We start from the raw sequence: 57,671 nt of genomic DNA, 5'->3' as shown, positions 1-57,671 counted from the left end.
TTGTGTAAAAGAAAGTTAAATTTTTTTATTCTAAAAGTTTCCCTAAGGAAATAAAGTGGAGTAAAGGAAAAGAAGGAGTGTAGAAATTGAAAAAAATGTTCATTTTATTCATTACTGCTATTTTATTAGTAGGATGCAGTAGCAAAACTGAAGAAAAATCAGGGAAACCGCTTGTTGTTACAACAACTGGCCAAATTGCAGATGCAGTAAAAGAAATTGCAGGAGATAACGTAGAGGTAAAATCACTTATGGGACCGGGAGTAGACCCACATCTTTACAAAGCAACACAAGGTGATTTACAAACACTGGAGCAAGCAGACACTATTTTTTATAACGGTTTAGCACTGGAAGGAAAAATGAGCGATATTTTCGAGAAAATGAAAAAAGAAAAAACGGTTAGTGCAATTGGAGAAGTTGTTCCAGCAGATCGTATATTGAGCGATCCAATGAATCCCAAACTAGCCGATCCACATATTTGGTTTGATATTGATGTTTGGAAAATAGCAGTTGCTGAAATTACGAAAACCCTTATAGAAGAATATCCTGATAACAAAGATGAATACAAAAAAAATGAAAAAGCCTACTTTGACAAGTTAGATGAATTATCCAACTGGGCAGATACACGTATTAATGAAATTCCAGAACAGCAGCGCGTTCTTGTAACTGCCCATGATGCATTTAGCTATTTCGGGAATAGTCATGGAATGGAAGTGCGTGGGTTACAAGGCTTAAGTACAAATTCCGAATATGGTTTAAAAGATGTCCAAAACATCGTCGATTTTCTAGCAGATGAAAATATTAAAGCCGTTTTCATAGAGTCTAGTGTTTCCGAAAAAGCAATGAATGCCGTTATACAAGGTGCAAAAGAGAAAGGCCATACTATTCAAGTAGGTGGAGAACTTTTCTCAGATGCAATGGGTGCTGAAGGAACAGAGGAAGGCACTTATATTGGGATGTATAAACACAACGTCAACACCATCGTTGATTCACTTAAATAGAAGGAGTGAGTAATATGAATGCATTACAAATTAAAAACCTATCGGTAGCTTATGAGGATAAAATTGTTTTAAAAGATGTGAACATATCTATACCCGTAGGCAGTTTAACAGGAATTATTGGTCCAAATGGTGCGGGAAAATCTACATTAATCAAAGCTATACTGAACCAATTACCAAACAAAACGGGAACTGTTCATATTTTAGATCGTCCGCTTAATCCAAAGGACCTTATAGTTGGATATGTCCCACAACGAAATGCTGTTGATTGGGATTTCCCAACGAATGCCCTAGACGTTGTACTTATGGGCCGATACGGGCATATTGGGCTGATGAAGAAACCACCGGCAAAGGATAAACAAATTGCACTAGACTGCTTAAAAAATGTTGGGATGGAAGCATTTGCCGATCGTTCCATCGGCCAATTATCGGGTGGGCAACAGCAGCGTGTATTTTTAGCTCGCGCACTAGCACAAGAAGCTGAAATCTATTTTATGGATGAACCATTTGTTGGTGTAGATGCCGCAACCGAAAGAACAATCATTTCCATTTTAAAAGATCTAAAAGCGCAAGGTAAAACCGTTTTTGTCGTGCATCACGACTTGCAAACTGCGGGTGACTATTTTGATTGGATGATTTTATTGAATAAAACAATTACAGCGTACGGGCCGACAAAACAAACATTTACCCAAGAAAATTTGCAACAAGCATATGGTGGAAAATTATTTTTTATGGATCAGGCAAAGTCCAACGATAACCTAGTGGGAGAGAGGTGAGAATAACATGTTAACCGGAAATCTACTCTGGGTGCTCGTAGGAACTATTTTACTTGGAGTTGCTGCTGGATTAAACGGGACTTTTTCTTTTCTTCAGAAACAAAGTTTAGTAGGTGATGCTGCTGCACACGCTGCTCTCCCAGGTATTGCACTTGCGTATTTAGTTTTTGAAACAAAGGAATTACCCATTCTTATGATTGGTGCTGCCATTACTTCAGGATTATCCGTTTATATGATTCAGTGGATTGTCAATCAATCGAAGTTAAAAGCCGATGCCGCCATTGCTCTTGTTTTGTCAGTATCGTTCGGAATAGGGATTGTACTAATTTCTATCGTAAATCAGAGCACTGCTGGGAATCAGAGTGGGCTAAATGATTTTATTTTTGGAAAAGCTGCTACGATGGCAAAAAGCGATTTAATATGGTTGTCAGGAAGCGCACTATTAATCATTTTAATGTGCTTGCTTTTCTTTAAAGAATGGAAGCTGATGATTTTTGACCCTGTATTTGCAAAGGGCATTGGTTTACCAGTTGAGCGATTACGAACGTTGTTAACAGCTCTTACTGTTCTAACAATTGTGACGGGAATACAGGCAGTTGGTGTTATTTTAATGGCTGCGATGCTCATCATACCAGCTGCAGCTGCTAGATATTGGTCCAGTCATCTCGGAATTATACTTGTCACTAGTGCTTTCTTTGGTGCTCTATCAGGAGCGTTTGGCACAATGGTCAGTTCTTTACGAATAGGTCTTTCAACAGGTCCTATTATTGTTCTCGTTGCTGCAACTCTATTTCTATTATCCTTCTTCTTTGCTCCAACGAGAGGATTACTGTCAAAATTACGCAAGAAAAAAGAGTTTAAACAACGTAGGGTAGCGCAGGAGGCGATGAGTCATGAATGAATTTTGGGTTATATTAACGGGTGCACTTGTCGGCATTACTTGCGGACTGACTGGCGTTTTTCTAATACTCCGTAAAACTGCGATGATTGCAGATGCTATTAGTCACACCGTATTATTTGGTATTGTTATGGCATTTATGATTACACAATCTCTAAATGGTTTTTGGATGTTAATTGGCGCTGCGGCTGCAGGGATTCTCACTGCCTATCTTGTGCAAGTACTACAGACAGGTGGATTACAAGAAGATGCTGCTATCGGAGTAGTCTTTACATCCTTATTTGCATTAGGTGTTTTATTTATCACTTTGTTCGCTGGAAACGTGCATCTAGATGTAGAGCATGTACTAATGGGCGAAATTGCGTTTGTCCCTTGGGATACATGGATTATTTTGGGTGTTGAAATGCCTAAAGCAGTTTGGATGCTATTAATTGTTCTATCATTAAATCTACTATTTCTATTTTTCTTTTACAAAGAGATTAAACTCTCTACCTTTGATCCAGTTTTCGCGCTATCCATTGGGTTACCAATCGTGGCTATGCATTACTCTTTTATGACGCTCGTTTCTTTAACTACAGTAGCAACATTTGATAGTGTAGGAGCTGTACTTGTTGTAGCAATGCTCGTCGGTCCATCTGCAACCGCATATTTAATGAGTAAGAGTGTCTCCGGAATGATTGTGTGGAGCATGACTTTTGGAGTTACCGCATCCGTTACAGGATATTACCTAGCTAAATTTTGGAACACATCCATTTCCGGAATGATGGCTGCATTGGTAGGCGTATTATTTATGCTCGTGTTTTTACTTAAGCCACATGACGGATTGTTATGGAAAACTGTCAAACGCGTTAGATTAAATAATACGAAAAGTGTAGTATGAATTCTTTCATGGAACCTCCTTTCATTTCTTGCTTTTTGCTATAATAAAGCATTCGCAAGAAATGAACAGAGGTGACGTCATGCACAAAACAATTGGAATTTTAGCACATGTAGATGCTGGGAAAACAACTTTTTCCGAGCAGCTACTTTACCATACAAAAACCATTAGACAAAGAGGACGCGTAGATCATCAAGATTCCTTCCTCGACAGTCACTCCATCGAAAAAAATAGAGGAATTACCATTTTCGCAGATCAAGGAATCTTCTCATATAATAATTCTACTTACTACGTAATAGATACACCTGGTCACGTCGACTTTTCACCCGAAATGGAGCGGGCAATTCAAGTAATGGATTATGCAATCATTCTTATAAGTGCGGTAGATGGTGTAGAAGGACATACAGAAACAGTGTGGCAACTGCTCCGAAAACATCAAGTGCCCACTTTTTTCTTTATTAATAAAACCGATTACGAAGGAACTGACGTAGAAGCAATTTTAGCAGAAATTCGTGCTAATCTTTCCGAAGATATATGTGATATAACGAACTCTTTCAATGGAGAGCTAATCGAATTTATTGCAGAGCGTGATGAAGTACTTATAGAAACATATATGGATAGCGGATTTGATCAAAACCTATGGACACAAACTTTCAAACAAATGATAAAAGAAAATAAAGTATTCGCTTGCGCCAGTGGTTCTGCATTAAAAGATATCGGCATTATTGAATTTTTAGAAAACCTCGATTCGTTAACAGATACCGCCTATAACACGCGGGATGAATTTGCCGCACAAATATATAAAATTCGTCATGATGAAAGTGGAAACAGAGTTACTTTTCTCAAATTATTAAGCGGAACATTGAAGGTGAGAGATGAAATTAAATACGATGATTTAGCAGAAAAGATCACACAAATAAGGGTATATAGTGGAAATAAATTCAAACTCATTGAACAAGCAATTGCAGGTGAACTCGTTGCTGTAACAGGACTAACTAACGTATCGATTGGTGATGGAATAGGTGCAATCACAGATAAAACGACTTTTGATATGATTCCTACACTAAAATCGAAAGTCATTTTTGAAACTTCTATCCATGTAAAAGACATGCTACGTTGCTTTAAACTGTTAGATGCAGAAGACCCTTCTTTACGTGTTTATTGGGACGAGCACTTTCAAGAAATTCATGTTCATGTAATGGGTGTTATACAGTTAGAAGTTCTCGTACAAATCGTGAAAGAACGCTTTCAATTTAACGTTTCTTTTGGAGAACCTAGAATCCTTTATAAAGAAACAATCGCATCTACTGAAAAAGGGTACGGTCATTTTGAACCTTTAAAACATTATGCAGAAGTCCACCTTTTACTAGAACCTTCAGAAAGAAATAGTGGGATAACATATGAAAATGTATGCCACGCAAATGACTTATCGATTGGCAATCAAAATTTAGTGCGCCATCATCTATTCGAACGGGAGCATCACGGGATTTTAACCGGTTCCTCGCTTACTGATGTGAAAATCACCTTACTTACTGGAAGGGGTCATAATGAGCATACTTCTGGCGGAGACTTCAGAGAAGCAACGTACCGAGCTTTACGACAAGGATTAGAAAAAGCCCAAAATGTCCTACTTGAGCCATTTTACAATTATAAAATAAAAGTAGATATGGACCTCATTGGTAGAGTATTATCTGATATTCAACAAGCTCATGGCACTTTTGAGTCCCCAGAAAACATTGGAGACAAAGTCATTGTGAATGGTCGAGTTCCTGTCGCAACATTCATGCATTACAGCACTACATTCGCTTCTTTCACACATGGAAAAGGAACGCTTAGCCTACTATTTGGTGGTTACAATCGTTGTCATAACGAAGTAGATGTCATTGAAAAGATTGGCTACAATAAAGAAGCAGACCCTGAATACACATCCACTTCTATTTTCTGTGCCAAGGGAAAAGGCTACAAAGTTCCATGGGATGAGGCAGAGTCGGCAATGCATTGTCTATAATTCAAACTTGAGGAGGAATATTCCATGATTGCAACGATTCAAAAAGAAAACGATGGCTTTACAGCGCGTTACGAACGACATTTCCATCATTCAATTGAAAATGTCTGGTCCATGTTGACGGATAATGAGAAGTTACAACAATGGTTCTCAGAGCTTCAAATTGCCGATTTACGTAAAGGTGGTTGTATCAAGTTTGATATGCAAGATGGTACGTTTATCGATATGGAGATTCTAGATTATGAAGCTTTTCGAGTTTTAGCTTTTGAATGGGGAGAAGATGTTGCAAGATTTGAACTTTCTCCTACTTCCGAAGGCTGCCACTTCCTTTTCATTGAAACGATCACATCTTTTACAGATCAAACAATCAAAGATCTCGCAGGGTGGCATGTCTGTTTAGATGTAATCGAAGCTTTATTAGATAGTCGAACTATCGTTTCAAGAAAAGAAGAATGGGAAGCCTGGTATGTGAAGTATGAGGAATTACTTCAAAACTTTTAAATAGGTAATACAGCAACAAGTAGATTAAAACCCAGACTATCAGCGACCGCAGTATTATGATGTGGTCATTGGTAGTTTTTTTAGTTCCCACCAGCTCTTTTAGTAGGAATGCATTAAATACAATGCTATAATTTTCAACATCCCCATATTTAGAGTTACGAAATACATACATGTAGGTAAGTACAAACTTACAAAGTTTTTGCTAAAGATAGGAGAACTAGAAATGAAACTTTTTAAACGACAAAACTTGAACAATTCTTTAGGTGATTTATCTGTTTCCACAACCGGAGTTTTCATTCGTGATGAAGAAAGAATAAAACAGTTAACTACGATTGGATTGAAGCCAGAGAATTTACATCAAGTACATCGATTGAAAAAAAACGTGGAACAAAATATTAAGGATATTGTTGATGGATTTTATTCTGCAATCATACATAACCCTTCCTTAATTACAATTATCGAAAAACATAGCTCTATCGAGAAACTCAATCAAACGTTACAAAAACATATTATCGAAATGTTTGAAGGAAGAATCGACCAAGCATTCATCGACAAAAGAATCCAAGTGGCAAAGATGCACGTACGAATTGGATTACTACCAAAATGGTACATAGCTGCATTTCAAAACTTACAATCCAATTTAATAAACATGATTTATTCCTTAAATTTAAAAAGAGAAGAAGAACTAGAAATCATTTTGTCCGTTAGCAAACTATTAAACTTTGAACAACAAATTGTTTTAGAGGAATTCGACAATTTCGCTGCCTCACTCTTCCAAAAAGAACAGGAAAAAATTAAGCAAGATGTTAGAGACGCAATCGGTGAAATCTCGAACGAATTAGAATTACAGTCTACCGAAACCTCTGCTTCTGTTAATGAATTAATAACAAATTCTAGACAAGTAAACAAATTATTAAATAAGAGTGTTTATGATTCAAATGAGACAAAAGATATTTCACAAATCGGTTTTACACAAATGACTTCACTGAGAAATAATACGATTGAAATTGATAAAAAAACACAGGAAATGTCCCAAATGGTGCTTCGACTAGCCTCTTCCTCCAGTCAAATTCAAGAAGTAATCCAGATTGTAAAAAATATCGCAAATCAAACAAACTTATTAGCATTAAATTCAGCTATTGAAGCTGCACGTGCTGGTGAATACGGAAAAGGTTTTGCTGTAGTTGCAGACGAAGTAAGAAAACTTGCAGATCAAACTAAACAATCTGTGGAACAAATTTCAACGTTAATAGATGTATCTGGTGATGTGACCAATCAAGTCGTGCATGCAATTGGAGATGTCCAAGATCTAGTCGATGATGGTCTTACAGAAAGTGAAAAGTCGATGGCATCATTCGAACAAATAACAAGAGCTATTGACACAACAATTGACGACTTTCAAAAAGTAGATGAACAGCTGACTTCACTTGTCGAAGTAATTGTATCTATCGGCAGCTCTTCTGAACAATTAATGGGATCGGCAAAAGTTCTAGATGATACTATCAAACAATTTTAACTAGAAATACACCCCATTTAAAAACAAATGAGGTGTATTTTTTGCGCTTGCTTACAATGTATATCGAAAAATCAAAAACCGTTCGTTTTCATTCTGCTCATACATCCCTGGAATTTTCACTTCTTTTAAAAGTTCAAAAAGCGTGTTTGTTTCTAGATACTGAATATAATCAACCGTAGAATAATACAAGATGATATCTACCGGACGCGGATGACTATCAACCGATAACAGAATATTACTTACGACCTTCTGAAAAATGGAAATGGAAAACGGATTAAAGAAATAAAATCTATTTTCTGCCAAATCTATTTTATATTCTTCTGCCAAACAGCATTCAAACTGAAGCGATGCCCTTGATGGCTTTGCTCGTTCCATATACTTTGTTACATTATCCATTGCCTCTTGATACAGTTGCCCACTCATTTCGACCCCAGTTACTGATGCGTGAAGATGGTGGTGTACATAAAATGGGAATCGCCCTTTGCCACAGCCAAAATCTACAAATCTATCAGTAGGTCTGCATTCATATTCATCAAAAAGAGTTGCCAAAGCCTCATAGGGAGTTGCTTCATAACGATTATAATGTGCAGACTGATGCTGCCATTCACGAATTCCTTCTGTTTTAATACGTAATAGTCGATCATGATCCTGTTCTTTCATAGCCGGTCTCCTTGTTTGTTACTTATACTATTAAAAATACCATAACCACTGTAGATTTCCTCCCTAAAACGAAAAGACTACTTTATAAGTCACACATTTAAGTTAAACAAATGAACAAGCATATACCCAACTATAGATAATAAAATAGAGCCAATAAGACCTGCAACAAAAGGTTTTATTCCTAACTTCTTAAACGTCCCGATATTAATATTCAACCCTAGACCAGCCATTGCCATTGCAATAAGAAGGTACGCTATGCTAACAATATAACTTGCCACATTTTCAGAAAAAATACCTAAAGTATTTACAGCACTCATTACTAAAAATCCTAAGATAAACCACGGGATAATGGAAAATGAAAACTTACTTTTTGTGGTACCTTTTTCTCCTCTTTGTACAATAATCCCAATAACCAAAGCAACTGGAACTAATAATGCGACACGAGTTAGCTTCACAATTACGGCAATATCCACTGCAGCGTCCCCCCCCGGAGCCGCCGCTGCGATTACGTGTGCAATTTCATGTAGTGTTCCTCCTGAAAATACACCATATCCATTTACTGTTAGGCCCAATACGGGGTAAAGAAATGTATACATAAATGTAAATAATGTTCCTAATATCGCAATCGTTGCTACTCCAATGGCTGTTTCATCATCATTCGCTTTAATTTGCGGCGCTATTGCTATAACTGCGGCAGCTCCACAAATGGCTGTCCCACAAGCAGTTAATATTCCTAGCTTCTTATCCACGCCAAACAAACATGTAAGTCCATAAACTACGAATAAAGCAAAGAGAACATTAATGAGTGCAATTAAAAACACACTAAATCCAGCATTGTAAATGTCTGCTAAATTCAAACGCATTCCTAATAAAATGATACCGAGTCTTAATAACTTTTTACTTGAAAAAGTAACACCTTGTTGAAGGGTTGCCGGGACACCAATTGCTGCGCTCCAAATCATTCCTAAAATAATCGCTATTACTAATTGCCCCATAATTGATAAAAATGGAATTCCAGATAAAAACTTTGCCAGTATAGCGAGTATTAATGTAAGACCTATTCCTAGAAAAAACGCTTTATTCAACTGTAAATTAAATAATTTCAGTTGCTTTTTTTCCATATTAACACTTCCTTACTCGTTTCTACCGCTAACTTTACCTAAGCCACTATTATAAGTAAAATACATATATATAATCACTACTATTAGTATTCCTAATTATAAAATGAGGAGAGTTTAATATGTATTATGATGCATTAAAAACATTTGTAACACTTGCAGAAATTAAAAACTTCACAAAAGCAGCTGAAATTCTTCATATTTCTCAACCAAGTGTTAGTCTACATATCAAAAATTTAGAAAAAGAATTTCAAACGGAGTTATTTATCCGTTCGCCAAAGTTCTTGAAAATTACACCTACGGGGGAAATTTTATATGAACGTGCGAAACAGATACTTTTCATGTACGAGCAAACTCAAAAGGATATCCTCGAACATCTTCACGACATTAAGGGGAAGCTCGTAATCGGTGCAAGCTTTACAATTGGTGAGTACATTCTTCCCTCCTTACTTATTGATCTTCATTCAAAACACCCAGGGCTTGAACTTGAAGTGTTTATCGGAAATACCGAGGAAATAGTACAATCGGTTCGATTACTTAAAGTAGATATTGGATTAATAGAAGGTCAAACAAACGACAAGGAACTATTAATAGAGCCTTTTATGGAAGATGAATTATTTGTTGTAGGGTCAAATCAGCATTCGTTAACTTCAAGGAAGATAATTACGATAGCTGATCTCCAAAATCAATTATGGTTTATGAGAGAAGAAGGTTCCGGAACTCGTGACTACTTAAAACATATCATTCGCTCAAATGCTTTGAAGGTCAAATCCGTCATCACAATTAACAGTAATCAAGCAATCAAAGAAATGATTATTAATAGCAACGAGGGATTATCCCTTCTATCGACACATGTAATCGACAGAGATATTAAGCAGAAAAATCTTATTTGCATTCCACTGAATCACTTGCCTTTTAAACGACTATTTTCCTGTGTCTGCTCGCCTATTATGGAAAACAAACGACATGTTGTTGCTTTCAAAAATGCATTACATCAAAAGTGGTCTATAGACTAAATGATAAAGTCTTTTACTACGAAAAGAACTGTTTCTTTATCAGAAACAGTTCTAACAAATTAGCTATTTTCAATCGGATTTTTCGTTTTCGTGCGTAATGATATAGAAACTCCAATGACAATGATGAAAGCACCTACCAACTGAAGAGCTTGAATGCTATGCCCCAATATAAGCAGACCAAAAACCATCGCTACGAATGGTTCCAAATTTAACAAAAGGGCTGCTTTGGTAGCTCCAACTTTATGAATAGAGTTATTCCACAAATACGTACATAACCCATGCATAATAATGGCTGTAATAATAAGTAGCAGCCAATAAGAAAATGGGACTGACCATACAACATGCGTATTTTTCCACGGAACAAAGGGAAGTAAACCAATTAGCCCGAATACATTACTATACCAAGTGATCGTCGCAGGGTGCATGGACTTCGATAAATGCTGAACAAAAACAAGGAAAATAGAAAAGGATAACATTGTTAGACCAATTAACAGTTCTCCTTTGCCAACGCTCGGCACAAGTAACGACCCTTTTGAAATTACTAACCAAACACCTAACAGTGCAACGAATGACCCTATCCAAAATTGAACGTTCTTCCTCTCTTTAAACCAATAGGAAGAAATCAAAGCTGTCACAATTGGTGATAAAGCTAAAATCAACGCGGCAGTAACTGGTTCAGTAAATTGAAGGCTCGCATAAAAGCTCCATTGGTTCAACGATATTCCGATAAAACCGGCAACCGCTAGCCATATATAATTATACATATTTAACTTCACATTTTTAACTGTTCGGAACGTCATGAAAAAGAGGAATATAAGAATAAAGATCAAGCGGAAAAATGCAATTATACTTGGATCAAACACGACAACTAGAATGGAACCGAAGACGAAATTACTCCCCCAAGCAACGACACAAAATAAAAGGATTAAATAGGTGAACCATTGTTTATTCATTAAGTATATAGATCCTGCCTTTCTGTTGGAACACATATGAAAAAGAGAAAGAGATGACACTCTTTCTCTTCTAATATTATACTAACTCGCCTCTTACCATCACTAAACGATTATTCGGTTTTCTAGCAACGACTTCTGCTGAAGAAGCTGCATCAAAAAATACGAAGCTTGCATCATCCTGAATATTTGGCCAAACCTTCTGTCCATCTTCATTCAAAGCAACGATTCCACCTGTTACCCATTTAAGTGAATTTCTAAGTGACTTTTCATCAATCTTACGTGTAAGTTCACAAAAGCGGGTTGCCTTTTCTAATACATCACCTGTACCGTATGGACTCCATGAATCATAAAAACCATCGCAGCCAAAATGAACCTTTACACCATGAGCATCTAACAGATCAATCGGTGGTATTACTCGACCAAGATTAATTGGTATAGTAGACATGATTGCTACATCTTGTTCTGCCAGGCGTCTTGCAACTATTTCTTGCTGAGGAACTGGAATATCGCCTAAGCAAAAAGAGTGACTCAATGCTGTACGACCTTGATAGTTCGCATCTTGCACGATATCAATCCATTTATCGGTCGTATAATAACCAACAAAGCCTCCATCATGTAAATGAATGTCTACATCTGCATCAAACTCTGTCGCGATATCCATTACTTCATACAATGATTTTTCAATGGCGTTGTCAATTCCAGCGGGATCTAATCCACCGACCATTGTAGCCCCACTTCTCATTGCTTCGCGCATTAAAGAAGGTACTGATTCACGTAAAAGTCCATGTTGCGGGAATGCAATTATATCTGCAGTCACTTTTCCTTTGAACGATTCAAGTGCAGTTCTTACACCTTCTAAATTCTTCAAACCGATATACGGATCTATATTAACATGTGTTCGAATATGTGTGGATCCTTTTTCAAGAAGTGTCTCAATCATTTTTGTTGCTCTCTGCTCAGCAGTATCAGCAAGTACAGTTAGCTCAGCAGCCTCAAAAGCTAAACGTTCTTTTAAGTTCGAAACTGGTGTACAAGCTTTCCAATCTAATGACATATATGTTTTGTCTAGATGATTATGCATTTCTTTAAATGTAGGAAGAGCTAACTTTTTTTTCATATCAATAACTTCTTGCCCAGCTGGGATACTATCATTAGCATCTAGTTGTTCCACAATTTTACCGTTTTCTATTTTAAGGTGAAATATTGAAGTTAGCGTTTCAACTGTACCATTCTCTAACTGTCTTTCACCCGTTTCCAACTTCACATTAGAAAGCCATTTAACTTTACTCATTTTGTAACCTCCTTCACTAAAGCATCCTCATTCTTATAAGCAAGTTTTCCTTGAGAGATAACATGTGTAATTGGACGTCTTCTTGCAACCGCCTGGGCCGAGCATTCCGCATCAAGAAGTAGAACATTCGCACGATCACCTTTTTGAGGCCACACTCTCTCACCAGAGTCACTCAATGGCATAATTCCACCAGACGCATATTTCCAACTACGATTTAACGAATATTCATCTATAAACTTAAATCTTTCAGCTAGGATGCTTAATTTTTCAACTGTATCTCCAGTTCCAAAAGGAGACCAATGATCTGTTAAACTATCATGACCAATTGAAACGGGTACTCCATTTTCATATAAATATGGAATTGGAATCGTCGGGCGATTAATTGGTACGGTCGATGTAACGTCAATCTTAGCTTCTACAAGAACTGCTACAAGTTCTTCTAATTCTTTACCATGTAGATCCCCTAATGCAATTGCATGACTTATCGTCACTTGACCTACTTTATTCGCTTGTTTTGCTAGTTCAGCTAATTTGTAAAATTCAAATGCACCTAAAGAATTTGGATCATGAATATGAATATCAACACCTTTTCCCGATTCTACCGCAATGTCCATTATTAAATTCAAAGAGCGGTCGATATCACGATCGATTACCGATGGATCAACTCCACCAACTAGCGTAGCTCCCATTTTCATTGCTTCGCGAACTAATGGTTCAACTTTTGAACGCAGTAATCCGTGCTGCGGAAAAGCCACAATATCGTATGTAACTTGGTCTTCAAATTTTTTGAACGCTTCTTTTGTAATTTCAATATGTCTTGTTCCAATTTGAGGATCGACATTACAATGTGAACGAATATGCGTATGTCCTTGTGAGATTAACCATTCAATCATCTTTTCAGCGCGTTGTTGAGCATAAGGTAATTGAGCTGGTAATAATACTTGTTCTTCTTCAATTCTTGTAATAATTCCGTTCGTGATGGGCTTGCATGCTTTCCATGGACCGCTGTAGTAAGTTTTATCCACATGAATATGCATCTCTCTAAATGAAGGCATTAACAACTTCCCATTGGCTTGCAGCACTTCGCAATCCCCCTGGGAAATATTTTTTCCTACTGCCACAATTTCTCCATCTTGAATCAATACATCAAACAAGTCTGTTTTTGTATGAACAACGCGATTGTTTTCATAAGTAAATCCTGTTTCAAGTCGTGCATTTTTAATAAGAAGTGATTGCATATACGTTACCTCCCGATTGAATGAAAGAGACTGTTTACAAGCAGTCTCTTTTTCTAATTATTATTTTACTGTTACCTCATTTAAGATTAAGTAGTTAGAAGCATCTAACCAAAAGTTTTCTACGTCGGAATTATAAACCGCTAAATGTTCATAGTTTCTTATAGGAACATATACTGCGTCATCCATTTCAATTTGCATCGCTTCTTTATAAATCTCTTCACGTTTTGCTGAATCTGTTTCAACTCTTCCCTGTTCAATCAGTTCGTCGATTACAGGATTTTGGTAATAGAAATGGTTCCCTGGTGATCCAACAGATGCTGAGTGGAATAAATTATACTGATTATAGTCTCCGTCACCCGTAGCATTACCCCAACCACCGATAAACATTTGATGCTCTCCACTATCAACTTCTTGAATATAAGAACCGTATTCCATTACTTGAATTTCTACTTCTACGCCAATTCCTTTAAGCTGGGACTGGATAACTTCCGCCATATTAATACGTTCTTTTCGATCACTTGTTAAAAGTTTAATCTTTACTCCTTTATCGAACCCAGCCTCTTTCAATAAATCCTTAGCTTTGTTTACATCGTAAGGATATGCAAGCACATCTTTACTATAACCAAACACTTTTGGACTCATCGCTACGTTCGCAAGCGTTCCAACGTTATTGTAAACACCATCTAAAATTGCTTCTCTTTCAATCGCATAACTGACTGCTTGGCGAACCTTTACATTATCAAAAGGGGCTTTAGTCGTGTTAAATCCTACATACTCTACAGCTAATCCTTCTGTTCTGAAAAGCTTCATAGAATCTGATTTTTCAATTCGATCAATTTCAGTTACTGGAACCTGATCAGAAATATGTGCTTCGCCACTTTCAATCATTGCAAGACGTGTAGCATCTTCTGGTACGACTTTAAATTGAACACTATCAATTTTAACTTTCTCGCCCCAATAGTTATCGTTTTTATTTAAAGTAATTTGTTGACCTGATTTCCAAGAATCAAAAATAAATGGACCAGTTCCTACTGGATGTGTCGCTAATTGGTCAGGTGTTTCTTTAATGGATTTCGGACTAATAATACTTCCTTCATTACTTGCTAAAATTGAAAGTAATGGAGCGTAAGGCTGAGATAATTTAAGTGTCACATGTGTATCATCTTTAACGATTACTTCTGAGATCATTCCCAATTTATCTTTTTGCGGTGAGCCTGTTGCTGGATCCAATATTCTATCAAGTGTGACTTTAACCGCTTCTGCATTAAAAGGTGTTCCATCATGAAAAGTAATTCCTTCATTTAATGTAAACTCCCAAGTTACATCATCTGTTTGTTCCCACTCTTTTGCTAAGCGAGGTACTATTTTCATATCTTTATCGAAAGCAATAAGTGTTTCATATACCTTACCGTGCACAACATTTGCTGAAGGGATATCTGTTATAAAATGAGGATCAAGACCAGTGGCATCGGATAAACGAACAACTATTAAATTACCTCCAGCTTTATCACCATTATCTGCGTTATCTCCCCCTTTATCAGTATTCTCTCCTGATGATCCTGTAGAACATGCTTGCATTAGCAATATCATAATTGACATTAATGCGATAAACGGTATCCATTTGATTTTCTTCATTAGCTATTCCCTCCAAAACTCAATTTGTATTTCTAATTTGAATTATAAAGAAAAAAATAGATAGTATTTTCAAAATATTTACGTGTTTTTTAAATATTTCGACTAATCGTTCTATTTCTATTTACATTCTCTTTATTCTTATCTATCTTGAGATTACCTTATAACGAAAAGGAAGCAGAACGAGGAGGTTTATGAAATGGCAGTTAATACATCAATAGTAAATACAACAGATTTAATTTTAGCACGCAAGAAAATTAAAAGAGAGAAAAGAAAGCAATTTTTCTCAACAATCGGCCAAAACAAAGCTGCGGTGGTCGGAGGTATTATAATACTTCTCTATATATCCATGACTTTTCTAGCACCGATATTAGCTCCTTATGATCCCTATGCGATTAATCTACAAGATAAGTTGCAATCTCCTTCATGGGCACACTGGATGGGAACAGATGATAAAGGAAGAGATATCCTTAGTCGAATTCTTTATGGTTCACGTTTATCACTAGGCGTTGGTTTTTCTTCCGTATTTTTCGGAGCATTTTTCGGAATAATTCTTGGACTAGTAGCTGGATACTATGGCAAATGGGTGGATACAATTATTAGCCGAAGTTTAGATGTCATGCTAGCATTCCCAGGAATTTTATTAGCATTAGCTATTATTAGTGCACTTGGACCAAGTTTGATTAACGTAACAATTGCTGTAGGAATATTTTCAATTCCTTTATTCGCAAGAATTGTTCGTGGTTCTACAATGGAAATAAAACAATTGGAATACATTGATGCCATTAGAACTTTAGGGGCAAATGACTTCATTATTATCTTTCGACATATTTTCCCTAACATATTGTCACCGATCATTGTACAAGGTTCTCTACGACTTGCGACTGCGATTCTATCAGCGGCTGGACTATCATTTTTAGGCTTAGGAGCTCAACCTCCCTCTCCTGAATGGGGAGCGATGTTATCTAGTGGACGGGATTTTATCTTTAGTGCACCGTACATGGCGATTTTCCCCGGTCTTATGATATCGATATTAGTTTTAGGATTTAATCTATTTGGCGATGGCTTGCGTGATGCTTTAGATCCAAAAATGAAAAAGTAAAAGGAGGATTTCTTATGTTCTTATTTATGATAAAACGTTTAGTACAAATTGTTCCCGTTATCTTAGGCGTAACTTTAGTTGTGTTTTTAATCATGCAAATGGTTCCTGGAGATTCAGCCGTTATATTAGCAGGAGAAGGTGCATCCAAAGAAACAGTCGAGCAACTAAGAGAAGATTTAGGATTAAACAAACCACTTTATGAACAGTATTTCTCATATATTAGTAATGTTGTACAAGGGGATCTTGGCAATTCTTTAAAAAATAACCAACCTGTATTGGACGAAATTTTAATTCGTTTACCTGTAACAATGGAACTAGCATTTTTTAGTATTCTCATAACAATCGTACTTGGCCTCATTGCAGGAATTATTTCTGCGGTAAGACCGTACTCTTTTTCAGATATCGGGGTTATGGTTGTAGCGCTGCTTGGTATTTCACTTCCAAGCTTCTGGTTAGGTTTACTTCTCATGTATGTATTCTCTGTTAAGTTACAATGGCTTCCAGTTGCAGGATGGGATAGTCTTGCTCATGTTATTTTACCTGCTATCACACTGGGCGCAGGTGGAGCGGCTATTGTCGCACGAATGACTCGTTCTAGCATGCTTGAAGTTGTTGGGCAAGATTATATACGTACAGCAAAGGCTAAAGGGCTAAAAGAACATGTCATTATTTATAAACATGCATTAAGAAATGCATTAATCCCTGTCATTACAGTAGTAGGATTACAGTTTGGTAGCTTACTAGGTGGAACAGTTCTAGTTGAATCTGTATTTGCTATTAACGGATTAGGCCGGATGATTGTTGATGCCATACGTACACGAGATATCCCAATGGTACAAGGTGGCGTATTAGTTGCCTCTCTAGTATTCGTATTTGTGAATCTACTTGTTGATACTATGTACAAAGTTTTTAATAAACGAATTGATCTGAACTAGGAGGTAAAAACGATGAATAGTGAAGTTGTCTTGGAAGTTAAAAACTTGAAAACACATTTCATTTCCAATAAAGGTACGGCTAAGGCTGTTGACGGAGTTGATTTTGTTCTAAAAAAAGGGGAAACTCTTGGAATTGTCGGGGAGTCTGGATGTGGAAAGTCAATGACTTCGCTATCTATACTACGTTTAATCCCATCTCCCCCTGGGAAAATTGTAGACGGCCAAGTTTTGTTGAATGGTAAAGATTTAGTTACAATGTCTGATGAAGAGTTGCGAAAAATAAGAGGAAATCGAATCTCTATGATATTTCAAGAACCTATGACTAGCTTAAATCCAGTCATTCCAGTTGGAGAACAAATTGCAGAAGCGCTAAGATTACATCAAGGTTTGTCCAAAAAGCAAGCATGGGACAAATCAGTTGAAATGATTGGGCTCGTTGGAATTCCCTCTCCAGAAAAAAGAGCGAAACAGGAGCCATTTCAACTAAGTGGTGGGATGAGGCAACGAATTATGATTGCAATGGCATTGGCATGTACACCCGAAGTATTAATAGCAGATGAACCTACAACTGCACTAGACGTAACAATTCAAGCACAAATATTAGAAATCATGAAAGATCTTCAAAGAAAAATTGGAATGGGAATTATTTTCATCACACATGATTTGGGAGTAGTAGCAGAAATGTGTGATCAAGTCGGGGTTATGTATGCAGGACAAATCGTCGAACATAGAAGTGCACAAGATTTATTTAAAAATCCATTACACCCTTATACACAAGGATTAATCGGATCTCTTCCTAAATTGTATGAGGATCAAGACGAACTGCAAACCATTGAAGGAACAGTCCCAAGTCCATATGATTATCCAGAAGGATGTCGATTTGCGGAAAGATGCCCATTTTCAACAGACATTTGTGTACAAAAGCAACCAATTTTAGTGCAATATGATGAAGACACGAAAGTAAGATGTTGGAAGTATACAGATGAATGGCAAAATAGCTTAACAAGAGGGGTGGTGATACCATGAATAACGTCCTAGTAGAGAAAAAACCATTATTACAAGTTACCGAATTAAAGCAACACTTTGCACTAAAGAAAGAAGTAATCTTCCAACAAAGGCAAGTCGTTAAAGCAGTAGATGGTATTACCTTTGACCTTTATGCTGGAGAAACTTTAAGTATAGTTGGCGAGTCTGGTTGCGGAAAGTCGACTACTGGAAGATCTATCTTACGATTAGATGAGCCAACCGATGGAGATGTTTTATTCAAAGGTGAATCACTCCCAAAAATGAGCAAAAAAGAATTACGAAACGTTAGAGGAGATATCCAAGTTATTTTCCAAGATCCATACGCTTCTTTAAATCCGCGAAGAACAATTCGCCAAATGTTAGAAGAAGCAATGGCTATTCAAAAAGTGCTACCTCCAAATGAAAGAGAAGGGCGAATGTTAGAGCTAATGCAACATGTTGGGTTACGACCTGAGTATCTTGAACGATATCCTCATGAATTTTCAGGTGGGCAAAGACAGAGGATTGGAATAGCAAGGGCGTTGGCAGTTAATCCTGAGATTATTATTTGTGATGAAGCTGTTTCTGCACTTGATGTATCCATCCAAGCACAAATCTTAAACTTGCTTAAGAAGCTTCAAAAAGATTTTGATCTGACGTTTTTATTTATCTCTCATGATTTAAGTGTTGTTCGACATATATCTGATCGTGTTATGGTTATGTATTTAGGGAAAATCGTAGAAATTGCAGATAAGTCAGCTTTATTTGATAACCCCTTACACCCTTATACGAAGGCATTACTTTCAGCGATACCTGTCACAGATCAAACTAAGAGAGGCGAACGAATTATTTTAAAAGGGGATGTTCCATCACCTTTGAATCCACCTACCGGCTGTAGATTCCATACACGTTGTCCTTTCGCAACAGATCTTTGTCGCCAGGAAGAGCCTGCATTATTAGGACTAGAAAAAAATCATTCAGTAGCTTGCCACTACGCAAAAGAACTATCGTCTTAAAACTTATACCATTGAAGGTTCAGTATAACTAAGATACAATCAATTAAATATTGTTTGTATGGGAAAGGACGTATGCATGATGATGCCCTTAGAAACTTTTTCATTATACGTCTTGTTATGTGTATTAGCTCCTCTAGTAGGAGCTTTTACACTTTCATTTGTTATGATTTTCGAGCGACAAATTGATAATCTCCAAAAAGAAGCTTCAAAATTAACATTAGAAAAAGAATTGCAAAATGCAAATTATGATCAATTAAATCAACAAATTCAACCGCATTTCTTTTTCAATACGCTCAATACGATGTTAAGTTTAGCACGCCTTGATCGAAAAGATGAGTTGATTAAAGGCTTGGAAGTTATGGCTAAATTTTTTAAGTTTAAATATATTTCGCACGCATCTTTGATTAAAGTTGAAGACGAATTATCTTATGTGAATAATTATTTGGAAATTCAAAGGCTACGGTTCGGAGAGCGACTCGAAGTAATAAAAACATTGGAAGAACAATGCGAAAAAGCCTTATTACCTCCATTTATCATTCAAACTATTGTAGAAAATGCATTTAAACACGGTTTTGAGAAAAACATTGGCCCAGCAACATTGAAAATAAATATTTATCATTCTGAGGGTTTTATTTATATTCAAGTTTGGAACACACATTTAATTGAACCGATACCCAAGAAACAAAACTATACTCCACAAGATGAGGGTTATGGAATTGTAAATATACAAAAACGATTAGAATTGTTGTTTCCTCAACAAGTAGCATCCCTTAATATGATACACATTGAAAATGAAACATTAGTAGAAGTGAAATTTCCACTTACCTATTTTTCAAATGGAAAGGAGGATGTACTTTGAATATTTTGCTAGTAGACGATGAAGCTTTAGAATTGGAGCAACTTGAATATATAATGAAAGGGCAATTTCCAAATTGGACTTTCTACAAAGCACAAGATGCATCGATTGCACTCCAAATAGCTGCAAAGATTAAAATTTCTTTAGCTTTTTTAGACATTCAAATGCCAGGTAAAAGCGGCTTGGAATTAGCTAAAGAACTAAAAAAACATTATGAAATGGATATTATAATGGTTACAGCATATCAATCGTTCGAATATGCCCAATCTTCTTTAAGGATTGGGGTAAATGATTATTTAACAAAGCCTATTGTTGAAAGTGAGCTATTGGAAATACTTAAAAAGTATAATAAATGGAGCTCACAAAATGATTCCATACAAGAAGTATTACGAATTATTCGTGAAGAATATCACGAAAAATTAAGTCTTAGTTTTGTGGCAAATCGTATACATTTAAATGCCACTTATTTGAGCCGTAAGTTTTTCGAAGAAGTTGGTATTGGATTTGCCGACTACTTAAATGCTTACCGTTTAGAAATTTCCAAAAAGTTATTATTAAAAAATAAAGAAATGAGCATGGCGGTCATTGCAGAAAAGACAGGATTCAATAGTCAGCACTATTTTAGTGCGATGTTTAAAAAGCAATTTAAGGTAACGCCCTCTGAGTATCGAATAAATCCTAGAAAAGCAGAAGGACCTATAGTATGAAAACGTATCGACACTATATTACAGGTTCTTTAGTTTTCGGTATTTCAACGGGAATGATTAGCCTTTTAGCGCGTTGGATAACAGGTAATGCATTGCTATCTTCGCCAGAGTCTCTTATAAAATATGGACTATTAGGGAGTATTGGATATTCCTTAGTTGGGGCATTATCCATATTCGGGTTTGGCGTATTAGCAACAAAAATTCGAGATAGATTTACTGACTTTGAAACAATCGGTGATTTATTCCAACATCGATTGAAAAAAGACGGTTATTGGATCATGACCTGTATCATTCTATTATTAGGGTTGGATTCTTTGTTCGTACAGGCTGTTGGAGCAGCTATATTATTCGATTTATTGTTTAATATTCCATTTACAGCATCTCTATTTTTCTTTCTTCTTTACTGTTTTGTTGTTGCAGGCTTAGGTGGTATGAAGTGGATACAACGTTTTGAAGGAGTTTCTGTTTTTTTTATCTTCGCTGCAATCATTTTCATTCCCCTGTATTTTTTCATACAAGAGGGTGCATTTTCCGTTTATGATGGTATTCGTTTATACCACCCTTATTTATTATTTGCTAAAAACCAAGAAACTTATTTTTTTATCATCACGTTTTTGTTAGTCAGTTTTGGACAAGTACTTACAGATCGGGCTACTTGGCAAAGAATTTATATAATTGAGCCCAAAAAGCTCCGCATTACTTTTTGGTCCACAGCTTTTGTTTTAGGTACCGTTCCAATCGCACTTTCTTCCATGTTAATGATTGTTATATTTGAAGGACCTTTTAGTGAAACATTTACGCTATTATTTCAACTAATCACTAAAATTGAACCTATTTTTCTTATAGTTATATTCTTCTTATTTTGCTTTGGTACTTTAACAACAACAATCCATGCAGAATTACACGCGACGACAATTCACTTTATCAAACACATTCGCCTACCTGTTGCACCTAGTATGACGGACAGGAAAATGAGAAGTGAATCCTATATTTTTTCTGGTCTTTTACTTTTATTACTGTTAATTGTTACTCATTTTATTTCATTTAGTTTGATAGATTTTCTTCTTTTCTTTGGACATCTTTACGCAGCTGTAATTCCTGTGATGTTAATCATCATTTTATCTAAACGTGAAATATCTAGAGTGTTACCTTACTCCGTGCTCATTGGCTGGCTCTTAAGTCTAACTTTATTTGCGGATTTAGCTCCTTTACAAACAATCTGGATAAGTTTTATTGTTTCTCTAACTATTTCAGTCTTATCCATGCTGTTCGCCAAAATAGAACTATCCCATACGAAATATAAATAAAACCGACCTAAATTTTTTAGGTCGGTTTTTTGTTAATCTGTAATCTCGATATCAGTAAGTGTTAAATATCCGATTGGATTTAACTTAATTCCATTGACTGAAGAATGATACACAGCTAAGTTTTCGTAGCTTCGGATTGGAACATATATGGCTTCATCTAGTTCCATTTGCTGTGTTTTTGCATAAATTTCTTTTCGTACATCTGAATTTTCTTCTTCGCGTGCTTGCTCAATTAGTTGGTCCACTGTTGAATTGGAGTAAAATTGAAAGTTCCCTGCTGATCCATGTGAGTTAGAATGAAATAGGTTATATTGGTTATAGTCTCCGTCACCTGTGGCATTTCCCCAACTACCGATAAAGAGATGCCCTTTTTGATTGGAAGCAGCTTCTACATAAGATCCGAATTCAAGTACTTGAATTTCTACTTCAATCCCTATGTCTTTTAATTGAGATTGTATAACCTCTGATAAACTTATTCTTTCAGCACGATCTGCTGTTAATAAAGTCAACTTGATTCCTTCCGGAAGAGCAGCTTCCTTTAATAATTCTTTTGCTTTATCTACATCATATGGTGCTGGTGTAAGTTTATCTGAGTATCCAAAAACCTTAGAACTCATCGTTGAGTTACTAAGTAGACCTACCTTATTGAATACACCAGATAAAATAGCTTCACGATCTAGTGCATAGCTAATTGCCTTTCTTAATAGAACATTGTCCATAGGAGCTTTCTGTACATTAAATCCTAAAAACTCAACTCCTAAGCCTTCATTTCGATATAGTTCTAGTGAGTTCGAAGCCTCTATTCGTTGTATTTCATTGACTGGAATTTGCTCCATTACATGAGCTTCTCCATTTTCAACCATCCCAAGACGAGTTGTATCTTCTGGTACTACTTTAAATTCAACTCCTGCTATTTTTGGTTCTTGTCCCCAATAGTTTTTATTTTTGGATAGTTTAACAACTTGACCTGATTTCCATTCCTCGAATACAAATGGGCCAGTTCCATTCGCATCTTTCTTTAATGATTCCGGGTCCTTCTCCAAAATAGTCGGGTTTAATATACTTCCCTCATTGCTTGCAAGTATAGATAATAAGGGAGCATAAGGCTTTAACAAATGAAATGTAACATGTTGGTCATCCTTTACTTCTACTTCCTTTATCATGCCAAGCTTAGCTGCTTGAGGGGAAGCAGTCTTTGGATCAAGCAAACGATCGAACGTTTTCTTTACTGCATCTGCATTAAACTTAGTACCATCATGAAATTCAACATCATCACGCAATGTAAACTCCCAAGTTAGTCCGTCTAGCTGTTTCCATTCCGTCGCTAGATGTGGTTGTGGCTCCATTTTATCATTAGGGATGACTAAAGTTTCATACACTTTTTCATATAAAACATTTGCTGTCGATACATCAACGATAAAATGTGGGTCTAAGTTTGTCACATCTGATTTCCGCGCAACAATTAACACTTTGTCCTCATTATTAGCGTCAGTTCCACTGTTAGAAGTTTCTCCTGTAGAACACGCTTGTAGCAATAAAATAATACTAACTATGACTATCATGTAGATCTTTTTCAAATCAACACTTCCCATCTCTTGATATTAAACAATCATAGTCTTTTCTGCGAGTCTGTTTTTTCAGAATATTATGTTCTTTTTGCGTTTTATTTACTTTATTTACAGAAGAAAAAACCTTAACCTATTTACTGGTTAAGGTTTTTTACATTTCGTATTCATTCACCAAACACATGCCGTTGCACCCAATCATCCGTTACCCCGACTTGATCTTCTACATCTTTCAACAAATCTATCGTAAAAGGATCGCCTTTCATAACAACTGTAGGCACAAATGTTGGATTCTCTACCATATATATTTGTTTTCCGTTAATCGTTTTTTTTGTAATCGTTATTTTAGCAATTCCACCTACATTTGTATTTTCCATCGTTTGCGCACTCAAAAAATTCCCTAATGAATAAAATACATGTGTTTGATGTCCAGTAGCAGTGGAAATCACTTCATAAGGCTGAACAACATGAGAATGGTGACCAAAAATAATATCTACCCCAGCATTCGCCATCATTTGAGCAAGCTCCTTTTGCTCACTATTCGGCTCTGTCTCGTACTCAACTCCCCAGTGCATACTTACAATAACTATATCTACTTTTGTTTTTAAATCCCGAATATCATTTGTTATTTTCACAGGATCTATGCGACTTACTAAATATTCTTTACCACTTGGCGTAGCATGACCGTTCGTCCCGTAAGTGTAACTAAGAAACCCAATAGATACATCCTTTAGATGGAAAACCCGGTCTGATTTTTGATCCTCGAACGATTCATATGCTCCAATATAAGGCATATCATATTTTTTTAACTGCTGGATGGCGGATAATATCCCCGCTTCTTTTTGATCCAATGTATGGTTATTTGCTATCGATAATAGATCTACTCCAACTTTTTGTAAGTCTCCAATAATATGCGGAGGACTAGAAAAACTCGGGTATCCAGATAAACCAAATTCCTTTCCAGTAGGTAAGGACTCTTGGTTTGCCAATAAAAGATCTAATGTTTCCAATTCTTTTCGAACTGGCTCGAAAGTAGGTAAAAAGCTTGCATAATTGTACAGCGGAAGATGCAATAAAATATCTCCAATCATCCCAACTTCTATTGTGTCTTCTTCAAAATCCACATGAAAGCTTGTCACTTGTTTCCCTTCAAACTTTTCATTAAAATCCTCGGTCCCGGACACTTGCACATTAAAATAAAGTAAGACAATAATAGCTGCGACCAACACTGGAAATAGAATTTTGATAACAAACACCTCCCTCCCACAATCATTTGCTTTTTTACGCGTGAATATACAAATGTAAGGCCTTTTTAAGTAATTATTTCACTGATCCTTCTGTTCCAATATTTCTTTTAGCACAACTGCTTGATTATGCTTCTCGTCCTTTGCTCCATATACTAGCGTCAAGACTTCTCCAGATTCAGGGGGATAAAGCAAAGATTATCTTTAGCAATCGCATTAATTCACGACCTACAAATAATACTACTAGATGAACCTACCGTTGGAATAGATTCTGCGTTAAGAAAGGATATTTGGGCAGAAATTTTTCATCTTAAGAATGAAGGAAAAACAATTTTAATTACAACCCATGTAATGGATGGAGCAGAAAAATACGACATGCTTGCTATGGTAAGAGATGGAGAAATTATTTCAAGCGACTCTCCTTTAGAACTAAGAAACTATTATAATATCGATAGGTTAGAAGAAGTATTTTTGAAAGCTAGAGGGGGAAATGATGAGAACAATCGCGTTAGTTAAGCGAATTTGTATTCAAATGGTACGTGACAAATGGAGTTTTGCACTCATGATGGTCACACCATTAGTTATTCTAACCCTTCTGCATTATTTGCTTGCTACAGATACAACCGTTCCTAGATTCCGTATACGCGGAGTGGAAGATGCTTAATAGAACAATTAAACAAAATGGACATTGTCACAATCCAATATGATTCACTACAAACAATCGATTCCGTCATCATCCATGATAAGCTAGATGGATTTTTGCAAATTAAAGAGGATACAATCCAATTAGCACTAACGAATAATGAACCTTCCACGTCTAAAATGTTACAAACGAAAATAGTTCAAGTTATATCTATTGAATCAAGAAAAGTTCAAGCTAGTAATATAACTAGTTTCATACAAGATATCCAAAGCAAGTTGCCAAATGCTCCTATAAAGCTAGATTCTATGAAAGCACCTGACATTCAGACTTCTTATATTTATGGTAGCAGCAAAACGACATTTTTTGATCAGTTAAGCCCTATTTTAGTTGGCTTCTTCGTTTTCTTTTTCGTTTTTCTTATTTCTGGAATTGGCTTACTTCGTGAACGAACTACTGGTACACTCGACCGATTAATGGCAACTCCTATTCAAAGACGAGATATAGTTTTTGGTTATTTAATCGGATACGGCTTGTTTGCTATCATCCAAACAATCATCGTTGTTTTTTACGCCGTAAAAGTTTTAGGCATTACGCTTGTCGGTTCTCTTTGGAACGTTATTCTCATCAATTTATTATTAGCATTAGTTGCACTATTACTTGGCATTTTATTGTCCGCTTTCGCAAACTCGGAACTTCAAATGATGCAATTTATCCCGATTGCTATTATTCCTCAGTAGTTTTGCATGTATCCTACCAATTCAAGGAATGCCAGAATGGATGCAATGGATTGCTAAATGCATACCGATGTACTACGGTGGGGGTGCATTTGTAGATGTGATGTATAAAGGCTTCGGACTAGATGCTCTTAAAAACGATCTCTTCGTGCTAATAGGATTTGCCTTTGTTTTTATTATATTAAATATATTTGCTTTGAAGAAATATCGTAAAATCTAATAAGGCTAAAAAAAAGAATGAGTAAATGCACTCATTCCTTTTATCTAATGGTAGATTTTCTATGCCTCAAATAAACAAAAAGAAATCCTCCCGCACTTAAAAAGCGCAGTGCAGAACTCATATTCAACGCATTCTCCATACCCCATAAATCCAAAAACCAAATCCCAACTTGAGGACCGATAAATGCAACAAAAGCTAATAACACATTATATGTCGTAATACAGTACGTACGAGATTGCTCTGGAGACTTCTCTAATAATAAATTAAATAAAATCAATACAGTTCCCGACAGGAAAAACCCTGCCGTCGTTTGAATCAGTGTTAAATAATATAAGTTAGTAGATATCGCAACTAAAAATGGCGTCGTTGCCATTCCAAACGCAGACCATACAAAAACACGCATATTTGAATACTTCTCCGCCCATTTTTTCCAAAGCGGAAACGTTAAAAATTGCATAAGCATACTGCCTACCGAGAACATACTAATCCAAAAAATCGTTGCCCCAGCTACTCGAACATTATATATATTGAATAATCCCCATGCGGTCTGCCAAGAAAAATTAAAAAATAAAGCTGCTGCTAAAAACCAAACGTAATTAGAGTTTTTAAAAATGTTCCAATCCATCGATTTCTTTTTTTCCCCGACACTCTCTATAGATACAACGTCTTCTTCATGCTTCATTAAAAAAAATACTTCCAATAACCCAAAGCCAAAAGCTATTGTAAAAAGAATTTGATACGCCAATACGCTTTCTGATGCATCTTTCATTAAAATGCCAATAAGCAACGTCGAAAAAAGCCCTACTATCATCAAAAAACGATTTCGATCGCTAAAAAACTGCCCTCTTCTTGACTCTACAATCATGCCACTTATAAGCGTTTGCCAGCCAATATTAGCAACCGTATTTGGTACGCTTATAAAAGCAATAATTACTAAAAAGGCCCATGATTGCATCGAATTCGACGGTAAATAAACAACGATAACCATCAATAAAAACATCAATCTTGCTAACAAAACAGACATTGCTACTAATTTCTTTTGAGCATTTGCTCGATTTAATAATATCGCCGCTGGAATCGTCATTAACAATGCAATTAGCGGCGGCAAAGAGCTGATTAACCCGACTTGATAGTTCGTTGCCCCTAATATCGTAATTGCGAAAATCGGAAAAAAGTTATTCGAAAAGTTAAGTGCGACAGTCGAAGCCATACCGTGAGAGATACTAATTTTTTCATTATAAGTTCTCATTCATTCAGCCCATTCTCAAGAAAATAAAGGATATGCTTGAATTATATACTTGCACCACTAGAAAACAAGTACTTCGGGACACAAAATTTATTGAAATATGCGAAAAAAAACTAAGCAAGATAATTCTCCTGCTTAGCTTTTTAATCTCTAGTTAAAAATTTTTAAAGAATAAACGAATAACATCGGCACCGCCAATAAATGTTCCTAAAGAGCCTACTAAATTTGTCAAAACTACTACAAGTAAAATACGCGTCACTTTGTTTTTCCAAAATCCTTTGATTGTAAAAACATCTTCAGAAAGTGTTTCAAAATCTCCAACACTTGGTCGTCGAACATATGCCTGTACGATCCCCGAAACCCAACCAGAAGCGATTAATGGATGCAATGCCGTAATCGGTGCAACCACAAATGCAGAAAGGATAGCAAGTGGATGTGCGAAAGCAATTGCTGCTCCAACTGCCGCCATAATACTGGTCCATAAAATCCAACTTAAAGCTTGATCGAAACCAGCAGTTGGATTTGACCAAAAAGTATAGATCATCACGGCAACAAGTAATGCTGGAATAGTCCATCCGAGAATTTTAGGTACGATTGATTTTGGTGGTATTTGATCCAAAGCTGCTAAATCTTGCTCCTTGTGAATTTCCTTTGTAATACCTGGTACATGTGCAGCCCCCAATACGGCAACCACCTTTTTCCCAGGAGCATCTTTAATTTTCTGAGCAAGATATTGATCTCGTTCATCGATTAAAGGAGTTTTTAGCTTTGGAAAGGATTCCGTGAATTCTGCGAGAACCGCGTTCAACGTATCCTGTGTTTTCATGTTCTCCAGCTCTTCTTCTGAAATCGTTTCTTTGCTAAAAATACTAAAAACTACTCCATTTAGAAGTTGTGCCTTTCCCATGAACCCTAAGTTACTCCAAATGCGAGAAAAGGTTATTTGGATATTCCGATCCGCAAGTACTAGTTCTGCACCAGTCTCTTTCGCACTTTCAATACCCTGAATCATTTCTTGACCTGGCTTAATATCAAATTGCTTCGCCATGCGGTTTTGAAACGAAGATATCGCTAAATTCATCAAAAGCAATGTTGCTTTCTTTTCTTTAATCACTTTAAAAATGTCTGTTTCTTTCCATTTGCTACCGTCCATAACAGATTGATACCTTTGTGCATCTAGTTCAATGCAAACAGAGTCTGGTCTTTCTGCTTCAATAACTTCTTTTACTTGCTCAGCACTTTGCCTTGATACATGTGCTGTACCGATTAATATCAATTCTTTACCATTTAAATGTAACCGTGTAATGTTATCCTCTGACATAAACGACTTCCTTCTCGGCATTTATTTCCCTACGTAATTACAATTCTAGCAATTGCAAAAGACTATATCAAATTTGATTTATTCACACAAAACAAAAGAGCCGCATATGCAGCTCTAAGTTTGTGAAAAACGTTTTTTAGAATATATATACGTTACTGCCAGTGCCAAAACTAACACCGATCCCTTAATAATATCAAATGCAAAATACGGTAAGTTCAAAATCGTTAAGCCGTTCAATAAAATACCGATTACCGCTGCTCCAAAAAAGGTGCCGATAGCATTTGGCTTCCCTGCTCCAAGAACCGAATAACCAACAAAAACAGCCGCTACCGCTTCCATCAATAAAGGAGCACCAGCATCAATTTGTCCCGAACCAACACGCGCAGTAAACAAAATACCCGCCATAGAAGCGAAAATTCCTGAAATAATATACGCTGCACATTTCACTTTACGAATATTTACTCCCGATAATGTAGCGGCCTCCGCGTTTCCGCCAGTCATATACAAGACACGACCCCAACGAGTGTGATGAAGTACAACATAAGCAAATAACACCATAACAAGCATTATCCATACAGGAATAGGCAAACCAAGCATTCTACCTTGTCCAATCCAAAGAAAAGCTTCGGATAATTGACCAGGAGCCGTACTACCTGAAGTAAGTGGCATATTATTATAAATTGAATAACCTTCTGTATATGTTCGATGGAAGCCAGCAACAATATACATTACACTTAATGTTGCGAGCAAATCAGGAATACCTATGACTACTATTAGAAAACTATTTAGTAACCCAACTAACGCTCCAATTAAAATAGGTAAAATTAAGACAAGCCAAAGTGGCATTTCGTACCAAACCATTAAAGAAGCTGTTACAACAGTTGATAGCGACATCGTTGAACCTACAGACAAGTCAAATCCTCCGACTACTAGCGTAAACGTAACTCCTAACGCCAAAAGTGTAACAATGGAAATAGAACGTAAAATATCTGTAAAGTTACTATATGTAAAAAAAGCTTCACTAATTGAACTAAAATATAAAATGATCACAAACAATAATGCAATTGCTCCATACTTAAACAAAAATTGAATACTGCGCTCTTTTAAATTATCCTTCTTTTCCACCGCTTGCATACAACAAAATCCTTTCTTGGGTCGCTTCTTCACGTGAAAACTCCTTCACGAACTGACCGTTATACATAACTAAAATACGATCGGAAATACCGATTGCTTCGTGAATTTCACTTGAAAAATAAAGACAGCCTTTTCCGCTCTCCGCTAGCTCACGAATAAGCTTAAAAATATCCGCTTTCGCACCAATATCCACACCTTTTGTCGGTTCATCAAATAAATAAACCTTTGAATCACGTGAAGTCCACTTACCAATTACTACTTTTTGCTGGTTCCCTCCACTTAGATGGACAAGTGGTGTTTCAGTACTATTTGCTTTTATTTGCAAACGCCCTATAATTTCCTTTGCGAAGCTTTTTTCCGCTTTTTTTTGCATAAATAAGAAGCTGGAAAACTTTTTTAAATTCGGAAAAGAAGCATTCGTTTGCAAAGATTCCAGTACGAACAATCCTTCTTTTCTACGTTCCTCTGGAATAAGTGCCATCCCTGCTCGTATGGCATCTTTCGGATGTTTCATATGTAGGCTGTTTCCGGAAAGACTGATCGTACCCTTTTTAAGTGGCTCTGCTCCAAATAAAGCTTTTGCTAGCTCTGTCTTCCCTGCTCCAACTAATCCCACAATGCCAACAATTTCTCCTTCTGAAACAGTAAACGTAAGATTTTTTAGTTTTTGATCATCTGATATTTCCTTTACATCGAGTAAGTTTTTTCCTATTTCCCAACTTCGATCAACTTGCTCATGATTAAAGGAAGCACCAAGCATTGCTTCAATAATTTTTTCTGCATCCGCATTTTCCGTCTGAAATGTTTGCACTAGTTTCCCATCACGCATAACAGTAATCCAGTCACTAATTTCAAACACTTCCGGTAATCTGTGAGAAATAAATATGCACCCAACCCCTTGAGCCTTTAATTTATTTATTACTGAAAATAATTTCGTCGATTCGTGAAGAGATAACGGCGCAGTCGGCTCGTCAAAAATAATAATCTTTGCTGAACTAACAAGTGCCCGTGCGATTAACACTAATTGCTTTTCTGCCAATGTAAGTTTAAAAGCTGGCTCTTGCACGTCAATTGTTTCTACTTGCAATTGCTTTAATGCTTTTCTTGCTTCTTCATACATTTTAGTCATAGAAACAAAGACATTTTTGCCCGTCGCAATTGTATCGAGCATTATATTTTCCGCTACGGACAGCTCTGAAACAATAGCTGTATCAACTTCTTGATACACACAATAAATTCCATGATCTTTTGCTGCTTTAGGTGAACGAAGTCGGATGTTTTTTCCATCCAATAAAATATCCCCTTCGTCTTGTTCATACACTCCTGATAAGATTTTTATAAGTGTACTTTTTCCTGCTCCATTTACACCAAGTAGCGCATGCACTTCACCTTTTGCTAGATGAAATTGTGCGTCTTCTAGTGCTTTCACATGTCCAAATGATTTTCGTATTGCATTCATCGAAAGAAAAGGACTATCCATACATATGCTCCTTTCTTAAAGAAAAGCTGCCCATTTGTAGGACAGCTGCTATTTGTTGAGTTTTATTGGTTTTCCAACTCTTTCAATGCATCTGTATAACCTTGTTCACTAGCTCCCCAGCCGTCGATAAACTCATGTAAACCATTCGTTGTAACAGTTGTATCTGGAAGCTTCGATGCATCAACAAAAACTGGCTCTAAAACAACTTGTGCATCTGGATTTTCCCCATTAATTTTTTGATACAAGTAACGAACTTGAATACGCCCTATATCCATCGGATCAACAGCTGCTGATGCGGCCCAAGGACTATTTTCTTTTTGCATCATTTGCAAATCTTCATCACTCATATCAATACTGTACACTTTAATATCCGTTCTTCCCGCTTGCTCGATCGCGCGTACTGCACCTTTTGCAAATTCATCCCAAGCAGCCCAAACTGCCGTAATATCTCCCTCATTCGGGAATTTTTTTAATATAGCTTCCATTTGTGACTGTGTATCTAATGCCGTATTTTGAGTAGCCGCACCAAAAGTCGCAACTTCTTTAATACCTTTGTTCTCTGTTAAAAATTGCTCATAAGCAACTTGTCTTCTTTCCATTGGTGCAAATCCTGCCACCCATATTTTCACAATATTTGCTTCACCATTTGCATCTTCCGCTAACTTTTGTAGCGTCATTTCCGCCATCTTTTGATCGCCTTGCTCTAATACTGTAATTCCCTCTACTTCCACTCCTGCATCAAATGCTACAACCGGAATGCCTTTATCAACCGCATTTTGTACACCTTGATTTAATGCTTCTTTCGTGCCGTGATCGATTAATATTCCATCTAATCCTTGGTTAACTGCTGCATCTAGATTAGAAGCCATTTTTGCTAAATCACCTTCTGAGTTAAAAACGGTAACCGTGCCTCCGAATTTCTCAACTTGCTCTTTCACTCCTTCAATATATTGGGCAGAAAAAGTACCAAGGTTTTGTTGAAGGATCAATGCAATTTTCTTACCTGCTAACGGATGACTTGAAGCTTCTGGTTTAGCTGTTTCTTCTTTTGCATCCCCTTTTGGCTGACATCCAGTCAAAAGAATTCCAATAACTAATAGTACCGCTATAAACCAATTCACTTTTTTCTTCATCATTTTTCTCCTCTTTCTGTTCCGATTAACGCACTAATATTCTCCGTATACTCGGGATAAATAATTCCTTTTTCCGTTATAATTGCTGTTATTAAACGACCTGGCGTCACATCAAATGCCGGATTATATACTTTCGTATTTTCTGGCGCTACTTGTTTGCCAGCAATATGTGTTATCTCTTCCGACGGACGCTCTTCTATCGGTATACTTTCACCACTCTCAATCGAAAGATCAAAAGTAGAAGAAGGCGCTGCTACGTAAAATGGAATTTGAAATGCCGCAGCTAATAAAGCCAAATTCAGTGTGCCGATTTTATTGGCTGTATCGCCATTTACAGCAATTCGATCTGCTCCAACAATAATTGCTTCGATCCCCTTTGCCCCAATTGTATGGGCTGCCATACTATCCGTTATAAGCGTAACGTCCACTCCGGATTGCTGAAGTTCCCACACTGTAAGCCTCGCCCCTTGAAATACTGGTCTAGTTTCGCATGCAAACACTTGAAACTGTTTCCCTTGCTCACTACCTAAATGGAAAGGTGCCAATGCAGTTCCATATTTTGCAGTCGCAATAGAACCTGCATTACAAATCGTCATCACCTTCGTATAATCATTTAGTAAAGACAATGAAAATTCACCAATACTGCGGCATGACGCTTCATCTTCCTCATAAATATTCATAGCTTCAACTAGTAAGTGCTTTTTCGCTTCCTCTACAGTTGCACTTTGTTGAACACTCGCTTTTAGACGCTCAAGAGCCCAAGCAAGATTAACAGCAGTTGGTCTTGATTCTGCTAAATACAAAGCATCTCTACTTAAAAATTGGTGGAATTGTTCCAGGGAATTCACTTCGTAGCTCTGTGCGGCTGAAGCTAATCCGTAAGCGGCTGTTATGCCAATTGCAGGAGCACCTCGCACTTTTAACGTAATAATTGCATCGTATACATCTTCCAATGTTTCAAGTGGTAAATAGTGGATAACAAGAGGCAATTTCTGCTGGTCTAAAATGCTCAATTGCCCATCTTCCCACTTTATCGATAACGGAATACTCATTTGTTTACCCTCTCTAGTAAGCTAATTGCTGCGTTAATGGACGAGATATCTCGACGGTTTAAAATAAGCTTTTCTCCAATTTGTAACGCTTGTTTTTTAGCATTTATTCTTTGTTCATCATCTACAATGCCATCTAAGTCTTTCACATGCGCTAAACCAATCGTTCGGCGAATTAATTCACAACCCGCGAATCCTAGCGCATCTTGGAAAATCTTATTTACTATATATTCTTCAAATCCATCTGTATCTTTATAAGCATCGATTCCTTCAGACTTCCATAATGCAGAAAATCTCGTCGTAAACACTTCCCAAGTTTGTTCAATTTGATGAAGAATAACTATTCTTTGCTTGCCATCCCTTGTAATCGTTTGAACAATTAAATTAGCTAAAAACAGCCCAACATCAAAGCCAATTGGTCCATAAAATGCAAATTCTGGATCTATTACTTTTGTTTCTTCTTCACTCGCAAAAATACTACCTGTGTGCAAATCTCCATGTAATAATGCTTCTGCTTCTGTCAAAAAGCTTTTCTTCAGCTTTGCTACTTCTAGCTTCAAAGGCCCATTTTGCCAAATCGCTTCCACGTCTGCTCGTAAGGAAGGTTCAAAATCATTTGTTTCGTTATCAAAAAATGGATCTGTGAAAATAAGATCTTCTGTAATTTTGCATAGCTCTGGATTAGAAAAATCCGAAACTAGTTTCTTTTTTTCAAAAGGATGTAAAGCAAAATCAGATGTAGAAAATAGAGTGCTAGCCAGATACTCGCCAATATCTGTCGCTAACTTTGGATAAGATTCAAGCTGAATCAATCCTTCACGCACTATTTTTAAATGCGATAAATCTTCCATTACTGTAATCGCAAGTTCTTCATCTGTTGCATATACTTTTGGCACTAATCCTACTGCAAATTCGCCATGTTTTTTTAGCGCATTTGCTTCGATTACTGCTCTTTTTAATGTCAACGGCCAGCTTTCACCAACTACTTTTGCGTATGGTAATGCCTGCTTGATAATAAGACTCTTATCATTTTTAGAGTCTTTTATATGAAAAACATAATTTAAATTTCCATCGCCAATCTCTCGACATTCTAATACTGCATCTTCTGCAAAAAACTCCTTTGCAAAATGAATGGCTGTTTTTTCTGTTAATGATTCGTATTGTTTTTTCGTCGCTATCATCATTTATCTCTACCTTTCCTATACAAAATAAAAAGCCTCTTTCATAAGAAAGAGGCGTAGAATAAGAGATCTATCGCCTCTTATCTTTCAGAAAGTTACCTCTCTGATGGAATTAGCACCGTGCCTTACGAGATGTTCATCTCGGCGCAAAAAGCGCCCCGTCTCACAACGGTATTACGGTCGGTTGCTGGGCTTCATCGGGCCATTACCCTCAGCCAGCTCTTGATAAGAGTGCTATTGTTATAAATTCGTATTGCTTGAGTTGAATCCTAGCATATTTGAAAATACAATGTCAAGGCAAATCCGATTATTATAAAAAGTCTAATAACTGTATTGACATTTTTTCTATTGCATGAAATAATCAGTATTAATTTGACAATAAACATTCATTTTAATTTCATATATTTTCTTATTTAGAGCAGGTGGAGGGACAAGCCCTATGATACCCGGCAACCGATTCAATTATTGAACACGGTGCTAATTCTTGCAGTCAATTGACTGAGAAATAAGAAGTCGTTAACCCCTTAACCGCTTCTTATTTGAAGTGGTTTTTTTATTTAAACATAAAGGAGTACGATAGCGAATGAGTATAGTAGCACTTTATCAAGTGTATGGAAAATCCGGTTCTTTTGAAAAGAAAGCGGAAGGCATTGCACTTGGTTTAACAATAGGATCGTGGACAGATTTACCTTTACTTGAACAAGAACAATTAAAAAAACATAAAGGTATCGTTGTTTCGATTCGGGAATTTCAACATATTCAACACCCTTTAAAAACAGACCTGATTAAAGCAGAAATTAAAATAAGTTATCCAAGTATTAATTTTTCACCAGACATACCCGCCATCTTAACGACTGTATTTGGCAAACTATCATTGGATGGGGAAGTCAAATTACTAGATTTAGAGTTTTCCCCAGAACTGTTAGCGAAGTTTCCTGGACCTAGATTTGGCATAGAGAGTATTCGAAAGGTACTTGAAGTACATAATCGGCCACTTATTATGAGCATATTCAAAGGAGTAATCGGTCGAGATATCGATTATTTAGCAGAGCAGCTTCGAGAGCAAGCACTTGGAGGAGTAGACTTTGTAAAAGATGATGAAATCCTTTTTGAAAATCCACTCACACCTTTTGAAAAACGTATTACAACTGGTCAAAAAGTGCTGCGCCAAGTGTATGAGGAAACTGGACATCGCACACTTTATGCTGTGAATCTATCTGGACGCACTTCCGAATTGAGAACAAAAGCTATCAGGGCAAAAGAGTTAGGTGCGGATGCTTTATTATTAAATGTTCATGCATACGGACTTGATGTACTTCAGGAACTTGTAGAAGATAATAATATTCAGCTGCCATTTATGGCTCACCCAGCGTACAGCGGTGCTTTTACCTCATCTCCTATTTACGGAGTTGCATCACCTCTTTTACTTGGGAAATTGACACGTTATGCAGGGGCAGATTTTTCATTATTTCCTTCACCTTACGGAAGTGTGGCACTGGAGAAAACAGTTGCACTTTCGCTCGGTGAAGAGCTTACAAAAACAAGTGCAGTAAAACGTACTTTCCCAGTCCCTTCTGCTGGTATTCATCCGAGCCTAGTACCACAACTAATCGAGGATTATGGAATAGACAGCATTATTAATGCTGGTGGCGGAGTACATGGACATCCAGATGGTGCGATAGGAGGAGGGCTTGCTTTCAGACAAGCCGTAACAGCGACTCTTGATGGAATCTCGCTCGTAGAGGCAGTAAAACAACACGAAGCATTAAAAAAAGCGATTGAATTATGGGGGTAAACAAAATGAGGAAACTAGTCATCTTTTGTGATTTCGATGGCACTATTACAAATAAAGATAATATTATTTCTCTCATGAAAGAATTCGCTCCACCCGAATACTTGCCAATCAAAGAGAATATTTTAAGTCAAAAGCAATCTATTCGTGACGGTGTAAAGGAAATGTTCGCCCTTTTACCTGTTTCATTAAAAGATCAAATTACCTCCTTTCTATTAGAGCAAGCTCAAATTCGAGATGGCTTTGCTGAATTTGTTTCTTATACAAAGGAACGCAATATACCACTTTATATCGTTAGTGGCGGAATCGACTTTTTCATTCATCCGATACTTGAACCATTTGGTCCTTTTGCAGATGTTTATTGCAATGAATCGGACTTTTCAGGCGATAACATCCACATCCATTTTCCACACGGTTGCGATGAGCTTTGTACTAGCAAGGGATGTGGATGTTGTAAACCTTCTATTATCCGTCAGTTGCTTGATGACAATGCGCTAAGCGTTGTTATTGGTGATTCTATTACAGATTTAGAAGCTGCAAAATTGGCAGATGTCGTTATTGCGCGAGATTTCCTCATCGAAAAGTGTGAAGAATTACATATTCGTTATGAGCCTTTTAAAAGCTTCCATGATGTTATCCAAATTATCGACGAAAAGTTAGGTGTGCCACAATGACACTATTGCAAACTAGATGGAACGACTTAGCCGATATAAAAGACGAACTTGCAGCACGAGATTGGTTTATGGGAACTAGTGGGAACTTGGCCATAAAAGTGCATGATCAGCCTGTTGAGTTTTTAGTTACTGCAAGTGGAAAAGATAAGAAAAAACGTACAGACGAAGACTTTTTACTCGTTGATGCTAATGGCGATCCAGTTGGTGATACTCTCTTAAAACCATCAGCAGAAACTTTGCTTCACTGTGCTATATATACAAAAACAACAGCGGGTTGTAGTCTTCATATTCATACCGTTGCAAATAATGTCATTTCTGAATTATACGGAGATGACGGAAAAGTCGATTTCCAAGGACAAGAAATTATTAAAGCTTTCAATCTATGGGAAGAGAATGCACTACTTTCTATTCCTATCATTCCAAACTACGCTGATATCCCGCGTCTCGCTGAAGAATTTCAAACACATCTAACTGCTGATAAAGGTGCGGTATTAATCCGAAACCACGGTATTACTGTATGGGGTAAGGATGGATTCGAAGCAAAAAAACTATTAGAAGCTTGTGAGTTTTTATTTCAATATCAATTAACATTACTTCAAATAAAATCGAAATAAGAGAGGAAGATTTAAATGGCGATTATTAAAATTCAAGGAACTACGGAAACAATTGAGCAACAAAATGAGGTTGCTGCATTTTTAGAAAAACAAGAAGTTATATATGAGCATTGGGATATTGAAAAATTACCTGAGCATCTTCGCGAAAAATTCGATTTGAACGATGAAGAAAAACAGGATATTTTACTTGCATTTAACGATGAGATTAGTGATATTTCGGAACGCCGTGGCTACCAAGCATCAGATGTCATTTCTTTATCCGATTCAAATCCTAACTTAGACGAACTATTAAAAAACTTTGAGCGGAAGCATCTTCATACAGACGATGAAGTTCGATATATTGTTAGTGGGCACGGAGTATTTATTATCCAAGGGAAAGATGAGCGCTTCTTCGAAGTACACTTAACACCAGGTGACTTAATTTCCGTACCAGAAAATATTACACATTACTTTACACTTGCAGAAGACCGTAAAGTAGTTGCTGTTCGAATTTTTGTAACACCAGAAGGCTGGGTTCCGGTTTATCAAGACGAAGCAGTTCAAAACTAAATAAAAGCTCCTAATCATTTGGTCTATCAAGTGATTAGGAGCTTTTATTATCTTAAAACCTACCCATCGTTTTTCAAAAAACTTTCTTCTACATGAAAAATTTCCTCGAAACTTGTGCATACTACTAACTGATATCCCTTACTTTACTTTCGATAAAACAAGGTGGTAAAAACATGGAACAAGAATACACACTTATCGAACATTTAGATGAGCTTCGCAAACGGCTTATCATTATTTCCGTTACATTTGTCCTATCATTAGCCGCTGGATTTTTGGTTGCTCCTAAAACTTTGAGTCTTTTGAAGAAACAACCAACAGCTGCCCATGTTGAATGGAATGTATTCGGTTATACAGACGGCTTAATGATATATGTAAAATGTGCATTGCTCATTGCTATTTTAATCACCATACCAATTGCCTTATATCAGCTATGGTTATTTGTAAAACCGGGGCTACTAGAAGATGAAGCACAAGGGACTTTTATCTTTATCCCTATTTCTTTTTTATTGTTTTTGACGGGGATTAGCTTTAGTTATTTTGTTTTATTTCCTTTAATGTTGAATTTCATGTCGAATATTAATGATTCTATTGGAGCTGTGGAAACATACGGAATGCAGCAATACTTCACATTTATGTTTAACTTAATCATTCCTGTTGGTATTGTATTTGAATTGCCTGTAATCGTTTTATTTTTAACAAAGCTCGGTATTGTTACTCCACAAAAACTTCGAAAAATGAGAAAGGTCGCTTATTTCCTTTTAGTAATAATAGGTGTTTCTATTACTCCACCAGATTTTATTTCTGATTTTATCATTGTTATTCCTTTACTAATGTTGTTTGAAATCAGTATTTTTGTATCAAACTGGTCCATGAAGAAGCAATTGAAACAAGTGCAAATGCCACTTGAATAGTTGACTATGTACTAACTAGGAGGAAATACTATGCCAAACATAGGTGTACCAGGCTTAATCATCATTCTTATTTTAGCTCTAATTATTTTTGGACCGTCAAAATTGCCTCAATTAGGCAGAGCTGTTGGGCAAACATTGAAGGAATTCAAAAATTCAACTAAGGAAATGGTAGATGATGTAACAGAAGAATTCACATTAGAAGATCTGAAAAAAGAAGAGAAAAAGAAAATTTAATGTTGTGAAGCAACTAAATTGACCTCGTTATTTTTATGGTTTACAATTAGTTTGAATTCAAGATGCATTAACTTAGTGTAAATACTCATGGATTATATTGTAATTACTAGGGGGATATTAAATGTTAAAAATAGGTATAATTATTGGTAGTGTACGTCAAGGTCGTAATGCTGAAGCTGTAGGAAATTGGATGTATGACTTCGCAGCGAAACGCAATGACGCAGAATATGAATTAGTAGATCTTGCAAATTATAAATTACCTTTTTTAGGGGTAGAACTTCCTGCTGCTGAACAAGAGCAAGCAAATACTGCTATTAAAGCATGGTCAGAAAAAATGGCTTCATTTGACGGCTATATTTTCATCACACCTGAATATAATCATGCAGTCGGTGGAGCACTTAAAAATGCAATAGACTTCTTAAGACCTGAAGTAGCAAACAAAGTTGCTGGATTCGTAGGTTACGGAAGTTTAGGTGGAACACGTGCACATGAAAATATGCGTTTAATCTTAGGAGAGCTTTCTGTTGCAGACGTACGTACAGCAGTTACTTTCTCACTAATGGCAGACTTTGAAAACATGAGCGTATTCAAACCTGCTGAGTACCATGCAGCTAATGCAAATGCTATGCTAGATGAAGTTCTTGCATGGGGCGGCGCATTGAAAACAATTAGATAAAGACAAAGAGAGAGGGAATCTACGACAGATTCCCTCTCTCTTTATCTGTTTATACGGTAAACTCCTTTTCTATCACGTAAATAACAACCGTTGTGTTCAAATATACGGATCATATACTCGTTACTCCCGTCTGTGCTACCAACATATGTGTTTGCTCCAATTTGTTTCAATAAACCTAAAGTTCTTTGATGAAATATTGTTCCATAACCTTTCCCGCGGTGCTCTGGAACAACTCCAAAATAAAAAAGTCTTCCTTCGTCTATTGTCCCTGGTTCTATGTGAGGAATGCTAATACCGAGTTGCTGTGCATCTTGTGAAAAGATAAAACAATGCTTACGCCAGTCAGAGCCAAGTTCATTGAGAAGAGACTCCATTATTTGCTCTAATGAAAATAAATTGTTCTTATTTGCAGATCCGCTCCTACAGCGATCATATAAAATAGCGAATTGTTCATCGCTTAAGTCACTTTCGTAAAGAGATTCTACTTCAATACTTTGCTCAGTTGCCTCTATTTTATCTAATGACTTTGCAAATTCCACGATAGAAGATATCTTTTGAAATCGGTGATTCATTAACCACTCTTCATGCTCCTCATCCATCAATAAAGACAAATAATCAATCTGCTCTGATTTCCACTCTTCTAAAATCTTTGCAAATTCCTGTGTATAATCATCACTAGACTTCCCCACTGTCTTCACTTGATCTACAAGCCAATACTCTTTATCTTTTTTTATCAAACTAAAAAGACTCATACTCTTCCCTTCCTCCTTTAATCATACTTACAAAATACACTAAAAGACGCTTCCTTTCTAATAGGAGCGTCTTTCTTTGTGTTTAAAATTTGAAATCGATTGAACCTTTCGCACAATCGTTCCATCTCATCCAACTTCATATACAAGTGCTTTTTCATTTATTTTTTCGTACGCTTCAAAAACTCTTTCGTACGTTCATGTTTAGGGTTTTTGAAAATTTGGTCTGGAGTTCCTTCCTCTGCAATAACTCCTTTGTCCATAAATACGACTCTGTCCGAAACTTCCTTCGCAAATTCCATTTCATGCGTAACGATTAACATCGTAAGACCCGTTCCTGCAAGTTCCTTCATAACTTTGAGCACTTCTCCTACCATCTCCGGATCAAGAGCAGAAGTTGGCTCATCAAATAACATTACGTCAGGTTCCATAGAAAGCGCACGAGCAATTGCAACACGTTGCTTCTGCCCACCTGATAATTGTTTCGATTTTGCTTCCACATAATGATCCATTCCAACCACTTTTAAATATTTCATCGCAATTTTTTCTGCTTCTTCCTTAGAACGCTTCAACACTTTAACTTGTCCAACAACACAATTATTCAATACATTATGATTATTAAATAGATTAAACTGCTGAAAAACCATTCCTAGCTTCGTTCGATATGCATGGATATTATGTGTGTTGTCTAAAATATTTGCTCCATTATAAATAATTTGACCACCGCTTGGTTTTTCTAAAAGATTAATACAGCGAAGAAGAGTCGATTTACCTGAACCGGAAGAACCGATAATACAAACAACTTCTCCTTTTTTCACAGAGAAATCAATGTCCTTTAATACTTCATGGTTTCCAAAGGATTTGCTTAAATGCTGTATATCAATTACTTTTTCCATATATGCTCCTCCTTCGTTTTAATGCCCTTTTGTCGCAATTGTCGTTACTTGTGCTGGTTGTCCTATCATACTGTAATTTTCCGGTCCGTCTAATTTTCTTTCAAAATAACGGAGAATTAATGTTACCGTAAATGTCATAACAAAGTACAAAATACACGCTACAAAGAATGGTTCAAAATATTTGAAGCTGATTCCTGCAACTGTTTTTGTTTGAAAATATAGCTCCGTTACACCAATTACGTTCAGTACGGACGTATCTTTAATATTAATGATGAATTGATTTCCTGTAGCCGGTAATATATTTCGTATTACTTGTGGCAATACAACATGGAACATTGTTTGAACATGATTCATACCAACAGCTTGAGCTGCTTCAAATTGACCTTTTTCAATAGAAATAACTCCACCACGAACGATTTCTGCCATATAAGCTCCCGTATTAATCGAAACGATAAATATCGCTGCAAACGTTCGATCCATATCGATACCAAAAGCCATCGCAGAACCGAAGTAAATAACCATTGCCTGCACAATCATTGGTGTTCCTCGGAAAAACTCTATATACACACTTAATATGATATTCACTATTTTCAAGAAAACTCGTTTTATTCTTCGTTCAGACACAGGTATTGTACGTATAATCCCTGCCAACAAGCCAATAGCTGCTCCAAAAATAGTGCCAATTATGGAGATTAAAAGTGTCATTCCAGCTCCACGAAGGAACATCGGCCAGTTGTTTATAATCATTGACATAATCCATTCAAAGCTCATACTTTATCCCCCCATTAAAGATTAAAAACCGACTGCAAAAGATGCAGCCGGTATCACCTTACCCTTATTCTGCCGCTGGTTGATTTTTAATAGCAGTGTCCATAATTTCTTGGCGCTCTTCTTCCGAAATACCTGCTAAAATTTCATTGATTTTATCTTTCAGTTCACTGTCTTTTTTTAGCCCAACTGCAACAGCTGTTTCCTCTTCACTTGCAACAAATCCATCCGTGAATTCAACCATTGCAAAGTTTTCATTTGCTGCTGATGCACTAATTCCTTCTGGACGCTCTGATACATACCCATCAAGCACACCAGACTCTAGTGCAACACGCATTGCGGAGAAATTATCCGAAGCTGGTTGTTTTTTAACGCCTTCAATTTGATCGATTACACCATAGTGAGAAGTGTTTAATTGACCAGTTATTTTTGCTCCCTTGAAATCTTGGATAGAAGTAGCACCTTCAAAAGGTCCACCCTTTTTTACTACCATGATAAAATTTGATGTGTAGTAATTCTCCGTGAAATCAATTGACTCTTTACGTTCTTTTGTTGGTGACATACCTGCCATAATCGCATCGATTTTATCCGATTGCAATGATGGTACAAGACCGTCCCACTCTATTTTCACAACAACTAGCTCTTTCCCTAAACCAGCCGCAACTTTTTTCGCAATTTCTACATCATATCCGCCTGCATATTCAGCATTTCCATCAATTTTAATTCCACCATTTGAATCATCTAATTGAGTCCAGTTGAATGGTGCGTAGCCTGCTTCAAGACCGATCGTAAATGTTTCTTTCTCACTTGTCTCACCTGATGAACCTGTATTCGTATTTGTTTCTTTTTCGGAAGTACTCGTTCCACATGCTGCTAATAATAAAACAGCGGAAAATAACATTGCTACGAATATAAATAGTTTATTTTTCATCATTACTTCTCTCCTTTTAATATAAGTGTATGTTTTTGAATACAAAAAAAGGACAGCCTATAAAAAAAGACCTGAGATGAACTCAGGTCGCAAGTGTATAGTTGCCCTAAATCCTCTACTTTACCCAAATGAGATAGCACACCACTATAAACCGGGACGTTTATAGTGACAGTCCTGTAGCTCTTAACTACAGACCCAGCAAGTAATACAGAGAATATTACAAACTTCGGCGACATTTCCTTCTTCTTAGCATCATAGATTCTCAAACTCTTCTAAGAACTGTTAAATATCGCGCCTCTACCTCACCAAATAAGTGAGGTATTATTCAATTAATTATTGTCCATAGTTTACAATAAGATATTATACATGTCAACCAGTCTAAAAAGTATAAATAGAATCTTTGGATTAGTAATTTACGTTAATTGAAGGTGACTTTTCGCATATACGCGCAAGTCTCGTTTATTATAAAATATATGTTACAGGAGAAAACAACATGATTAAAACAAAGGATAGTAAAAGAAAAATAATATCAAATCCTTCACTGAACATAATATTTTTAGCTTCAAAGTATTTGAAAGGTGTTAAATATTTCATAAACGCCAATTTTTCATTCAAATCAATTGCAATGGATACAATGTAAGCGACCAAAAGTATTCCAGTAGATAGTGATACTGCCAATTTTGAGTTTTTGCACACTGCTGCTAGTGCCGATCCGATTACTAAAAACAGTAGTTGCAAAATAAACATGCCCATCATTGCTTGTAGAATAATTGTCCCTATAAATTCCCCTTCACTATACTTTACTAAATAATAAGAAGAAATTCCCGTTATGATCGCCAACATAATGCTATTCACTAAAGCCGCCAATAGTTTAGAAGAAACAACTTTATAACTTGAAACAGGTTTTACGAATAAAAACTCAACCATTTTATCTCGTTCTTCTTTCGAAATAATTGTCGCTCCTAGCATTGCAGAGTGAATCGTCGTCATTAATACTAAATAGATATTAAGCACCCCAAAATATCCGCTTGCAGTAGATATATCAAATCAAATGTTCCTGTACCAAATATTTCTTGCAAAGACTTCGGCATTGTAGCAAGTAATTCATTAAAGATTTCTCCTTCTTCTACATGAAAACTAACACCGGTTATTCCTCTCGCATTTCCATAAGTTTTCGTCAGATTATTAATTTCAATTACATGCATCGCAAATCCCCTTGTAGTTTCAACTAATTCCTATCGATAATTACATAAACATGTAGAACCAAATTATTACATTAATTAACTATATTTTAATCCCGTTCATTAGTTGGATCAATTTTGATATACATATTCCTACAGAAAATAAAAATAGCAGTAAAAGTCTGCCGAAATGTATGATTATGTTGACATTATTCTACATAATTATACAATAGAATATAAGAAACTAGTAATTTATATGTATACTTTCGTATTCCCAAAATAATTACTTTAGTAGTATCATTTATCGATCGAATGTCATTTTTTATAGAAAATAGCTTAATTAGGAGATGAAATTGTGACGAACGATACCAAAGGCAAGTCAAAAGGTTGGTTGAAGAGCGTATTATCCAATCAAAACCAGATAACACAGAATAACAGTGAAGAAAATGATGCAGTCCAATTAATTGAAGAATTTAGTAATATGGAAGATTCCACTCCACCTTCATCGGCTGACTCAAGTAAGAAAGATATATTATCTAAGGAGAACCAAGACAAAATATCACTAGATTTAATTGTTTCATTAGAAAACGTATTAAATGATCGTCAAATCATGCTTTATAAAAATGAAGGCTTGGAAGATCAGTTACATACAGCGAATGAAACAATTAGTCGCTTGAAGCATGACTTAGTGAAAAAAGAACAATTGATTCAAGACAAAAACAAAGATATCCGCGTATTGGAAACCAATCTGACGAATAAACAAATGAACTATGATCAACTTCTTGAGGACTATAAAGAATATCAAAATACTTCTAGCAATGACTTTGAAAAGATCTCCATTCAACTGGAAAAAGAGATCAACAAATATCATATGCTAAAAGAAGAATCTACGAATATTCAATATCAAAATATGTTAAAAATTAGAGAACTAGAAGAAAAAGTTAGAGATTTAGGCATCGAAAATCAAAACCTGGAAGAACAGTGCGCAACAATACTGGATGAAAAAACAGAATTAATGCAAACAATTAATGACTTTACAGAGCGTATGTCCTTCTCTTTTTCTCCCAAAAAATCGATTAACAAGGAATAAATAAAAAGGAAGTCTCTACTTACTAGTAGAAAAGGTGAAAACCATGTCAGTCTATTTAGGAAAACTACTTGAACTAGTATCAATCGAGACAGAATCCAATCAATCATTTCTACGATTAAAACTAACATCTGATCAAGAAATTGAATTACTTTGGGAAATTGACCATGATACCGCAAAAAACTTAATGGCCGTAACTGAACTCGGTGGGTCTCACAAATATAGATTATCATTCCATAGCTTTTGGGACTCTACCAAAGATCAAAATAGCAGTTTCCTTACTAAAACATACAGAGATCAAAGTGAGAAAGTCTTTTTTACATGCTCCCGTGCTTATGTAAACGGTCTAAAAGCGATTAAACACGATGAACAATTGAGCCAGATAAAATTTTTGGCTCCAATAGCTATCCATCAACATCCAGTTAAAGATGAAGTTGTAACTTCCCCTTCATTGCATCGTAAATTTGCATGGACTGCCGTTACCTGTGCTAGCATTTTGACAATTGTCCTTTTTAGCACTCTCCTTCTACCGAAAGAAGAAATGAATGACAATTCAACAGTAAAAGCAGAGGGCATAAGTGAAGAAATCGTTGAAAATGTAATAGTTGATATCCAAACGGAAGTATCTAGCAGTACAAACATTGCATTTCCTGAGCCTACACTTCCTTTTGTAGGGCTAACTGAGGTCGTTAACTTTAGCATCCCAGAAGGTAACGTAGCTCTCACTTTCGACGATGGACCTTCCAAATATACAAAAGAAATTACGGATATATTAAAAGAATACCAAGTTGGTGGAACATTCTTTTTTATTGGGAAAAATGTAGCAAAACATCCCGATTCAGTCCAATACGTTAAATCAAACGATTATTCCATTGGCAGTCATTCTATGAATCATTTGCTCCTCACAAAATTATCCGCTGAAAAGCAAGCATATGATCTTTTACACACAAATAAATTAATTGAAGATATTATCCAAGAAAAAGTCGTTCTTTTTAGACCTCCCTATGGCGCTAAAAACGCGGCAACAATCGAACTAATGAATAAAACCCAAAGCAAAATGGTCCTTTGGAATACAGATACTGAAGATTGGAAAAGTCAAAATGCAGAAAAAATATTCCAATACGTACTAAATTCTAAAGCATCTGGATCTATTATTCTTCTACATGAATCTCAAGTAGTTGTAGATGTATTACCAAGAATAATAGAGCATTTGCAGCAACAAAATTTAAAAATTGTAAACCTAAATTAAACAAACACATTTGATATTCAGTTATCAAATGTGTTTGTTTTACTTTAAGGAGATACGAACTAAAAAATCCGCTTGTTAGCATGAAAGTGCTAACAAGCGGATTTTTAAATGTTCCACATAGAACTATATTAAGAGGTGATTTAAAATCACCCTCAACTTATTTCACACCACGCATTAATTGTTCGATTTTTGGAGCGAAAAAGTACAGCAGAAGACCAATAATTAAAGCAATAGCCCCAATCACACCAAAATAAATGATTTCACTTTCAGGTTTATACAATTTTACAACCTGTGCATTAATCGCTTGTGCAGATGCATTTGTTAAAAACCATAAACTCATCGTTTGAGCTGCAAATGCACTTGGAGCTAATTTTGTAGTTGCAGATAAACCAACCGGTGATAATAACAGTTCTCCAATAACAACTAAAAAGAAACTTAATACTAACCAATATGGACTTACCAAAGTATCTGTTCCATTTAAATACGCTGGAATAATCATGACTAGAAATGACATACCCGCAAAAAACAAACCATATGCAAACTTTTTCGGAGTAGAAGGCTGTCTTTCACCAAGTCGGACCCATAACCATGCAAAAACTGGAGCTAATCCAATGATAAACAGCGGATTTAGCGACTGGAACCATGCAGGAGAAATCTTCCACGAACCAATCATCAATTGTGTTCGTTGATCTGCATACTGAGCTAGAATTATCGAGCCTTGTTCTTGAATTGCCCAAAACATCATAGCAGCAATGAATAAAGGAATATAAGCAAGAACACGCGATTTTTCATCGGCATTTGTTCTTGGACTACGGTACATAATAATAAAGTAAATCGTTGGAATTACGATACCTAAAATAGATACAATCATCGTAAAGACATCAATCGTCATAATACCCATTCGGATTAAGATAAACCCTATTATCAAGACAACTACAGTCCCAATTGCAATCCGTGAAAATACTTTTTTCCGTTCTTCTTTAGACATTGGATTCGGAACATACGAACCAGCTAGTCCAAGATATTTCTTTTTCGTGAATAAAAAGAAAATTAACCCTAGCAACATACCAACAGCCGCTAATGCAAATCCGAGGTGAAAATTATAATCTAATCCAATCGTACCAACTATCAAAGGTGCAATAAATGCCCCCATATTAATACCCATATAAAAAATACTAAAACCAGAATCAGTTCGAACATCGTTTTCTGCGTATAAATCACCAACAATATTTGAAATGTTTGGTTTCAATAAACCTGTACCTACAATAATTAATGCCATCGATACAAATAATGTCGTCAACCCACCTGGTAAAGCTAGAACAATATGACCGAACATAATTGCTACTCCACCATAGAATACCGTTTTGGTCGATCCGAACAAACGGTCGGCAATCCATCCACCGATAATTCCTGACATGTACACAAGAGAACCATATACTGCCATAATAGAATTGGCTGTTGATTGCTCTAAACCAAGACCACCTTGTTTCAACTCGTAGTACATATAGTAGAGCAAAATTGCTCGCATTCCGTAGTAGGAGAATCGCTCCCAAAATTCAGTAAAAAATAAACTCATTAAACCTTTTGGATGTCCAAAGAATCCTTTTTGAGGAACCGACTGGACGATTTCTTGTTTTGTCGCCATTCATTTCCCTTCTTTCTGTTTACTAAAAGTAACTTTTATATTTTAGTATTCCCTCTTTCAATTGTCAAAAACCCTTCGGAAAATGAAATATTTTTACACATCAAATAAACCCCTTAACTTGATTATTAATCAAGTTAAGGGGTTGTGATTTTTTTATTTGTTTTCTAATATCTCCACAAACTTTGTTGCAGCTGGAGATAAAGGCACACTTTTTAAAGAACATACCCCAACACTCCTCTTTGGTATATCTTCCTTTAATTGCACTTCATTTAATAATCCCGTATTTAAATATTCTAAGGAAAATTCTTTTGTCACGCACGCAATACCTAAATTTATTTTAGCAAACTCCAACAGTAAACTATGTGAGCCTAATTCAAATTCCGGCGAAACCTTTATACCTTTCGATAGCATATAATTCTCCACATACTTTCTCGAATTTGAATTCGGTTCAAGTAATATTAGTGGCAGCTTTACTAATTCATCCAGACCTAACGGCTTTGATAATATTTTCTTGAATTTCTCTCCATAAACAAATACATCATGGATTTCAAAGCACGGTCTAAGCTCTAATGTAGAATCTTCAATCGGCAGATTACAAATAGCAATATCCACCCCACCGGATTTTAAAATGGTGCATAGCTCCACCGTCGTACCATTTACAATCTTAAACGTAATATTCGGGTATTTGTTTCGAAACTGTTCTAAGTAAGGTAGCAAGAAGTACCTAGAAATCGTATCTCCTACACCTATCTTTAATTCGCCTGCCGTTAAATTTTTGAACTCTAAAATCTTCTCTTCTCCAACATGCAGTAAATTAATAGCAGAATTCGCATATTCAAATAACAAAGTACCTTCATCTGTTAGAGATACTCCTCTTGGTGTCCTAATAAAAAGGCGAGTGTCTAATTCTTTTTCTAATTGCATAATTGCCTGACTAACAGCTGGTTGTGTCATATACAGCTCTTTTGCTGCTTTAGAAAAGCTCTCACTTTTCGCTACTTTACAAAATACTTTATATAAATCTAACTTGTTAACCACATAAGCACTCCTTATACCTATTATTCGATATATTAATTTTACTTATACCATTAAAGTGATGTATAGTACAAGTAGATATGTAATATAACTAAACTTTAATGCTTATAAGGAGCGATTATTTTGGAAAGAGTAGTTGGAACAGTTGTAAGAGGTCTTCGTTGCCCAATCATCAATCAAGGGGACAATATTGAAGAAATCGTTGTAGATAGTGTGCTAAGAGCTTCAGAAGTTGAAGGCTTTAACTTTCAAGACAAAGATATTGTTACATTAACAGAATCCATCGTTGCTCGTGCTCAAGGAAACTACGCAACAATTGATCATATTGCACAAGACATTCAATCGAAATTTGGAGATGAAACTGTTGGTGTTATCTTCCCAATTTTAAGCCGTAATCGTTTTGCAAACATTCTACGTGGAATTGCTAAAGGCGCTAAAAAAGTTGTATTAATGCTTAGCTATCCATCAGATGAAGTCGGAAATCACTTAGTAGACATTGATTTACTTGATGAAAAAGGTGTAAACCCTTGGACTGATGTATTAACAGAAAAACAATTCCGTGATCATTTCGGCTATATTAAACATACATTTACTGGCGTAGATTATATTGAGTATTATAAATCGTTAGTGGAAGATTTCGGCGTGGAATGTGAAGTTATCTTCTCTAATAACGCTAAAACTATTTTAGATTATACAAAGCATGTTCTTACTTGTGATATCCACACAAGATTTAGAACGAAAAGAATCTTAAAAGCAAACGGTGGAGAAAGTATTTACGGCCTAGATGATATTCTATCTGCATCTATTAACGGTAGTGGTTTCAACGAAGCATACGGTCTTCTTGGATCAAATAAATCAACTGAAGAAGGCATTAAACTTTTCCCACATAACTGCCAACCAGTCGTTGATAATATTCAACAGATGTTAAAAGAAAAAACAGGTAAAAACATTGAAGTTATGATCTATGGAGATGGTGCATTCAAAGACCCAGTAGGGAAGATTTGGGAACTTGCTGACCCAGTTGTATCTCCAGCTTACACTGCAGGTCTCGATGGCACACCTAATGAAGTGAAACTAAAATATCTTGCTGATAATAACTTTGCTGATTTAAGAGGCGAAGAACTGAAACAAGCTATTTCTCAATTCATTAACGATAAAGATGATAACCTTGTAGGTGCTATGGAAGCACAAGGTACAACACCTAGAAAACTAACAGATCTTATCGGTTCTCTTTCCGATTTAACTTCTGGAAGTGGCGACAAAGGTACACCTATCGTCTTCATCCAAGGATACTTTGATAACTTTACAAAATAATAATAGATAAAAAATAAGCAATACTGGCTTTTGGCTAGTATTGCTTATTTTGATTTTAATCATTCATATATCAGAAATTATTACTTCTAGTTCCCCCTATTTAACTAGATGAAAACTTCTTAAACGCCAATACGGCATTATGTCCCCCAAAACCAAAGCCGTTCGAAATAGCATAGTTTATTTTTGTCTTTACTGCTTGATTAGGAACATAATCTAAATCACACGCTTCATCAGGCGTTTCATAATTAATCGTAGGAGGAGCTGTGTCTTCCATGATACTTTTGAGGGTTATAATAGCCTCAATACCACCTGCCGCTCCGAAAAGATGTCCTGTCATGGATTTAGTAGAACTTACTTTTACATTATAAGCATGTGCACCAAAAACACTCTTAATAGCTTTTGTTTCCGATTTATCCCCCTCTGGGGTACTAGTACCATGGGCATTTATATAATTTACTTCAGAAGGACTAACGTTCCCCATCTCTAAAGCTAATCTCATAGCATATGCTGCTCCATTATAGTCAGGGGAAGTAATATGATAGGCATCAGTTGTTGATCCATAACCTATAATTTCTCCTAATATTGATGCACCTCTTTCTTTCGCATGTTCGTATTCCTCTAAGAATACAACACCTGCTCCTTCCGACATGACAAAACCATCACGCCCACTGTCAAATGGACGACTTGCCTTTTCTGGAAACTCATTAAGTGTTGACATAGCTTTCATTCTTGAAAATCCAGCAAAAGCTAATGGATTAATAGAAGCTTCTGCTCCTCCAGCTAATATACCATCGGAATAGCCATGCAGTATATTTAAATAAGCTTCCCCAATCGCCTGATTCCCTGTTGCACAAGCAGAAACAGGCGAATAACTTGGACCTCTAAAACCCGTTTTTATGGAAACAATTCCAGCGGCCATATTACTAATCATCATTGGAACCATGAAAGGAGAAACTTTTCTCGGTCCATTTTCAATAAAGGATTTATGATTATCTAAAGTAGTATTAATTCCACCAATACCCGACCCTATATAAACGCCGAATCGTTCTTTGTTAATATTTTCTAAATTAAGGTTTGCTTGATCTAACGCTTGTTTAGTAGCAGCATAAGCATATTGTACAAACAAATCATATCTCCCAATTTCTTTTTTATCGAGATAATGTTCTGCATCAAAGTCGGTAATATATCCAGCAATTTGTGTATTAATATCTTGAAAGTTATCAGATTGAATTCTTTTGATACCTGATTTCCCTTCCTTAATATTATTCCACAACTCCTGCACGCTATTTCCTAAAGGTGAAACCACTCCATATCCAGTCACTACTACCCTACGAACCATCATCAACACTCCCCTTTGTTTTTTTCCATTATTTCAATAAATCTTTAAATTGCTCAAGTACCTTTGAAAAGAATGTATCTCCTAAAACACGTCGATATTGTAGTCCACCCTTTGTGCTTGAAATCAGAAGAACAGCTAATGATTCAAGATCTTCAACAGTTTGAATTCTCCCCTCTTGTTTTGCTCCAGCTAGGAGTCTCACGAGAAGGTTTATTTCCAGTTGACTTATTTGTTGAACTTTCTGTTGCATGGATGTTGGTAGATAATTATAATCTGCCTGTAATGCAGATAAGGGACATACTCCATTATTCCCTATCTGTTGAACTCTAATTAAGATAAATTCCAATGGCTTATCTGCTATTTTTATTTCCGCTTGATCTACTTCTAAAAAGTTTTTTTCAAGACCCGCTTGAATCTTTTCGCAAACTGCAACTCCTAAATCTCCTTTCTTTTCAAAGTGATAGTGTATACTTGCTTTCGTTACGCCCAGTTCTTTTGCTAAATCATCATAGCTAAAAGATAAGTATCCCTTTTCTTGGATGTTTTTTATAGTTAATTGGATGATTTGAGATTTTCTATTTGTCATATTTTTATACTAACTTACTAGTAGGTAAGTGTCAATTTGTTCAAAAGAAAGTATCAAAGATATAGCCATTTCCTCTGATACTTTCTTTCAAAAGTCTATGTTTAAAGTTCTCAATAGATAGAGATCTTTCATCATACTTACTCTATCATCAATATTTCCTTAATATCCTGCTCCGTTAAAGTAGAAAGTGCCTCTTGGCCAGGTTGAATGATTTCTCCAATGAGATTCTTCTTTTTTTCTTGAAGCTCATTCATTTTTTCTTCAATAGTACCTTTCGCAACTAATTTTATAACATGCACATCTTTTTGTTGTCCCATTCGATATGCACGATCAGCAGCCTGTTGCTCGACAGCTGGGTTCCACCAAAGATCATACAGAATTACCGTATCTGCCCCAGTTAGGTTTAATCCTGTACCTCCAGCCTTTAAGGATATGAGAAATAAATCTCCCTCTCCTTCATTAAATCTCCTGCATAGCTTCACTCGTTCTACTGGTGGAGTTTGACCATCCAAATAAAAATAAGGTACGCCATAATAACCTAGTTTTCTACCTATAATATCAAGCATTTTTGTAAATTGAGAAAAAATCAACACTCGCCTTCCAGCTATTCGACTTTCCTCTAAAATTTCCATTAGCTGATCGAACTTAGCGGAACTACCGTTATACCCTTCTACAAACAATGCAGGATGACAGCATAATTGGCGAAGTCGAGTTAACCCAGCTAAGATTTTAATACGATTTTTTCGAAAGCTCCCTTTCGTTAAATGCTTCCACGTATCATGCTTAAGTTCCGCTAAATAAGCAGTATACAGCTTTCTCTGTTCTAAACTTAGCTCCGATAATTGGATAAACTCTTTTTTCTCAGGCAGCTCCTTTAACACATCTTTTTTTAATCTACGTAATATGAAAGGACGAACCCGTTTCGCTATATTTTCTCTAGATAGCTCACTAAATTCTTTTCTGCTTGGCAATAAATTAGGAAATACAACATGAAAAATTGACCAAAGCTCTTCTAAAGAGTTTTCTATTGGAGTTCCAGTAAGTGCGAAACGATAATGAGCTTGCACTTTTTTTACTGCTCTTGCTGTTTGCGTTGTTGGATTTTTAAAGGCTTGCGCCTCGTCCAAAAACATCGTATGAAAAGATTTATTCAAGTACATCGAAGAATCCATTCGCAAAGTTGGATACGACGTAATGATTACATCTACATCCGAACTATTTTGTAAAATAGAGTTCCTCTTTTCTTTATTTCCATCTACAATACATGCGCGTAATTCTGGAGCAAATCTTTCTAACTCATTTAGCCAATTATAAATAAGGGAAGAAGGAGAAACGATTAAAACTGGCAGTTTTAGCTCTCTTATTTCAGGAAGTACAGATACAATGTACGTAATGCTTTGTATCGTTTTCCCAAGTCCCATATCATCTGCAAGAATGCCACCGAATTTGTACTGAGCAAGCATCTTAAACCATTGAAAGCCAACTTTTTGATAATCTCGAAGGATAGGATTCAAGCTTTCTGGAATTGTAAAATCTAACTCATTTGGATTCGTTAACTGCTTCATCAACTTGCCAAAAGCCTCTCCACTTTCTAGAAGATTTCCTTCTTGCAGTGAACCAACTAATTGCAAACCACTTATTAATGGCAGACGAATCGCTTCTCCGTTCATGTTCTCCGCTGTAATGCCTAACTCCTCGATGAACTGATTTAGCATCTGAAATTCCTTCGTCTCCAACGATAATAACGATCCATTTCGCAGTCTATAAAATGTTCGTTTTTCCTCAAGTGACAATAGCAGTTTTTTTATTTCTGATTCAGGTATTTCTTTTATATCAAATCGAAACGCCAACCACTCGGTTTTCTCATCAAACTCCACTTTTATCCTCGGTGCTGAATATGCTTTATGAATTCTTAACTTAACCGCTGAAGTGGCATAAATTTCGATCCATTTTTCTAGTGTTGGAACCAAATGATATAAAAAATTGTACTCTGCCTCTTCATCATGTATATAAAATCCACCATCTGTTTTCGTAAACATGCTATCATCCATCAGCTGTAAAAATAGTTGCTCCTTCTCTTCCTCACGTCTCAAAGTAGGATTATACTTAAGCTCTTCCCCAGTTTCTTCAAAAGGATTAATGACCAAATTGCCATAGTGAAATTCCACTCCTGCTAGTAGTCGGTTTTTCACACGATCTAAAAAAAGCTTAGCTTTAAGAGGGGTTTTCACAAGCCTCTGAGAAACTGATTGTGCTATTTGGACATTACCTATTCTCATCAAACCAGGTATTACCGTTTCCATGAAATGATCCATCTGCTCGGCTTGTATATCTAAATAATGATTGCCCGATAACTCCAACATTTGTTTCAACTCAGCTAGTCGATTACAGTCTTCCTCTAGCAGTTCAATCATTTTCCCCTTTGAAAGAACACAGTTATAAGACGGTAACACAATAATCTCAGGTAAGCCTTTGACGACTAATCGATATCCATCTATCCGTGCCTCATCGAATTCAAATTCAAGGGGAATAGGCTCTTTAGCCACCCGAATACCACTGTAAACATGCTCATCATAGATCAACTCCACCGAAGGGACAGCCAAAAGAAACGGTAAAAAATGTGCCCAGTTCGAAGGGTAAATAAAAATCATATCTTCTTCCCTAAAACGATCACTAGGAGCAATACTCATTAATTCCTTCATTACTGCATCTACTTCACGCTGAAAACTATGAGTTTCTGGATTATAAATAAAACCATATGATTCCCCTTGATCAACTTTACTTAGAAATTCCCTTAAACGCTTTATCGTATATAATTCCTGCGTACCTGCTTTTATTTGAATGCCAAATAAATATCCATCCTCGACAAAATGAACAAGCTTACAAATAAACTTTATATGAAGTGTTTCTCTTGTTTCAAAATGTGCCTGGCTACCACTTGGACGCACGACCTTTTTTTCAAACAAATCCAGCATCTTATTTGCTAGCGGAGCATCCTGCTGCATATACTTCACATATAAAAGAACCGCCGCAATATGCTGACAATAAAGATTAAAGGACGGTAATGGCGGACAAGTACATGTCGCATCTATACCCCCTTTTTTATCGTTTTTTACAGTCACATGAAAACTACTTCCTCCCTTTACACGGGCTTCTATCATTGGACTGTTTTCTATGTAATTTTGTAGCTTCACCTTATCAGATTGATAATATACTTTCCCTTTTTTAAAAGCCGTTTCCCCGCACAACTTCTTTATCATTGGTTCACTTAACGAAAAATTCATTTTGCTACCCTCCCTCAGATAAGTACCTGAAGTTTAATATTTATGTATTCGTAAGCATATACTATTTCGCCTAATCTTCCCACTTAAACATGAAAGACGAGAGGACTATCCCTCTCGCCTTTTCATGTTTAAAGAAATAAGCCCATCAATAACGTATTATAATACACCCCGTCGATTAAGCTTTCTCTTTTTACAAGCCCTTCTTTTTCAAATCCGAGCTTTTCGTATAATTCAATCGCTTGCACATTATCTTCTCTCGTCACAAGACTAATTTTATTCGTCATTCCATTTGCACTCGCCCATTGGATCATTTTCTCCATCAATGCTCTCCCTAAACCTAACCCGATATATCGTTTGCTCACGACAATCCCTAGTATTCCTACATGCTTTGTTCTATCCTTTTGACTAGAAGTAATAGACCCTAACCCTATAATTTCATCTTTTAAAAATGCCAACAATATAATCGAGTTCTGCTCTTGCTTTGTCGATTCTATAAACGTACGATATTCCTCTACATCTCGCTTAAACCCATCTTTTCCAAATGAAAGAAAATCCGTTTCTCCACCTACAATATTATAAAAATCAATTATCTGTTGCGCATATTCCTTCGTTGCTTCTTTTACAGTTACTTCATTTTCGCCTTTTAACTGAAATTTCATGACATCTCAACTACTTTCTACTTTGAGTAACTAACCTTTTTCTCATTGTACTTATAGATTAATCAATAAAGTAGGATTTTTCAATTTTCCAATCTATTAAATTATTCATATATATAAGAAAACATGTACCTTTGTAAAAAAATA

General features: G+C 36.2%; 53 protein-coding genes, 1 pseudogene and 3 riboswitches. Of the genes and pseudogenes, 27 read left to right on the top strand and 27 right to left on the bottom strand.

The features are described 5' to 3' along the window. Nucleotides 1-95: 95 nt before the first annotated feature. From RUH95_RS10375 to RUH95_RS10345, 7 genes are all read left to right on the top strand, one after another. Complete coding sequence (locus RUH95_RS10375; RefSeq protein ID WP_397469494.1) at nt 96-998, top strand: metal ABC transporter solute-binding protein, Zn/Mn family; 903 nt, start codon at nt 96-98, stop codon at nt 996-998. A 14-nt stretch (nt 999-1,012) separates the two neighbouring features. Then, nucleotides 1,013-1,771, top strand: a complete 759-nt coding sequence (locus RUH95_RS10370) for a metal ABC transporter ATP-binding protein (protein WP_313892795.1) — start codon at nt 1,013-1,015, stop codon at nt 1,769-1,771. A 7-nt stretch (nt 1,772-1,778) separates the two neighbouring features. After that, the gene (locus tag RUH95_RS10365; RefSeq protein ID WP_313892794.1) at nt 1,779-2,672 is read left to right on the top strand and encodes a metal ABC transporter permease; all 894 of its coding nucleotides are present in this window, start codon (nt 1,779-1,781) and stop codon (nt 2,670-2,672) included. Beyond that, complete coding sequence (locus RUH95_RS10360; protein ID WP_313892793.1) at nt 2,665-3,549, top strand: metal ABC transporter permease; 885 nt, start codon at nt 2,665-2,667, stop codon at nt 3,547-3,549. Before RUH95_RS10365 ends, RUH95_RS10360 begins: the two co-directional genes overlap by 8 nt. Nucleotides 3,550-3,628: 79 nt before the next feature. Continuing rightward, complete coding sequence (locus RUH95_RS10355; RefSeq protein ID WP_313892792.1) at nt 3,629-5,554, top strand: GTP-binding protein; 1,926 nt, start codon at nt 3,629-3,631, stop codon at nt 5,552-5,554. 24 nt (nt 5,555-5,578) lie between these two features. Continuing rightward, on the top strand, nt 5,579-6,052 hold the full coding sequence (locus tag RUH95_RS10350) for an SRPBCC family protein (RefSeq protein WP_313892791.1): 474 nt from the start codon (nt 5,579-5,581) through the stop codon (nt 6,050-6,052). Between the two features lie 223 nt (nt 6,053-6,275). Next, nucleotides 6,276-7,568, top strand: coding sequence for a protoglobin domain-containing protein (locus RUH95_RS10345; protein ID WP_313892790.1), 1,293 nt, complete (start codon nt 6,276-6,278; stop codon nt 7,566-7,568). 51 nt (nt 7,569-7,619) lie between these two features. Here RUH95_RS10345 and RUH95_RS10340 read toward each other — a convergent pair whose 3' ends face one another. Together RUH95_RS10340 and RUH95_RS10335 are read right to left on the bottom strand one after the other, a co-directional pair. Continuing rightward, on the bottom strand, nt 7,620-8,228 hold the full coding sequence (locus RUH95_RS10340; RefSeq protein WP_313892789.1) for a class I SAM-dependent methyltransferase: 609 nt from the start codon (nt 8,226-8,228) through the stop codon (nt 7,620-7,622). 89 nt (nt 8,229-8,317) lie between these two features. Next, nucleotides 8,318-9,349 carry a YeiH family protein gene (locus RUH95_RS10335; protein ID WP_313892788.1) on the bottom strand — a complete coding sequence of 344 codons (1,032 nt, stop codon included), beginning with the start codon at nt 9,347-9,349 and terminating at the stop codon, nt 8,318-8,320. A 119-nt stretch (nt 9,350-9,468) separates the two neighbouring features. Between RUH95_RS10335 and RUH95_RS10330 the strand changes: the two genes are divergently transcribed. Continuing rightward, nucleotides 9,469-10,362, top strand: a complete 894-nt coding sequence (locus RUH95_RS10330) for a LysR family transcriptional regulator (protein ID WP_313892787.1) — start codon at nt 9,469-9,471, stop codon at nt 10,360-10,362. Nucleotides 10,363-10,421: 59 nt separating this feature from the next. Here the strand turns inward: RUH95_RS10330 and RUH95_RS10325 are convergent, their stop codons facing one another. The 4 genes from RUH95_RS10325 to RUH95_RS10310 all read right to left on the bottom strand — a co-directional run bounded on the left by RUH95_RS10325 (nt 10,422) and on the right by RUH95_RS10310 (nt 15,479). Beyond that, the gene (locus tag RUH95_RS10325) at nt 10,422-11,315 is read right to left on the bottom strand and encodes a DMT family transporter (protein WP_313892786.1); all 894 of its coding nucleotides are present in this window, start codon (nt 11,313-11,315) and stop codon (nt 10,422-10,424) included. Nucleotides 11,316-11,391: 76 nt separating this feature from the next. Then, nucleotides 11,392-12,606, bottom strand: coding sequence for an amidohydrolase (locus RUH95_RS10320; RefSeq protein ID WP_313892785.1), 1,215 nt, complete (start codon nt 12,604-12,606; stop codon nt 11,392-11,394). Beyond that, nucleotides 12,603-13,844, bottom strand: a complete 1,242-nt coding sequence (locus tag RUH95_RS10315; protein ID WP_313892784.1) for an amidohydrolase family protein — start codon at nt 13,842-13,844, stop codon at nt 12,603-12,605. Before RUH95_RS10315 ends, RUH95_RS10320 begins: the two co-directional genes overlap by 4 nt. 60 nt (nt 13,845-13,904) lie before the next feature. Further along, nucleotides 13,905-15,479, bottom strand: a complete 1,575-nt coding sequence (locus tag RUH95_RS10310) for a glutathione ABC transporter substrate-binding protein (RefSeq protein WP_313892783.1) — start codon at nt 15,477-15,479, stop codon at nt 13,905-13,907. Between the two features lie 196 nt (nt 15,480-15,675). Here RUH95_RS10310 and RUH95_RS10305 point away from each other — a divergent pair, with 196 nt between their 5' ends. The 7 genes from RUH95_RS10305 to RUH95_RS10275 all read left to right on the top strand — a co-directional run bounded on the left by RUH95_RS10305 (nt 15,676) and on the right by RUH95_RS10275 (nt 22,404). Further along, a complete protein-coding gene (locus RUH95_RS10305) occupies nt 15,676-16,578 on the top strand; it encodes an ABC transporter permease (protein WP_313892782.1) in 903 nt (300 codons plus the stop codon). Nucleotides 16,579-16,592: 14 nt separating this feature from the next. After that, nucleotides 16,593-17,513 (top strand): nickel ABC transporter permease, encoded by a 921-nt coding sequence (nikB, locus tag RUH95_RS10300; RefSeq protein WP_313892781.1) that lies wholly within the window; start codon nt 16,593-16,595, stop codon nt 17,511-17,513. Between the two features lie 12 nt (nt 17,514-17,525). Beyond that, nucleotides 17,526-18,539 carry an ABC transporter ATP-binding protein gene (locus RUH95_RS10295; protein WP_313892780.1) on the top strand — a complete coding sequence of 338 codons (1,014 nt, stop codon included), beginning with the start codon at nt 17,526-17,528 and terminating at the stop codon, nt 18,537-18,539. Then, on the top strand, nt 18,536-19,534 hold the full coding sequence (locus RUH95_RS10290) for an ABC transporter ATP-binding protein (RefSeq protein WP_313892779.1): 999 nt from the start codon (nt 18,536-18,538) through the stop codon (nt 19,532-19,534). Before RUH95_RS10295 ends, RUH95_RS10290 begins: the two co-directional genes overlap by 4 nt. Before the next feature lie 79 nt (nt 19,535-19,613). Further along, nucleotides 19,614-20,393 carry a sensor histidine kinase gene (locus tag RUH95_RS10285; RefSeq protein WP_313892778.1) on the top strand — a complete coding sequence of 260 codons (780 nt, stop codon included), beginning with the start codon at nt 19,614-19,616 and terminating at the stop codon, nt 20,391-20,393. Beyond that, entirely contained in the window at nt 20,390-21,097 is a 708-nt protein-coding gene (locus RUH95_RS10280) for a response regulator transcription factor (protein ID WP_313892777.1), read from the top strand. Before RUH95_RS10285 ends, RUH95_RS10280 begins: the two co-directional genes overlap by 4 nt. Continuing rightward, entirely contained in the window at nt 21,094-22,404 is a 1,311-nt protein-coding gene (locus RUH95_RS10275) for an SLC5/6 family protein (RefSeq protein ID WP_313892776.1), read from the top strand. The genes RUH95_RS10280 and RUH95_RS10275 overlap by 4 nt, the downstream gene beginning before the upstream one ends. Nucleotides 22,405-22,436: 32 nt before the next feature. Here RUH95_RS10275 and RUH95_RS10270 read toward each other — a convergent pair whose 3' ends face one another. After that, the gene (locus RUH95_RS10270) at nt 22,437-23,996 is read right to left on the bottom strand and encodes a glutathione ABC transporter substrate-binding protein (RefSeq protein WP_313892775.1); all 1,560 of its coding nucleotides are present in this window, start codon (nt 23,994-23,996) and stop codon (nt 22,437-22,439) included. Nucleotides 23,997-24,136: 140 nt separating this feature from the next. Then, entirely contained in the window at nt 24,137-25,225 is a 1,089-nt protein-coding gene (locus RUH95_RS10265; RefSeq protein WP_313892774.1) for a CapA family protein, read from the bottom strand. A gap of 478 nt (nt 25,226-25,703) precedes the next feature. On the opposite strand from RUH95_RS10265, the gene RUH95_RS10260 reads away from it, so the two are divergent. Further along, nucleotides 25,704-25,877: a hypothetical protein gene (locus tag RUH95_RS10260; protein WP_313892773.1), complete on the top strand. Its 174-nt coding sequence runs from the start codon at nt 25,704-25,706 to the stop codon at nt 25,875-25,877. A 17-nt stretch (nt 25,878-25,894) separates the two neighbouring features. Continuing rightward, a pseudogene (locus tag RUH95_RS10255) lies at nt 25,895-26,810 on the top strand (ABC transporter permease). Between the two features lie 40 nt (nt 26,811-26,850). Here the strand turns inward: RUH95_RS10255 and RUH95_RS10245 are convergent. From RUH95_RS10245 to mtnK, 7 genes are all read right to left on the bottom strand, one after another. Beyond that, the gene (locus RUH95_RS10245; protein WP_313892770.1) at nt 26,851-28,059 is read right to left on the bottom strand and encodes an MFS transporter; all 1,209 of its coding nucleotides are present in this window, start codon (nt 28,057-28,059) and stop codon (nt 26,851-26,853) included. 151 nt (nt 28,060-28,210) lie between these two features. Further along, nucleotides 28,211-29,377: a TraB/GumN family protein gene (locus RUH95_RS10240; RefSeq protein WP_313892769.1), complete on the bottom strand. Its 1,167-nt coding sequence runs from the start codon at nt 29,375-29,377 to the stop codon at nt 28,211-28,213. A gap of 114 nt (nt 29,378-29,491) precedes the next feature. Further along, nucleotides 29,492-30,511: an ABC transporter permease gene (locus RUH95_RS10235; RefSeq protein WP_313892768.1), complete on the bottom strand. Its 1,020-nt coding sequence runs from the start codon at nt 30,509-30,511 to the stop codon at nt 29,492-29,494. Next, nucleotides 30,486-31,991, bottom strand: a complete 1,506-nt coding sequence (locus tag RUH95_RS10230) for a sugar ABC transporter ATP-binding protein (protein ID WP_313892767.1) — start codon at nt 31,989-31,991, stop codon at nt 30,486-30,488. Before RUH95_RS10230 ends, RUH95_RS10235 begins: the two co-directional genes overlap by 26 nt. Nucleotides 31,992-32,053: 62 nt before the next feature. After that, nucleotides 32,054-33,124 carry a sugar ABC transporter substrate-binding protein gene (locus RUH95_RS10225; protein WP_313892890.1) on the bottom strand — a complete coding sequence of 357 codons (1,071 nt, stop codon included), beginning with the start codon at nt 33,122-33,124 and terminating at the stop codon, nt 32,054-32,056. Continuing rightward, entirely contained in the window at nt 33,124-34,176 is a 1,053-nt protein-coding gene (gene mtnA, locus RUH95_RS10220; protein ID WP_313892766.1) for an S-methyl-5-thioribose-1-phosphate isomerase, read from the bottom strand. The genes RUH95_RS10225 and mtnA overlap by 1 nt, the downstream gene beginning before the upstream one ends. Beyond that, a complete protein-coding gene (gene mtnK / locus RUH95_RS10215) occupies nt 34,173-35,357 on the bottom strand; it encodes an S-methyl-5-thioribose kinase (RefSeq protein ID WP_313892765.1) in 1,185 nt (394 codons plus the stop codon). The genes mtnA and mtnK overlap by 4 nt, the downstream gene beginning before the upstream one ends. A 74-nt stretch (nt 35,358-35,431) precedes the next feature. Then, a riboswitch (SAM riboswitch) is annotated at nt 35,432-35,586 on the bottom strand. A 174-nt stretch (nt 35,587-35,760) separates the two neighbouring features. Continuing rightward, nucleotides 35,761-35,866: riboswitch (SAM riboswitch) on the top strand. Between the two features lie 71 nt (nt 35,867-35,937). On the opposite strand from mtnK, the gene RUH95_RS10210 reads away from it, so the two are divergent. The 7 genes from RUH95_RS10210 (at nt 35,938) to RUH95_RS10180 (ending at nt 40,804) form a co-directional block, all read left to right on the top strand. Next, complete coding sequence (locus RUH95_RS10210) at nt 35,938-37,149, top strand: 2,3-diketo-5-methylthiopentyl-1-phosphate enolase (protein ID WP_313892764.1); 1,212 nt, start codon at nt 35,938-35,940, stop codon at nt 37,147-37,149. 5 nt (nt 37,150-37,154) lie between these two features. Then, complete coding sequence (locus tag RUH95_RS10205; protein WP_313892763.1) at nt 37,155-37,820, top strand: 2-hydroxy-3-keto-5-methylthiopentenyl-1-phosphate phosphatase; 666 nt, start codon at nt 37,155-37,157, stop codon at nt 37,818-37,820. Beyond that, a complete protein-coding gene (locus RUH95_RS10200) occupies nt 37,817-38,434 on the top strand; it encodes a methylthioribulose 1-phosphate dehydratase (RefSeq protein ID WP_313892762.1) in 618 nt (205 codons plus the stop codon). Before RUH95_RS10205 ends, RUH95_RS10200 begins: the two co-directional genes overlap by 4 nt. Nucleotides 38,435-38,449: 15 nt before the next feature. Continuing rightward, nucleotides 38,450-38,983: a 1,2-dihydroxy-3-keto-5-methylthiopentene dioxygenase gene (locus RUH95_RS10195; RefSeq protein ID WP_313892761.1), complete on the top strand. Its 534-nt coding sequence runs from the start codon at nt 38,450-38,452 to the stop codon at nt 38,981-38,983. Nucleotides 38,984-39,156: 173 nt separating this feature from the next. Continuing rightward, nucleotides 39,157-39,894, top strand: coding sequence for a twin-arginine translocase subunit TatC (gene tatC / locus RUH95_RS10190; protein WP_313892760.1), 738 nt, complete (start codon nt 39,157-39,159; stop codon nt 39,892-39,894). A 30-nt stretch (nt 39,895-39,924) separates the two neighbouring features. Beyond that, nucleotides 39,925-40,128 carry a twin-arginine translocase TatA/TatE family subunit gene (gene tatA / locus RUH95_RS10185; RefSeq protein ID WP_313892759.1) on the top strand — a complete coding sequence of 68 codons (204 nt, stop codon included), beginning with the start codon at nt 39,925-39,927 and terminating at the stop codon, nt 40,126-40,128. Between the two features lie 121 nt (nt 40,129-40,249). Then, nucleotides 40,250-40,804: an NADPH-dependent FMN reductase gene (locus tag RUH95_RS10180; protein ID WP_313892758.1), complete on the top strand. Its 555-nt coding sequence runs from the start codon at nt 40,250-40,252 to the stop codon at nt 40,802-40,804. Between the two features lie 41 nt (nt 40,805-40,845). Here the strand turns inward: RUH95_RS10180 and RUH95_RS10175 are convergent, their stop codons facing one another. The 6 genes from RUH95_RS10175 to RUH95_RS10150 all read right to left on the bottom strand — a co-directional run bounded on the left by RUH95_RS10175 (nt 40,846) and on the right by RUH95_RS10150 (nt 45,353). Further along, nucleotides 40,846-41,556: a GNAT family N-acetyltransferase gene (locus RUH95_RS10175; RefSeq protein WP_313892757.1), complete on the bottom strand. Its 711-nt coding sequence runs from the start codon at nt 41,554-41,556 to the stop codon at nt 40,846-40,848. A gap of 158 nt (nt 41,557-41,714) precedes the next feature. Then, the gene (locus RUH95_RS10170; RefSeq protein ID WP_313892756.1) at nt 41,715-42,449 is read right to left on the bottom strand and encodes an amino acid ABC transporter ATP-binding protein; all 735 of its coding nucleotides are present in this window, start codon (nt 42,447-42,449) and stop codon (nt 41,715-41,717) included. An 18-nt stretch (nt 42,450-42,467) separates the two neighbouring features. Then, on the bottom strand, nt 42,468-43,220 hold the full coding sequence (locus RUH95_RS10165; RefSeq protein WP_313892755.1) for an amino acid ABC transporter permease: 753 nt from the start codon (nt 43,218-43,220) through the stop codon (nt 42,468-42,470). Nucleotides 43,221-43,284: 64 nt separating this feature from the next. Next, nucleotides 43,285-44,148, bottom strand: a complete 864-nt coding sequence (locus RUH95_RS10160) for a transporter substrate-binding domain-containing protein (RefSeq protein WP_313892889.1) — start codon at nt 44,146-44,148, stop codon at nt 43,285-43,287. Between the two features lie 126 nt (nt 44,149-44,274). Beyond that, a riboswitch (Lysine riboswitch) is annotated at nt 44,275-44,456 on the bottom strand. 154 nt (nt 44,457-44,610) lie between these two features. Beyond that, on the bottom strand, nt 44,611-45,162 hold the full coding sequence (locus RUH95_RS10155) for an ABC transporter permease (RefSeq protein WP_313892754.1): 552 nt from the start codon (nt 45,160-45,162) through the stop codon (nt 44,611-44,613). Next, the gene (locus RUH95_RS10150; RefSeq protein ID WP_313892753.1) at nt 45,144-45,353 is read right to left on the bottom strand and encodes a hypothetical protein; all 210 of its coding nucleotides are present in this window, start codon (nt 45,351-45,353) and stop codon (nt 45,144-45,146) included. Before RUH95_RS10150 ends, RUH95_RS10155 begins: the two co-directional genes overlap by 19 nt. A 331-nt stretch (nt 45,354-45,684) precedes the next feature. Between RUH95_RS10150 and RUH95_RS10145 the strand changes: the two genes are divergently transcribed. Both RUH95_RS10145 and RUH95_RS10140 read left to right on the top strand, forming a co-directional pair. Continuing rightward, nucleotides 45,685-46,419, top strand: coding sequence for a hypothetical protein (locus tag RUH95_RS10145; protein WP_313892752.1), 735 nt, complete (start codon nt 45,685-45,687; stop codon nt 46,417-46,419). A 43-nt stretch (nt 46,420-46,462) separates the two neighbouring features. Further along, entirely contained in the window at nt 46,463-47,665 is a 1,203-nt protein-coding gene (locus tag RUH95_RS10140; RefSeq protein WP_313892751.1) for a polysaccharide deacetylase family protein, read from the top strand. A 157-nt stretch (nt 47,666-47,822) separates the two neighbouring features. On the opposite strand, the gene RUH95_RS10135 is transcribed toward RUH95_RS10140, so the two are convergent. Beyond that, nucleotides 47,823-49,310 (bottom strand): peptide MFS transporter, encoded by a 1,488-nt coding sequence (locus RUH95_RS10135; RefSeq protein ID WP_313892750.1) that lies wholly within the window; start codon nt 49,308-49,310, stop codon nt 47,823-47,825. A gap of 153 nt (nt 49,311-49,463) precedes the next feature. Continuing rightward, nucleotides 49,464-50,348, bottom strand: coding sequence for a LysR family transcriptional regulator (locus RUH95_RS10130; RefSeq protein ID WP_313892749.1), 885 nt, complete (start codon nt 50,346-50,348; stop codon nt 49,464-49,466). A 120-nt stretch (nt 50,349-50,468) separates the two neighbouring features. On the opposite strand from RUH95_RS10130, the gene RUH95_RS10125 reads away from it, so the two are divergent. Then, entirely contained in the window at nt 50,469-51,659 is a 1,191-nt protein-coding gene (locus tag RUH95_RS10125; RefSeq protein WP_313892748.1) for a coenzyme F420-0:L-glutamate ligase, read from the top strand. A 100-nt stretch (nt 51,660-51,759) separates the two neighbouring features. On the opposite strand, the gene fabF is transcribed toward RUH95_RS10125, so the two are convergent. The 4 genes from fabF to RUH95_RS10105 form a co-directional block, all read right to left on the bottom strand. Continuing rightward, entirely contained in the window at nt 51,760-52,998 is a 1,239-nt protein-coding gene (gene fabF / locus RUH95_RS10120) for a beta-ketoacyl-ACP synthase II (protein ID WP_313892888.1), read from the bottom strand. Nucleotides 52,999-53,026: 28 nt separating this feature from the next. Then, complete coding sequence (locus RUH95_RS10115) at nt 53,027-53,584, bottom strand: TetR/AcrR family transcriptional regulator (RefSeq protein ID WP_313892747.1); 558 nt, start codon at nt 53,582-53,584, stop codon at nt 53,027-53,029. Nucleotides 53,585-53,721: 137 nt separating this feature from the next. After that, on the bottom strand, nt 53,722-56,868 hold the full coding sequence (locus RUH95_RS10110; RefSeq protein WP_313892746.1) for a DEAD/DEAH box helicase: 3,147 nt from the start codon (nt 56,866-56,868) through the stop codon (nt 53,722-53,724). A gap of 128 nt (nt 56,869-56,996) precedes the next feature. Beyond that, nucleotides 56,997-57,527, bottom strand: coding sequence for a GNAT family N-acetyltransferase (locus RUH95_RS10105; RefSeq protein WP_313892745.1), 531 nt, complete (start codon nt 57,525-57,527; stop codon nt 56,997-56,999). Nucleotides 57,528-57,671: the final 144 nt, after the last annotated feature.

It is taken from the genome of Psychrobacillus sp. (assembly GCF_032154225.1).
GTDB lineage: Bacteria > Bacillota > Bacilli > Bacillales_A > Planococcaceae > Psychrobacillus.
The sequence above is the reverse complement of the archived record's forward strand: the minus strand, read 5'-3'. Positions and strand labels throughout refer to the sequence as shown.

What these genes read in the sequence shown, in the direction of transcription:
- RUH95_RS10375 (WP_397469494.1), top strand. Translation starts at nt 96, where the DNA reads ATGTTCATTTTATTCATTACTGCTATTTTATTAGTAGGATGCAGTAGC.
- RUH95_RS10370 (WP_313892795.1), top strand. Translation starts at nt 1,013, where the DNA reads ATGAATGCATTACAAATTAAAAACCTATCGGTAGCTTATGAGGATAAA.
- RUH95_RS10365 (WP_313892794.1), top strand. Translation starts at nt 1,779, where the DNA reads ATGTTAACCGGAAATCTACTCTGGGTGCTCGTAGGAACTATTTTACTT.
- RUH95_RS10360 (WP_313892793.1), top strand. Translation starts at nt 2,665, where the DNA reads ATGAATGAATTTTGGGTTATATTAACGGGTGCACTTGTCGGCATTACT.
- RUH95_RS10355 (WP_313892792.1), top strand. Translation starts at nt 3,629, where the DNA reads ATGCACAAAACAATTGGAATTTTAGCACATGTAGATGCTGGGAAAACA.
- RUH95_RS10350 (WP_313892791.1), top strand. Translation starts at nt 5,579, where the DNA reads ATGATTGCAACGATTCAAAAAGAAAACGATGGCTTTACAGCGCGTTAC.
- RUH95_RS10345 (WP_313892790.1), top strand. Translation starts at nt 6,276, where the DNA reads ATGAAACTTTTTAAACGACAAAACTTGAACAATTCTTTAGGTGATTTA.
- RUH95_RS10340 (WP_313892789.1), bottom strand. Translation starts at nt 8,228, where the DNA reads ATGAAAGAACAGGATCATGATCGACTATTACGTATTAAAACAGAAGGA.
- RUH95_RS10335 (WP_313892788.1), bottom strand. Translation starts at nt 9,349, where the DNA reads ATGGAAAAAAAGCAACTGAAATTATTTAATTTACAGTTGAATAAAGCG.
- RUH95_RS10330 (WP_313892787.1), top strand. Translation starts at nt 9,469, where the DNA reads ATGTATTATGATGCATTAAAAACATTTGTAACACTTGCAGAAATTAAA.
- RUH95_RS10325 (WP_313892786.1), bottom strand. Translation starts at nt 11,315, where the DNA reads ATGAATAAACAATGGTTCACCTATTTAATCCTTTTATTTTGTGTCGTT.
- RUH95_RS10320 (WP_313892785.1), bottom strand. Translation starts at nt 12,606, where the DNA reads ATGAGTAAAGTTAAATGGCTTTCTAATGTGAAGTTGGAAACGGGTGAA.
- RUH95_RS10315 (WP_313892784.1), bottom strand. Translation starts at nt 13,844, where the DNA reads ATGCAATCACTTCTTATTAAAAATGCACGACTTGAAACAGGATTTACT.
- RUH95_RS10310 (WP_313892783.1), bottom strand. Translation starts at nt 15,479, where the DNA reads ATGAAGAAAATCAAATGGATACCGTTTATCGCATTAATGTCAATTATG.
- RUH95_RS10305 (WP_313892782.1), top strand. Translation starts at nt 15,676, where the DNA reads ATGGCAGTTAATACATCAATAGTAAATACAACAGATTTAATTTTAGCA.
- nikB (WP_313892781.1), top strand. Translation starts at nt 16,593, where the DNA reads ATGTTCTTATTTATGATAAAACGTTTAGTACAAATTGTTCCCGTTATC.
- RUH95_RS10295 (WP_313892780.1), top strand. Translation starts at nt 17,526, where the DNA reads ATGAATAGTGAAGTTGTCTTGGAAGTTAAAAACTTGAAAACACATTTC.
- RUH95_RS10290 (WP_313892779.1), top strand. Translation starts at nt 18,536, where the DNA reads ATGAATAACGTCCTAGTAGAGAAAAAACCATTATTACAAGTTACCGAA.
- RUH95_RS10285 (WP_313892778.1), top strand. Translation starts at nt 19,614, where the DNA reads ATGATGCCCTTAGAAACTTTTTCATTATACGTCTTGTTATGTGTATTA.
- RUH95_RS10275 (WP_313892776.1), top strand. Translation starts at nt 21,094, where the DNA reads ATGAAAACGTATCGACACTATATTACAGGTTCTTTAGTTTTCGGTATT.
- RUH95_RS10270 (WP_313892775.1), bottom strand. Translation starts at nt 23,996, where the DNA reads ATGGGAAGTGTTGATTTGAAAAAGATCTACATGATAGTCATAGTTAGT.
- RUH95_RS10260 (WP_313892773.1), top strand. Translation starts at nt 25,704, where the DNA reads ATGATGAGAACAATCGCGTTAGTTAAGCGAATTTGTATTCAAATGGTA.
- RUH95_RS10245 (WP_313892770.1), bottom strand. Translation starts at nt 28,059, where the DNA reads ATGAGAACTTATAATGAAAAAATTAGTATCTCTCACGGTATGGCTTCG.
- RUH95_RS10240 (WP_313892769.1), bottom strand. Translation starts at nt 29,377, where the DNA reads ATGTCAGAGGATAACATTACACGGTTACATTTAAATGGTAAAGAATTG.
- RUH95_RS10235 (WP_313892768.1), bottom strand. Translation starts at nt 30,511, where the DNA reads ATGCAAGCGGTGGAAAAGAAGGATAATTTAAAAGAGCGCAGTATTCAA.
- RUH95_RS10230 (WP_313892767.1), bottom strand. Translation starts at nt 31,991, where the DNA reads ATGGATAGTCCTTTTCTTTCGATGAATGCAATACGAAAATCATTTGGA.
- RUH95_RS10225 (WP_313892890.1), bottom strand. Translation starts at nt 33,124, where the DNA reads ATGAAGAAAAAAGTGAATTGGTTTATAGCGGTACTATTAGTTATTGGA.
- mtnA (WP_313892766.1), bottom strand. Translation starts at nt 34,176, where the DNA reads ATGAGTATTCCGTTATCGATAAAGTGGGAAGATGGGCAATTGAGCATT.
- mtnK (WP_313892765.1), bottom strand. Translation starts at nt 35,357, where the DNA reads ATGATGATAGCGACGAAAAAACAATACGAATCATTAACAGAAAAAACA.
- RUH95_RS10210 (WP_313892764.1), top strand. Translation starts at nt 35,938, where the DNA reads ATGAGTATAGTAGCACTTTATCAAGTGTATGGAAAATCCGGTTCTTTT.
- RUH95_RS10205 (WP_313892763.1), top strand. Translation starts at nt 37,155, where the DNA reads ATGAGGAAACTAGTCATCTTTTGTGATTTCGATGGCACTATTACAAAT.
- RUH95_RS10200 (WP_313892762.1), top strand. Translation starts at nt 37,817, where the DNA reads ATGACACTATTGCAAACTAGATGGAACGACTTAGCCGATATAAAAGAC.
- RUH95_RS10195 (WP_313892761.1), top strand. Translation starts at nt 38,450, where the DNA reads ATGGCGATTATTAAAATTCAAGGAACTACGGAAACAATTGAGCAACAA.
- tatC (WP_313892760.1), top strand. Translation starts at nt 39,157, where the DNA reads ATGGAACAAGAATACACACTTATCGAACATTTAGATGAGCTTCGCAAA.
- tatA (WP_313892759.1), top strand. Translation starts at nt 39,925, where the DNA reads ATGCCAAACATAGGTGTACCAGGCTTAATCATCATTCTTATTTTAGCT.
- RUH95_RS10180 (WP_313892758.1), top strand. Translation starts at nt 40,250, where the DNA reads ATGTTAAAAATAGGTATAATTATTGGTAGTGTACGTCAAGGTCGTAAT.
- RUH95_RS10175 (WP_313892757.1), bottom strand. Translation starts at nt 41,556, where the DNA reads ATGAGTCTTTTTAGTTTGATAAAAAAAGATAAAGAGTATTGGCTTGTA.
- RUH95_RS10170 (WP_313892756.1), bottom strand. Translation starts at nt 42,449, where the DNA reads ATGGAAAAAGTAATTGATATACAGCATTTAAGCAAATCCTTTGGAAAC.
- RUH95_RS10165 (WP_313892755.1), bottom strand. Translation starts at nt 43,220, where the DNA reads ATGAGCTTTGAATGGATTATGTCAATGATTATAAACAACTGGCCGATG.
- RUH95_RS10160 (WP_313892889.1), bottom strand. Translation starts at nt 44,148, where the DNA reads ATGAAAAATAAACTATTTATATTCGTAGCAATGTTATTTTCCGCTGTT.
- RUH95_RS10150 (WP_313892753.1), bottom strand. Translation starts at nt 45,353, where the DNA reads ATGCATGTAATTGAAATTAATAATCTGACGAAAACTTATGGAAATGCG.
- RUH95_RS10140 (WP_313892751.1), top strand. Translation starts at nt 46,463, where the DNA reads ATGTCAGTCTATTTAGGAAAACTACTTGAACTAGTATCAATCGAGACA.
- RUH95_RS10135 (WP_313892750.1), bottom strand. Translation starts at nt 49,310, where the DNA reads ATGGCGACAAAACAAGAAATCGTCCAGTCGGTTCCTCAAAAAGGATTC.
- fabF (WP_313892888.1), bottom strand. Translation starts at nt 52,998, where the DNA reads ATGGTTCGTAGGGTAGTAGTGACTGGATATGGAGTGGTTTCACCTTTA.
- RUH95_RS10115 (WP_313892747.1), bottom strand. Translation starts at nt 53,584, where the DNA reads ATGACAAATAGAAAATCTCAAATCATCCAATTAACTATAAAAAACATC.
- RUH95_RS10110 (WP_313892746.1), bottom strand. Translation starts at nt 56,868, where the DNA reads ATGAATTTTTCGTTAAGTGAACCAATGATAAAGAAGTTGTGCGGGGAA.
- RUH95_RS10105 (WP_313892745.1), bottom strand. Translation starts at nt 57,527, where the DNA reads ATGAAATTTCAGTTAAAAGGCGAAAATGAAGTAACTGTAAAAGAAGCA.